53 protein-coding genes and 1 pseudogene (2 of these 54 only partly in view) are annotated in these 56789 nt (G+C 63.7%); 24 read left to right on the top strand and 30 right to left on the bottom strand.

Going from position 1 to position 56789, the window contains the following annotated elements; genetic code table 11:
• The 6 genes from hutI to OKW39_RS05140 all read right to left on the bottom strand — a co-directional run.
• Window positions 1–240 carry the 5' portion of an imidazolonepropionase gene (gene hutI, locus OKW39_RS05115; protein WP_429562213.1) on the bottom strand. The gene continues 990 nt to the left of window position 1, outside the view, so the window shows 240 of its 1230 coding nt (coding positions 1–240); it begins with the start codon at window positions 238–240; its stop codon lies off the left edge, out of view.
• A gap of 84 nt (window positions 241–324) precedes the next feature.
• Window positions 325–975 carry a HutD/Ves family protein gene (locus OKW39_RS05120; RefSeq protein ID WP_429562214.1) on the bottom strand — a complete coding sequence of 217 codons (651 nt, stop codon included), beginning with the start codon at window positions 973–975 and terminating at the stop codon, window positions 325–327.
• 8 nt (window positions 976–983) lie between these two features.
• Window positions 984–2672: a urocanate hydratase gene (gene hutU, locus OKW39_RS05125; protein WP_429562215.1), complete on the bottom strand. Its 1689-nt coding sequence runs from the start codon at window positions 2670–2672 to the stop codon at window positions 984–986.
• 61 nt (window positions 2673–2733) lie between these two features.
• Window positions 2734–3429 (bottom strand): histidine utilization repressor, encoded by a 696-nt coding sequence (hutC, locus tag OKW39_RS05130; RefSeq protein WP_090803957.1) that lies wholly within the window; start codon window positions 3427–3429, stop codon window positions 2734–2736.
• Window positions 3430–3454: 25 nt separating this feature from the next.
• Complete coding sequence (hutH, locus tag OKW39_RS05135) at window positions 3455–4975, bottom strand: histidine ammonia-lyase (protein WP_184062092.1); 1521 nt, start codon at window positions 4973–4975, stop codon at window positions 3455–3457.
• Between the two features lie 328 nt (window positions 4976–5303).
• Window positions 5304–6227 (bottom strand): LysR family transcriptional regulator, encoded by a 924-nt coding sequence (locus OKW39_RS05140; RefSeq protein ID WP_090803954.1) that lies wholly within the window; start codon window positions 6225–6227, stop codon window positions 5304–5306.
• 158 nt (window positions 6228–6385) lie between these two features.
• Here OKW39_RS05140 and OKW39_RS05145 point away from each other — a divergent pair, with 158 nt between their 5' ends.
• Both OKW39_RS05145 and OKW39_RS05150 read left to right on the top strand, forming a co-directional pair.
• Window positions 6386–7300 (top strand): NAD-dependent epimerase/dehydratase family protein, encoded by a 915-nt coding sequence (locus OKW39_RS05145; protein ID WP_429562216.1) that lies wholly within the window; start codon window positions 6386–6388, stop codon window positions 7298–7300.
• 130 nt (window positions 7301–7430) lie between these two features.
• A complete protein-coding gene (locus tag OKW39_RS05150) occupies window positions 7431–7613 on the top strand; it encodes a hypothetical protein (protein WP_018418561.1) in 183 nt (60 codons plus the stop codon).
• 89 nt (window positions 7614–7702) lie between these two features.
• Here the strand turns inward: OKW39_RS05150 and OKW39_RS05155 are convergent, their stop codons facing one another.
• Window positions 7703–8449: a DUF899 domain-containing protein gene (locus OKW39_RS05155; RefSeq protein ID WP_429562217.1), complete on the bottom strand. Its 747-nt coding sequence runs from the start codon at window positions 8447–8449 to the stop codon at window positions 7703–7705.
• A gap of 89 nt (window positions 8450–8538) precedes the next feature.
• A complete protein-coding gene (locus tag OKW39_RS05160; protein WP_429562218.1) occupies window positions 8539–9936 on the bottom strand; it encodes an NCS2 family permease in 1398 nt (465 codons plus the stop codon).
• Window positions 9937–10377: 441 nt separating this feature from the next.
• Between OKW39_RS05160 and OKW39_RS05165 the strand changes: the two genes are divergently transcribed.
• Together OKW39_RS05165 and OKW39_RS05170 are read left to right on the top strand one after the other, a co-directional pair.
• Window positions 10378–11445: a PRC-barrel domain-containing protein gene (locus OKW39_RS05165; protein WP_429562219.1), complete on the top strand. Its 1068-nt coding sequence runs from the start codon at window positions 10378–10380 to the stop codon at window positions 11443–11445.
• Window positions 11442–12689: an MFS transporter gene (locus OKW39_RS05170; RefSeq protein WP_090803946.1), complete on the top strand. Its 1248-nt coding sequence runs from the start codon at window positions 11442–11444 to the stop codon at window positions 12687–12689. Before OKW39_RS05165 ends, OKW39_RS05170 begins: the two co-directional genes overlap by 4 nt.
• Window positions 12690–13207: 518 nt before the next feature.
• Here OKW39_RS05170 and OKW39_RS05175 read toward each other — a convergent pair.
• Window positions 13208–13936, bottom strand: a pseudogene (locus tag OKW39_RS05175) (Gfo/Idh/MocA family protein); the annotation flags it as partial.
• A 3-nt stretch (window positions 13937–13939) separates the two neighbouring features.
• A complete protein-coding gene (locus OKW39_RS05180) occupies window positions 13940–14707 on the bottom strand; it encodes a sugar phosphate isomerase/epimerase family protein (protein WP_429562220.1) in 768 nt (255 codons plus the stop codon).
• Between the two features lie 354 nt (window positions 14708–15061).
• Here OKW39_RS05180 and OKW39_RS05185 point away from each other — a divergent pair, with 354 nt between their 5' ends.
• From OKW39_RS05185 to OKW39_RS05215, 7 genes are all read left to right on the top strand, one after another.
• Window positions 15062–15442, top strand: coding sequence for a DUF2946 domain-containing protein (locus OKW39_RS05185; RefSeq protein ID WP_090803944.1), 381 nt, complete (start codon window positions 15062–15064; stop codon window positions 15440–15442).
• A 106-nt stretch (window positions 15443–15548) separates the two neighbouring features.
• Window positions 15549–16442 (top strand): hypothetical protein, encoded by an 894-nt coding sequence (locus OKW39_RS05190; RefSeq protein WP_090803942.1) that lies wholly within the window; start codon window positions 15549–15551, stop codon window positions 16440–16442.
• Window positions 16443–16460: 18 nt separating this feature from the next.
• A complete protein-coding gene (locus tag OKW39_RS05195) occupies window positions 16461–16826 on the top strand; it encodes a copper resistance CopC family protein (RefSeq protein ID WP_090803941.1) in 366 nt (121 codons plus the stop codon).
• 2 nt (window positions 16827–16828) lie between these two features.
• Window positions 16829–17734: a CopD family protein gene (locus OKW39_RS05200; RefSeq protein ID WP_429336101.1), complete on the top strand. Its 906-nt coding sequence runs from the start codon at window positions 16829–16831 to the stop codon at window positions 17732–17734.
• Between the two features lie 115 nt (window positions 17735–17849).
• A complete protein-coding gene (locus tag OKW39_RS05205; protein ID WP_244145121.1) occupies window positions 17850–18296 on the top strand; it encodes a copper chaperone PCu(A)C in 447 nt (148 codons plus the stop codon).
• A gap of 271 nt (window positions 18297–18567) precedes the next feature.
• Window positions 18568–18837 carry a MoaD/ThiS family protein gene (locus OKW39_RS05210; protein ID WP_090803938.1) on the top strand — a complete coding sequence of 90 codons (270 nt, stop codon included), beginning with the start codon at window positions 18568–18570 and terminating at the stop codon, window positions 18835–18837.
• 83 nt (window positions 18838–18920) lie between these two features.
• Window positions 18921–20069 carry a WD40/YVTN/BNR-like repeat-containing protein gene (locus OKW39_RS05215; RefSeq protein ID WP_429361748.1) on the top strand — a complete coding sequence of 383 codons (1149 nt, stop codon included), beginning with the start codon at window positions 18921–18923 and terminating at the stop codon, window positions 20067–20069.
• 273 nt (window positions 20070–20342) lie between these two features.
• Here OKW39_RS05215 and OKW39_RS05220 read toward each other — a convergent pair whose 3' ends face one another.
• Together OKW39_RS05220 and OKW39_RS05225 are read right to left on the bottom strand one after the other, a co-directional pair.
• On the bottom strand, window positions 20343–20666 hold the full coding sequence (locus tag OKW39_RS05220; RefSeq protein ID WP_429562221.1) for a hypothetical protein: 324 nt from the start codon (window positions 20664–20666) through the stop codon (window positions 20343–20345).
• Window positions 20667–21058: 392 nt separating this feature from the next.
• Window positions 21059–21505 (bottom strand): lipocalin-like domain-containing protein, encoded by a 447-nt coding sequence (locus tag OKW39_RS05225; RefSeq protein ID WP_187611995.1) that lies wholly within the window; start codon window positions 21503–21505, stop codon window positions 21059–21061.
• 317 nt (window positions 21506–21822) lie between these two features.
• Here OKW39_RS05225 and OKW39_RS05230 point away from each other — a divergent pair, with 317 nt between their 5' ends.
• A complete protein-coding gene (locus OKW39_RS05230) occupies window positions 21823–22218 on the top strand; it encodes a VOC family protein (protein ID WP_429562222.1) in 396 nt (131 codons plus the stop codon).
• 80 nt (window positions 22219–22298) lie between these two features.
• Here the strand turns inward: OKW39_RS05230 and OKW39_RS05235 are convergent, their stop codons facing one another.
• The 8 genes from OKW39_RS05235 to OKW39_RS05270 form a co-directional block, all read right to left on the bottom strand.
• The gene (locus OKW39_RS05235; protein WP_429361751.1) at window positions 22299–22673 is read right to left on the bottom strand and encodes a BON domain-containing protein; all 375 of its coding nucleotides are present in this window, start codon (window positions 22671–22673) and stop codon (window positions 22299–22301) included.
• Window positions 22674–22797: 124 nt separating this feature from the next.
• The gene (locus tag OKW39_RS05240; protein WP_429562223.1) at window positions 22798–23922 is read right to left on the bottom strand and encodes a porin; all 1125 of its coding nucleotides are present in this window, start codon (window positions 23920–23922) and stop codon (window positions 22798–22800) included.
• Window positions 23923–24013: 91 nt separating this feature from the next.
• Window positions 24014–25654 (bottom strand): 3-(methylthio)propionyl-CoA ligase, encoded by a 1641-nt coding sequence (locus OKW39_RS05245; protein ID WP_429562224.1) that lies wholly within the window; start codon window positions 25652–25654, stop codon window positions 24014–24016.
• Between the two features lie 230 nt (window positions 25655–25884).
• Complete coding sequence (locus OKW39_RS05250) at window positions 25885–26721, bottom strand: SDR family NAD(P)-dependent oxidoreductase (protein WP_429562225.1); 837 nt, start codon at window positions 26719–26721, stop codon at window positions 25885–25887.
• Window positions 26722–26726: 5 nt separating this feature from the next.
• Window positions 26727–27758: an MFS transporter gene (locus OKW39_RS05255; RefSeq protein WP_429562226.1), complete on the bottom strand. Its 1032-nt coding sequence runs from the start codon at window positions 27756–27758 to the stop codon at window positions 26727–26729.
• On the bottom strand, window positions 27752–28006 hold the full coding sequence (locus OKW39_RS05260; protein ID WP_429562227.1) for an MFS transporter: 255 nt from the start codon (window positions 28004–28006) through the stop codon (window positions 27752–27754). The genes OKW39_RS05255 and OKW39_RS05260 overlap by 7 nt, the downstream gene beginning before the upstream one ends.
• 75 nt (window positions 28007–28081) lie before the next feature.
• A complete protein-coding gene (locus OKW39_RS05265; protein WP_429555054.1) occupies window positions 28082–29137 on the bottom strand; it encodes a 3-keto-5-aminohexanoate cleavage protein in 1056 nt (351 codons plus the stop codon).
• 45 nt (window positions 29138–29182) lie between these two features.
• The gene (locus tag OKW39_RS05270) at window positions 29183–29590 is read right to left on the bottom strand and encodes a carboxymuconolactone decarboxylase family protein (protein ID WP_184044320.1); all 408 of its coding nucleotides are present in this window, start codon (window positions 29588–29590) and stop codon (window positions 29183–29185) included.
• Window positions 29591–29734: 144 nt separating this feature from the next.
• Here OKW39_RS05270 and OKW39_RS05275 point away from each other — a divergent pair, with 144 nt between their 5' ends.
• The 4 genes from OKW39_RS05275 (at window position 29735) to OKW39_RS05290 (ending at window position 34444) form a co-directional block, all read left to right on the top strand.
• On the top strand, window positions 29735–30769 hold the full coding sequence (locus tag OKW39_RS05275) for an AraC family transcriptional regulator (RefSeq protein WP_429562228.1): 1035 nt from the start codon (window positions 29735–29737) through the stop codon (window positions 30767–30769).
• A gap of 786 nt (window positions 30770–31555) precedes the next feature.
• Window positions 31556–32377 carry an ATP-binding cassette domain-containing protein gene (locus tag OKW39_RS05280; RefSeq protein WP_429361759.1) on the top strand — a complete coding sequence of 274 codons (822 nt, stop codon included), beginning with the start codon at window positions 31556–31558 and terminating at the stop codon, window positions 32375–32377.
• A complete protein-coding gene (locus OKW39_RS05285; RefSeq protein WP_429336091.1) occupies window positions 32370–33410 on the top strand; it encodes an ABC transporter permease in 1041 nt (346 codons plus the stop codon). Before OKW39_RS05280 ends, OKW39_RS05285 begins: the two co-directional genes overlap by 8 nt.
• A gap of 29 nt (window positions 33411–33439) precedes the next feature.
• A complete protein-coding gene (locus OKW39_RS05290; protein WP_429336090.1) occupies window positions 33440–34444 on the top strand; it encodes a substrate-binding domain-containing protein in 1005 nt (334 codons plus the stop codon).
• Between the two features lie 50 nt (window positions 34445–34494).
• Here OKW39_RS05290 and OKW39_RS05295 read toward each other — a convergent pair whose 3' ends face one another.
• Window positions 34495–35940: a DEAD/DEAH box helicase gene (locus OKW39_RS05295; RefSeq protein ID WP_429562229.1), complete on the bottom strand. Its 1446-nt coding sequence runs from the start codon at window positions 35938–35940 to the stop codon at window positions 34495–34497.
• A 92-nt stretch (window positions 35941–36032) separates the two neighbouring features.
• Between OKW39_RS05295 and OKW39_RS05300 the strand changes: the two genes are divergently transcribed.
• The 3 genes from OKW39_RS05300 to OKW39_RS05310 all read left to right on the top strand — a co-directional run bounded on the left by OKW39_RS05300 (window position 36033) and on the right by OKW39_RS05310 (window position 38657).
• Window positions 36033–36641 (top strand): TetR/AcrR family transcriptional regulator, encoded by a 609-nt coding sequence (locus OKW39_RS05300; protein ID WP_429562230.1) that lies wholly within the window; start codon window positions 36033–36035, stop codon window positions 36639–36641.
• A 109-nt stretch (window positions 36642–36750) separates the two neighbouring features.
• Window positions 36751–37560: an oxidoreductase gene (locus OKW39_RS05305; protein ID WP_429361763.1), complete on the top strand. Its 810-nt coding sequence runs from the start codon at window positions 36751–36753 to the stop codon at window positions 37558–37560.
• 95 nt (window positions 37561–37655) lie between these two features.
• Window positions 37656–38657: an NADP-dependent oxidoreductase gene (locus OKW39_RS05310; protein WP_429563458.1), complete on the top strand. Its 1002-nt coding sequence runs from the start codon at window positions 37656–37658 to the stop codon at window positions 38655–38657.
• Window positions 38658–38742: 85 nt separating this feature from the next.
• On the opposite strand, the gene OKW39_RS05315 is transcribed toward OKW39_RS05310, so the two are convergent.
• Together OKW39_RS05315 and OKW39_RS05320 are read right to left on the bottom strand one after the other, a co-directional pair.
• Entirely contained in the window at window positions 38743–40149 is a 1407-nt protein-coding gene (locus OKW39_RS05315; RefSeq protein ID WP_429562231.1) for an MFS transporter, read from the bottom strand.
• 60 nt (window positions 40150–40209) lie between these two features.
• The gene (locus OKW39_RS05320) at window positions 40210–41382 is read right to left on the bottom strand and encodes a M20 aminoacylase family protein (RefSeq protein ID WP_429562232.1); all 1173 of its coding nucleotides are present in this window, start codon (window positions 41380–41382) and stop codon (window positions 40210–40212) included.
• A 169-nt stretch (window positions 41383–41551) separates the two neighbouring features.
• On the opposite strand from OKW39_RS05320, the gene OKW39_RS05325 reads away from it, so the two are divergent.
• Window positions 41552–42502 (top strand): LysR substrate-binding domain-containing protein, encoded by a 951-nt coding sequence (locus tag OKW39_RS05325; RefSeq protein ID WP_429562233.1) that lies wholly within the window; start codon window positions 41552–41554, stop codon window positions 42500–42502.
• Window positions 42503–42538: 36 nt separating this feature from the next.
• Here the strand turns inward: OKW39_RS05325 and OKW39_RS05330 are convergent, their stop codons facing one another.
• Window positions 42539–43429, bottom strand: a complete 891-nt coding sequence (locus OKW39_RS05330; RefSeq protein WP_429562234.1) for a LysR family transcriptional regulator ArgP — start codon at window positions 43427–43429, stop codon at window positions 42539–42541.
• A 117-nt stretch (window positions 43430–43546) separates the two neighbouring features.
• Between OKW39_RS05330 and OKW39_RS05335 the strand changes: the two genes are divergently transcribed.
• The 3 genes from OKW39_RS05335 (at window position 43547) to OKW39_RS05345 (ending at window position 44762) form a co-directional block, all read left to right on the top strand.
• The gene (locus tag OKW39_RS05335) at window positions 43547–44176 is read left to right on the top strand and encodes a LysE/ArgO family amino acid transporter (RefSeq protein ID WP_429562235.1); all 630 of its coding nucleotides are present in this window, start codon (window positions 43547–43549) and stop codon (window positions 44174–44176) included.
• 203 nt (window positions 44177–44379) lie between these two features.
• Complete coding sequence (locus OKW39_RS05340) at window positions 44380–44619, top strand: hypothetical protein (protein WP_429562236.1); 240 nt, start codon at window positions 44380–44382, stop codon at window positions 44617–44619.
• Window positions 44601–44762 carry a DUF1328 domain-containing protein gene (locus tag OKW39_RS05345; RefSeq protein ID WP_013089029.1) on the top strand — a complete coding sequence of 54 codons (162 nt, stop codon included), beginning with the start codon at window positions 44601–44603 and terminating at the stop codon, window positions 44760–44762. The genes OKW39_RS05340 and OKW39_RS05345 overlap by 19 nt, the downstream gene beginning before the upstream one ends.
• 154 nt (window positions 44763–44916) lie before the next feature.
• On the opposite strand, the gene OKW39_RS05350 is transcribed toward OKW39_RS05345, so the two are convergent.
• The 4 genes from OKW39_RS05350 to uvrA all read right to left on the bottom strand — a co-directional run bounded on the left by OKW39_RS05350 (window position 44917) and on the right by uvrA (window position 53681).
• Entirely contained in the window at window positions 44917–45351 is a 435-nt protein-coding gene (locus OKW39_RS05350) for a GNAT family N-acetyltransferase (RefSeq protein ID WP_429562237.1), read from the bottom strand.
• Window positions 45348–45899 (bottom strand): dTDP-4-dehydrorhamnose 3,5-epimerase, encoded by a 552-nt coding sequence (gene rfbC / locus OKW39_RS05355; protein WP_090803902.1) that lies wholly within the window; start codon window positions 45897–45899, stop codon window positions 45348–45350. Before rfbC ends, OKW39_RS05350 begins: the two co-directional genes overlap by 4 nt.
• A gap of 116 nt (window positions 45900–46015) precedes the next feature.
• Window positions 46016–47008 carry a GlxA family transcriptional regulator gene (locus OKW39_RS05360; RefSeq protein WP_090803900.1) on the bottom strand — a complete coding sequence of 331 codons (993 nt, stop codon included), beginning with the start codon at window positions 47006–47008 and terminating at the stop codon, window positions 46016–46018.
• A 724-nt stretch (window positions 47009–47732) separates the two neighbouring features.
• On the bottom strand, window positions 47733–53681 hold the full coding sequence (uvrA, locus tag OKW39_RS05365; RefSeq protein ID WP_429562238.1) for an excinuclease ABC subunit UvrA: 5949 nt from the start codon (window positions 53679–53681) through the stop codon (window positions 47733–47735).
• Between the two features lie 692 nt (window positions 53682–54373).
• On the opposite strand from uvrA, the gene OKW39_RS05370 reads away from it, so the two are divergent.
• Window positions 54374–54625 carry an SLATT domain-containing protein gene (locus tag OKW39_RS05370; RefSeq protein WP_410452423.1) on the top strand — a complete coding sequence of 84 codons (252 nt, stop codon included), beginning with the start codon at window positions 54374–54376 and terminating at the stop codon, window positions 54623–54625.
• 430 nt (window positions 54626–55055) lie between these two features.
• Here the strand turns inward: OKW39_RS05370 and OKW39_RS05375 are convergent, their stop codons facing one another.
• The gene (locus OKW39_RS05375) at window positions 55056–55712 is read right to left on the bottom strand and encodes an RloB family protein (protein ID WP_090803896.1); all 657 of its coding nucleotides are present in this window, start codon (window positions 55710–55712) and stop codon (window positions 55056–55058) included.
• On the bottom strand, window positions 55702–56789 hold the 3' portion of the coding sequence (locus tag OKW39_RS05380; protein ID WP_429562239.1) for an AAA family ATPase. 184 nt of this gene lie beyond the right edge of the window; 1088 of the gene's 1272 nt are visible here — the last part of the coding sequence; its start codon lies beyond the right edge, outside the window; it ends in the stop codon at window positions 55702–55704. Before OKW39_RS05380 ends, OKW39_RS05375 begins: the two co-directional genes overlap by 11 nt.

Below are 56789 nucleotides of genomic sequence, written 5' to 3' on the forward strand. Positions count from 1 at the left end.
GAATTCGTCGGCGCGCTGGCCGCCGTACACGAGGTGCGTATGGCAATCGATCAGGCCCGGCGTCACCCATGCGCCGCGCAGATCTTCGCGCGGCCATGCGGCATAGCGCGTGGGTAAAGCGGCGAAAGCGCCGAGCCACGCGATACGGCCGCCGTCGACCGCAATCGCGGCATCGGCGAGCGTGTGGCGAGGATCGCCCTGCGGGCACAAATTCAGGTGATGCCAGACGGTTTGCTTCATCGCGTGCTCTTTGCCGCTCGTTGCGTGTCTGTGGATGGGGTGTCCGCGATGGAGCGCATGTGAGGCCCTATCACGGTTGATTCGTCATCGCGTGTAGCGGATCGTGATCGCGAGCACCGCGCCGTCGCCCGTCAGCGTGCAAGCGAGCGCGTTCGGCCCGTCGACGCGCAGCGTGTCGCCGGTGTCGAGCCGCACGGCTTGCGCGTGGTCCGCCGCCAGTCCGACCGTGACCGCGCCGCCCGCGCAAAACAGCAGCGCCACGTCGCCATCGAGCACGCGCGGCGCATCCTGCCGCGTGCCAGTGCGCCACACGTCCAATTCGCCCTGCGCCACGTCGCGCCGCACCATCAGGTTGAAGTCGCGCGTCGCGCCGTCGACGAGCCGCGCGTCGATGCGCGTCGCGCCATCGAAGCGCGCGATGTCGAGCGGCTGCCGCAACACATGCGTCGAGGCGACGCCCGCGTCGCCCGGCTCATCGAGCAGCATGCCCGCGCCAGCCAGCAACACCAGCGTCCGGTCGACGCCGTCGAAGCGCGAGAACGGTCCCGCCTGCGCGACATCGGCGACGCTCACGCGCCACACGAAGTCGGCGCTCGCCGCACCCTGCCCGCCGCCTGGCGACGGAAACGCCGCGACCTCACGCGTGATGCCGCCGCCGTTTTTCCACGGCGTCGCCACGAGGTCGGCGCCGCGAATCAGCGTGACGCCTGCCATGCCGCCCGCGTGGTTGGCCATGGTCACGATCAGCGGCCCAGCATCGGCAGATTGAGACCGGCCTCGCGCGCCGTCTGCTGCGCGAGTTCATAGCCCGCATCCGCGTGACGCATCACGCCGGTGGCCGGATCGTTCAACAGCACGCGGCCGAGGCGCTGGTGCGCGGCTTGCGTGCCGTCCGCGACGATCACGACGCCCGCGTGCTGCGAGAAGCCCATGCCGACGCCGCCGCCGTGATGCAACGACACCCACGACGCACCGCCCGCCGTGTTCAGCAGCGCGTTCAGCAACGGCCAGTCGCTGACCGCGTCCGAGCCGTCCTTCATCGATTCGGTTTCGCGGTTCGGGCTCGCGACCGAACCGGTATCGAGGTGATCGCGGCCGATCACGATCGGCGCCTTCAGCTCGCCGTTCCTGACCATTTCGTTGAACGCCTGGCCGAGACGATAGCGATCCTTCACGCCGACCCAGCAGATCCGCGCCGGCAGACCCTGGAACGCGATACGCTCGCGCGCCATGTCGAGCCAGTTGTGCAGATGCGGATCGTCGGGGATCAGTTCCTTCACCTTCGCATCGGTCTTGTAGATGTCCTCGGGATCGCCCGACAGCGCGACCCAGCGGAACGGGCCCTTGCCTTCGCAGAACAGCGGCCGGATATACGCCGGCACGAAGCCAGGGAAATCGAACGCGTTTTCCACGCCCATTTCGAGCGCCATCTGGCGAATGTTGTTGCCGTAGTCGAGCGTTGCCGCGCCGCGTTCCTGCAGCGTCAGCATCGCCTGCACCTGGCTGGCCATCGACTGCTTGGCCGGCGTGACGATGCTTTCCGGCGCGGTCTTCATGCGCTCGCGCCAGTCTCCGACCGTCCAGCCCTGCGGCAGGTAGCCGTGAATCGGATCGTGCGCGCTCGTCTGGTCGGTCACGCAGTCCGGCGTGATGCCGCGCGCGACGCACTCGGCGAACACGTCGGCGGCATTGCCGAGCAGGCCAACCGAGATCGGCTTGCCGGCGCGCTTCGCTTCGTCGAGCATCGCGAGCGCCTCGTCGAGCGTCTTCGCCTTCTTGTCGACGTAGCGCGTCTTCAGACGGAAGTCGATGCGCGTCTCGTCGCATTCGACCGCGATCATCGAGAAGCCCGCCATCGTCGCCGCGAGCGGCTGCGCGCCGCCCATGCCGCCGAGACCGCCGGTCAGAATCCAGCGGCCCTTCGGGTCACCGTTGAAGTGCTGGTTCGCGACCGCGAAGAAGGTCTCGTAGGTGCCCTGCACGATGCCCTGGCTGCCGATGTAGATCCAGCTGCCCGCGGTCATCTGGCCGTACATCATCAGGCCCTTGCGGTCGAGTTCGTGAAAGTGTTCCCACGTCGCCCAGTGCGGCACGAGGTTCGAGTTCGCGAGCAGCACGCGCGGTGCGTCCGCATGGGTGCGGAACACGCCGACCGGCTTGCCCGACTGAATCAGCAGCGTTTCGTCTTCGTTCAGGTCCTTCAGCGACGCGAGGATCTGATCGAAGCAATCCCAGTTGCGCGCGGCGCGGCCAATGCCGCCGTACACGACGAGCGCGTGCGGGTGCTCGGCGACTTCGGGGTCCAGATTATTCTGGATCATCCGGTACGCGGCTTCCGCGATCCAGGTCTTGCAGGTCTTTTCCGCGCCGTGCGGTGCGCGGATCGTGCGAGTCGGATCGAGACGCGGATCGACGTGTTTCGGATTGTTCATGGTGTCCCTAATCATGCGTGAAGAGGTTCAATAAAGATTCGGCGAAGACGAAAAAGCGAATTCAGAAATGCCCGGTGAAGCGGTAACGGGTGCCCGGATGCCACAGATTCGCGATCGAGGCGACCTCGCCTTGCGACCACGTGCGCCGGTGCAGCACCAGACACGGTTCGCGTTCACTCATGTTCAACAGCTCGCGCGTGATCTCGTCGGCGGCGAGCGCCTCGATGCGGTACTCGACGCGCTGCAGCGGCGCGACGCGCACGAGGTACTGGTTGGGCGTGGTGTTCGTGAAGTCCTGCAGCGCGTATTCGGGTGCGACGGCCGGATTGACCCAGCGTTCCTCGAGCTGCACCGGCTCCTCGTTTTCGAAATGCAGCAGGCGCGAATGAAACACGGGGCTGCCCGCGCTCACCTGCATCTCTTCGGCGAGCGCCGCATCGGCGATGCTGGCGCCGATGTTCAGCACCCTCGCCTGATAGCGATGACCGCGCGCAACGATTTCGTCGGAGATGCTGCGGATCGCCACCAGGGTCGACTCGTACTTGGGACGGGCGACGAAAGTGCCCGAGCCTTGTACACGTGTCAGCACCTGCTCCGAGGTCAACTCGCGCAACGCGCGGTTGACCGTCATGCGTGCGACGCTGAATTCGCGCGCAAGCTCGTTTTCGGAGGGCACCTGGTCGCCTTCGGCCCACTCGCCCGCATGAATGCGCGCGAGGATGAAGTCCTTGATGCCCTGATAAGCGGGTGCGTTCATGGGTGTGATCCGCGCTCTCGACGACTCATTGTTCCGACGCGAACGAGAACGGGCTCAGCTTCGCGACCGCGCCGGCCTGCACGAGCTTCGTGACCGCCGCGATATCCGGCGCGAAGTAATGATCGAGCTCGTAGTGCGCGACGTCCTTGCGCACGAGGTCCATGACCTTCTGCAGGCTCGGGCTGGTCTTGTGCGGCGCGCGCAGATCGACGCCCTGGGCGGCAGCGAGCAGTTCGATCGACAGGATGTTCGCGGTGTTGTCGGCGATATCGCCGAGCTTGCGCGCGGCGAACGTCGCCATCGACACGTGGTCTTCCTGGTTCGCGGACGTAGGCAGCGAATCGACCGAAGCCGGATGCGCGAGCGTCTTGTTTTCCGACGCGAGCGCGGCGGCCGTCACATGCGCGATCATGAAGCCGGAGTTCACGCCGCCATCCTTGACGAGGAACGGCGGCAGGCCCGACAGCGTCGCGTCGATCAGCAGCGCGATGCGGCGTTCGGCGAGCGCGCCGATTTCCGCCACGGCGAGCGCCAGGTTGTCGGCCGCGAACGCGACCGGCTCGGCGTGGAAGTTGCCGCCCGACAGCACTTCGCCGGTGTCCGGGAAAATCAGCGGATTGTCGGAGACCGCGTTCGCTTCCATCAGCAGCGTTTCGGCGGCCTGACGCATCTGGTCGAGACACGCGCCCATCACCTGCGGCTGGCAGCGCAGGCTGTACGGGTCCTGCACCTTGTCGCAATCGGCGTGCGACACGTTGATCGCCGAACCTTGCAGCAGCGAGCGATAAGCCGCGGCCGCGTCGATCTGGCCTCGATGGCCGCGCAGTTCGTGGATGCGCGCGTCGAACGGCTTGACCGAGCCCATCGCCGCATCCACCGACAGCGCGCCGGCGACGAGCGCCGTGCGGTACAGGTCTTCGATCGCGAACATGTTGTACAGCGCGAGCGCGGTCGAAGCCTGGGTGCCGTTCAGCAGCGCGAGACCCTCCTTCGCCTGCAGCGTCAGCGGCTTCAGACCGACGAGCGCGAGGCCTTCGGTGGCCGGCATGCGCTCGCCCTTCGCGAACACTTCGCCGACGCCGAGCAGGGTCGCCGACATATGCGCGAGCGGCGCGAGGTCGCCCGATGCGCCGACCGAGCCCTTGACCGGGATCACCGGCAGCACGTCCGCGTTGAACAGCGCGATCAGCGCCTCCATCACTTCGCGGCGGATGCCCGAGTGGCCGCGGCCGAGGCTCGACAGCTTCAGCGCGATCAACAGACGCACGACCGGGCGCGACATCGGCTCGCCGACGCCGACCGCGTGCGACAGCACCAGATTGCGTTGCAGCAGTTCGAGCTGATCGCGCGGAATGTGCGTGCTGGCGAGGCGGCCGAAGCCGGTATTGATGCCATAAGCCGGCTCGCCCCTGGCGGTGATGTCGGCGACGGCCTGCGCGCACGCGTCGATGGCGGCGTGGCTTGCGGGATCGAGTTGCAGGGTGACCTGCTCACGCGCGATCTGGCGCAGTTGCGGGAGGCTCAGGTAGCCGGGCTTCAGAATCATGGTTGTCGTCCTGTCTATACAAGTTCAAATAAGTCTAGCCGGCGGGCCTTGTATATACAACTTGTTTTTCGAGATTTCGTGCCTGGGGATTTCCATTATTTGGCACGTGACTCGGCGGGAGCGCGGCGGGTTTGGCGGCAGGTCGTAGGCGGCGTGTGCTGGACGCATGGGTCGGCGTGGCCGCCGTGATTTAGCCCACAGTTGTATATACACCTTCGCGGCGCGGGTCGCCATCTGGCCAAAATTGGCGCGCTCTCGCTGGCGGCAAGCCGGACACGCCGGCTCCGCCGATATCTGGGTTATAGGACAGAAGGCTCTGCGACGCGGATCAGAGCTTGACCCGCGCCGCGATGAAATCCAGAAAGCACTGCACGCGCCCCGCGAGCGATGCGCTCTGGTAGTACACCGCATGCACCGGCTGCCGTTCATCGACGAGCAGGTTGCCGAGAATCGGCACGAGGCGGTTTTCGCGCACGTCGCCGGCGGTCATGAAGTCGGCCAGACAGGCGACGCCCCAGCCGGACAGCGCCAGTTGCCGCAAGGTTTCGCCGCTCGACGCGGTGATCGACGGTTCGATCTTCAGCAGCGCGGCTTCGTCGCGCTGCCCCTTGGCGCGCTTCGTTCCCCTGCCCCCTTCGCGCAACGGCCAGCGATTCAAATGCTCCGGCGCCGTAAAGCCGATCAGCCGATGCGCGTGCAGCGCGTCGAGCGTGGTCGGCTCGCCGTGCTCGGCCAGATACGCCGGGCTCGCGAGCACGCGCAGCCTGCTCTCGCCGAGCGCGCGCGCATGCAGCGTCGAATCCTGCAGCGCGCCGATGCGAATCGCGATGTCGACCTTCTGTTCGAGCAGATCGACGATCCGCTCGTTGCTGGTCAATTCGAGCCGGATCTCCGGATACAGCGCCGAAAACGCGGTCATATGCGGCGCCACGCAATGCAGCATGAACGGCGACGCCGCATCGACGCGCAAGCGCCCCGACGGCCGTTGCCGCCCGCGCGCGACCGACTCCTCGGCCTCTTCGAGCGCGTCGAGGATCGCGCGGGCGCGCCGCAGGAACGCGTCGCCTTCCTCGGTCAGATGCAGACGCCGCGTCGTGCGCCGCACGAGCGCGGTGTCGAGCTTCTGCTCGAGACGCGTGAGCGCGCGGCTCACGCCGGAGACGGTCTGCCCCAGCTTCTCGGCCGCCGCGGTAATCGAGCCGCTGTCGATCACGGTGACGAACACCAGCAATTCGTCGGTGGAGGTTTTCATTGTTGATTTCAGATCAAGATTGATTTGAGACTAACACGCTTTTTGCGAGAATCCGCGCGAGCGATACTGCGTGCCTGTCGATCGGAGTTGGCGCTTTAGCGCTTACTCCGATCCCATGCAAGAGATTGCGGTCTTGGCATTTCCCTCAGGAGAACGTCTTGAAGATTTTCGTTACTGGTGCAAGCGGTTTTATCGGCGGCTCGATCGCGGCGCATCTGGCGCGCGCCGGCCATCAGGTGCGCGGGCTGATTCGCAAACCCGAACACAGCGGCGAGTTGCAGCGGCTCGGCATCGAGCCCGTGCTCGGCACGCTCGACGACCGCGCGTTGCTGATCGCCGAAGCGCAAGCGGCCGACGCGGTGATCAACGCCGCGAGCAGCGATCACGAAGGCGCGGTACGCGCGCTGATCGACGGACTCGCCGGTTCGGGCAAGGTGTTCCTGCACACCAGCGGGTCGAGCATCGTCGGCGATGCGTCGGGCGGCGAAGCGGGTGAAGCACGCATCTATCACGAAGACGCGCTGTCCACCCCGACCGCCGACAAGGCCGCGCGCGTCGCGATCGATCAACTGGTGCTCGACGCCGCGCAACGCAACGTGCGCTCGGCCGTGCTGTGCAACACGCTGATTTACGGTCACGGCGCGGTGGCCGGCAGCGCGAGCGTGCAGTTGCCGCGACTCGTGCGCCAGGCGCAGAAAAGCGGCGTCGTGCGTCATGTGGGCAGCGGCGGCAACGTCTGGTCGAACGTGCATATCGACGACGTCGCCGAGCTGTATCGCCTCGCACTCGATAAAACCCCTGCCGGCACGTTCTATTTCGTCGAAAGCGGCGAAGCGTCGTTCCGCGACATGAGCGCCGCGATCGCACGCGCGATGAAGCTCGGCGCGCCGCAGGACTGGCCGCTCGAAGACGCGAAACAGGAATGGGGCTACGAAATGGCCTCGTACGGTCTTGGCTCGAACAGCCGCGTGCGCGGCGAACGCGCGCGCAAACTGCTCGGCTGGCAACCGCGGCGCAGGTCGGTGATCGAATGGATCGAACGCGACATGATGGGGCCGCAAAGCACCGTTTGACGCGGCTTTGCGCGCCTCGCAATGTAAGCTGTGTAAGCGCAGTCGTTGCGAATCCGTAAGCTCCCTTCGATAAAATCGCGGGCACCTGACGGTGCGATTCCACCGTCGCGCACACGCCCCGATTCGACCGATGAGCTTCGCGCTGAACTTCGACTGGCTGACTAACCTGATGGCGATTCTGTTCGTCGTCGCGTGTCTGTACGACACGCGCTACGACGAATACGGCGTGCTGACGCTCGCGGCCGCGGCGATGAGCCTCATCGTGATGGCGATGGAAATGTTCCTCAGACCCGCCTTCGAGATGGCGCTGTAGCGAGCTGATGCAGCACAGAGGCGGCGCGCCAGCTAGCGCGGCGCGCGCCCCTCGCCCCCTTCGTCGGCCCGCTTCATCACTTCACCGCTTCACACCGTGTACGATCCGCACGCCGGGCAAGCCGCGCGCGCGTGGTCGTCGTAGCGGTCGTGATGCCTGACCCAGTCGGTCAGACCACTGTTCTCGTTGCGGCCTTTCGGTGCGATGTCCAGAAGCGCGTAGGTGTTCACGAAGCGCTCGTCGCCGCGTGCGTAGCATGAGTACGTGTGATACACGTCGCCGTTTGCGTCCTTGTAGAACACGCTGTGGCCGTGCTGTTCGTCGATGCCGACGTCCTGCTCGGTGAAGTTGTAGAACGCCTTTTTACTCGCCAGCTGCTCCGGCGTGAACGACACGTGGTAGTCGAAATTGAAATCGCTGCCGTTCGACGACACCCACGGAAAGGTCCACCCCATGCGCCGTTTGAACGCGTCGATCTTCTCGAGCGGCGCGTGCGATACCGTCACATAGCTGACGTCGTGATGGACCAGATGCGTGAGAATGCCGCTCATATGGTCCGACAGAAACGAGCAGCCGACGCACCCCTCTTCCCAGTCCGGGCCCAGCATGAAGTGATAAACGATCAGCTGGCTGCGGCCGTCGAACAGCTCCGCGAGCGTCTTGCGGCCTTCCGGCGTATCGAACGTATAAACCTTGTCGACCTTGACCCACGGCAATTCGCGGCGCTTGCGCGCGAGTTCGTCGCCGGCGCGCATATGCGCTTTTTCGTCGGCGAGCAGCGCGCGGCTCGCGGCGAGCCACTCTTCCTGGCTGCCGATGCGATGTTGCGGTTCCATCTGCGTCTCCTTTCCTGCGGATGCAGGGCTTGACCTCAAGCTTAAGGTTTAGAGACGCTGACGCGAAAGTCAAGGAGCCGCAACGAAACTCAGATCGCCCAGCCGCCGACATAAAACCCGACCAGCACGACTGCGATCGCCACGGTCCCGACATTGAGCTTGCGATACTCGCCGCTGACGACGCGTCCGATCACGAGCGTCGCGAAGCCGAGCATGATGCCGGTCACGATGTTCGCGGTCAGCACGATGAACACCGCGCACACGAGCCCCGCCATCGCGTCGACCATGTCGTTTATATGCAGCTTGCTGACGTTCGACAGCATCAGCAGCCCCACGTACATCAGCGCGGGCGCGGTCGCATACGAAGGCACCAGCGCGGCGAGCGGCGAGAAGAACATCACGACGAGAAACAGCAGACCGACGACCGCCGCCGCCATCCCCGTCTTCGCGCCCGCCGCGACGCCGACCGTCGACTCGATATACGCGGCCGCCGGCGCGCCGCCGAGCAGGCCCGAGAAGATCGAGCTCAGCGAATCGGCGGTCAGCGCGCGGCCGCCGTTGATGATGCGGCCGTTTTCGTCGAGCTGCCCCGCCTGGCCCGCGACCGCGCGGATCGTGCCGGTCGCGTCGAACACGGCGGTCATCACGAGCGCGAGCACGCTCGGCAGCACCGCCATCGACAGCGCGCCCTTCACGTCCATCGCGCCGATCAGCGACGCATGCCCCGGCGCGCTCAACGACGGCACCGCGAAGATGCCGTGAAACGCTACGGCCGGATCGATCGCGAGCCCGATCGCCGAGATCGCGACGATCACGATCAGGATCGAGCCCGGCACGCGCCGCCGCACGAGCCCGACGATCGCGGCGAGTCCGGCGACCGACATCAGCGCCGGCAACGCCGCAATATTGCCGAGCGACACCGGCAGCCCCGCGCCCGGATTCTTGACCACGAGCCCGACGTCGTTCGCGGCGATCAGCAGCAGGAACAGGCCGATGCCGATCCCGGTGCCGTGCGCGATGCCGACAGGCAGGTTGCGCAAAATCCACGAGCGCACGCCGGTCACCGAAATCGTCGTGAACACGACGCCCATCAGGAACACCGCGCCGAGCGCAACGGTTGGATGCAGGCCCTTGCCGAGCACGAGGCCGAACGCGGTGAACGCGGTGAGCGAGATCGCGCAGCCGATCGCGATCGGCAGACGCGCCCACACGCCCATCAGCAGCGAGCCGAACGCCGTGGTCAGACACACGGCGACGAACACCGCGCTGGTATCGAAGCCCGCCTTGCCGAACATGCCGGGCACGACGAACACGGAGTAGACCATCGCGAGGAAGGTCGTGATGCCCGCGACGATCTCCTGGCGCTGCGTGCTGCCGCGCGCGGAAATGTCGAAGTAGCGGTCGAGAAAGTTCTTACCGCGGAATGATTCGGTGTCGAAGGATTCGCTCGCGACGTCGGCATTCGCGAGGGCCTGGGGTTCCATCATGATGAGTGCCTCCTTTATCAGCGCGCTGAAACGGCCGCTAAAGCGGCCGTCATCAGGTTCGTCTCGTGGATTGGTTGGTGTGGGTAACGCTTTTCTGAGTCGAAATGTAGGTGAAGCGAACTATGTGTCCAATCGCATGAATGGCATGCCGGACATGTCGCGCGACTTATATCTTTTGCGCGACGGTCGCTCGCGCGAGCGCTGCGCGCGTATACACCTACGGCATACGGGCAGCCGCCAAACGCGCCGAACCCACCCCGGCGATCGCGTTCCAGGCACGCGGCGTGCAGCGCTATACCGCCAGCGCATCGGCGAAACCGCCTGCAACGCAACCGGCGAAAGGCTGCCCGCGCGGCAGCGCAGGTTAAACTCTGGGCCGTACCCCATCCAACCGCGGCGGCTCATCGCGCCGGTCCGCACCTGCCCGTGGAGTTTTTCCTGATGACTGGCGGTTTTCCGCGCCCCGCCGGGCGCCTGCCGATTGTCCCGTTTGGACCGCTTGGATCGCTTCGCCCGCTCGATTCGCCTGATTCGCTCGATGTGCTTCGACTGTTCCGCTGGCTGTGCACCGTGGCCGCGCTGTTCGCGTTCGCCGCGCTGTCCGGCTGCAGCAGCCTGTTGTGGGGTACGCAGCAGGCGCCGATCGTCGATGCGACGGTGATGCCGGTCGAGCCGGCAAGCGCGCCGGTCGCCGCGTCCGCGCCCGAGCCGGTCGAGAGCGAGGCGAACGAGGGGCCCGAGGAGCCGAAGAAACCGAAGAAGCCGGTCGTGAAGCCGCACAAGGTCGAACCGCCGCCGCCCGTTGTCGTGCCGGCTCCGCCGCCTCCCCCGCCGCCGCCGCCGCTGATCGTGCTGCGCACGATCGAGCGCAGCGACGCGCGCGCGCTGCTCGACAGCCAGGTGCAGAAGCCCGACGGCAAGGTGGTCGGCCGCGCGGTCGACATGATCGCCGACGCAGCCGGCAAGCCGCGCGAGATGGTCGTCAATCTGCAGGGCTTCCTCGGCGTCGGCGACCGCAAGGTGAACTTCCCGTGGGGCGCGTTCCACTTCACGCCGACCGCGAAGGGGCCGCCGATCACGCTGAACCCGACGGCCGTGCCGAGCACCGCGAACAAATCGAACCCGCTGGAACTGCCGCTGCTCGATGCGACCGTCGAGCGCGCGAACGGCGCCAAGGTGGGCCGTGTGGTCGACGTGCTGATCGACGGCAACGCGCAGCCGCAGGCGATCGTCCTCGACGTCGGCGGCCTGGTCAGCCCCGACCGGCGCACGATCGCCGCGAACTGGTCGGCGCTGCGCTTCGTCACGCGCGACAAGGAACTGCATCCGCAGATCGATCTGAGCGACGCGCAGATCAACGCGACGCCGCCCTACGCGAGCGACAAGCCGATTCGCGCGGTGTCGCCGGCGCCGCCCGCGCAGCCTGCCGCCAGCGCCGCGCCGGCGGTCCCGGCGCCGCCGGCCGCGTCGTCGGCCGTCGCGGTTTCCAACGCACGGGCGGTCCGATGACGGTCCGTACTATGGTCACGGCGCGAAGTCTGCGCGCGCTCGATTGGCTCAACTTCTTCGTCGCCAACGTGCAGACGGGCTTCGGGCCGTTCATCGCGTCCTACCTCGCATCGCACAAGTGGACCCAGGGCGAGATCGGCATGGTGCTGTCGGTCGGCACGATCAGCGCGATGGTCAGCCAGGTGCCCGGCGGCGCCGCGGTCGACGCGTTGCGCAACAAGAAAGCGGCGGCCGCGTGGGCGATCGGCGCGATCATCCTCAGCGCGATGCTGCTCGCGATCAGCCCGACCGTGCTGCCGGTGATCGCCGCCGAGGTGTTCCACGGCTTCGCGAGCTGCATGCTGACGCCGGCGCTCGCGGCGATCTCGTTCGCGCTGGTGGGTCGCGCGAATCTCGGCGACCGACTCGGCCGCAATGCGCGCTGGGCGTCGATCGGCAGCGCGGTCGCGGCCGGTCTGATGGGACTGTTCGGCGAGTACTACTCGCCGCGCGCGGTGTTCGTCCTGACCGCGGGCCTCGCGGTTCCCGCGCTGATCGCGCTCGCGATGATCCAGCGCACCGACACGATCGAGCTGCCGCAAGCGGCGCCCACCCCCGAGCAGCTCGAGCGGCGCGAAAGCCTGCGCGAGCTGCTGCGCGACAAGCGCATGCTGCTGTTCGCCGCCTGCATCGTGCTGTTCCATCTGTCGAACGCGGCGATGCTGAACCTGGCCGCCGGCGAAGTGACGGCCGGCATGGGAGACAACGTGCAGCTCGTGATCGCGGCATGCATCATCGTGCCGCAGGCGATCGTCGCGATGATGTCGCCGTGGGTCGGGCGCTCGGCCGAACGCTGGGGCCGCCGGCCGATTCTGCTGCTCGGCTTCTCCGCGTTGCCGATCCGCGCGCTGCTGTTCGCGGGCATCAGCAGCCCCTATCTGCTCGTGCCGGTGCAGATGCTCGACGGCTTGAGCGCCGCGGTGTTCGGGGTGATGCTGCCGCTGATCGCCGCCGACGTCGCCGGCGACAAGGGCCGCTACAACCTGTGTATCGGCCTGTTCGGGCTCGCGGCCGGCATCGGCGCGACGTTGAGCACGACGGCGGCGGGCTTCGTCGCCGATCGTTTCAGCAACACGGTGAGCTTCTTCTGCCTCGCGGCGGCCGGTGCGCTCGCGGTGCTGCTGGTGTGGGCGGCGATGCCCGAGACGCGCGACGCGGCGACGGCCAGCAACGGCGACGGCGCGGCTGTGCCCGGTCGTGGATAGTCGGCGGCGAGGTGAGTCGCGCGAGCTGTATCAGCCGGGGCGTGATCTGATGGTCGCAGTCGGATCACGTCGCAACCGGCTTGATCACTGCGGAAGTCAGGTGAGTCAGTCGGCGAGAAACACCTCTTCGCCTCGACCCAATGGCACGACGACGAATCGCTGCACGACGGTCTCGATATCGACGTGCCGCCCCTCGCGCGACGAGCGTTCGAAGGCATCCAGCACCTCCAGCACGTGTAACGCCAGTTCGCCGCTCGCGCGATGCGGCCGACCTCGACGCAACGCCACGGCCCCATGTCCAGCACGCCCACAGCGCGGTAATTGGCCACCCGCGCACCGCTCTTCAACGTGAAGTTGTCGACGCCAAAAGCATGGACCTGTGTGTCGAGCGGCTTAAAGCCGCTATCACGTTCAGCCACGCGCGGACTCCCGCCAAAGAAATTGGGATCGACGCCCAACAGGCTACCTTCCGTGCCATAGATCTCGATAGGCGCACGCTGATGGGCCCACACGTCCCAGGAGGCGCTCACCACCACGTTGGCCCCACCCGCAAAATGCAGGATACCGTTGACCGTGGTGGGCACCTCGACCTCGATGACCTGCCCCCTCAGCGGCTCACTGGAGATGATGCGCTGGGGAAAACCGATGGTGGCGCAAGCAGACATGCGTGCCACCGGCCCAAGCAGGTTGACCAACTGCGTCACGTAATACGGGCCCATGTCGTGAATCGGGCCGCCGCCAGGCTTGAAAAAAAACTCAGGATTGGGATGCCAGGACTCCATGCCGCGGGACAACACGGCCACGGCCCCGCCAATGGCACGCCCAATGCGGCCCGCATCGAGCGCCGCGCGGCACGCCTGATGGGCCGCGCCGAAGAAGGTGTCCGGTGCGCAGCCCACGCGTAGTCCCGAAGCCTCGGCTCGCGCCAGCATCGCGCGTGCGGACGCGAACTCGGTGCCCAGGGGCTTTTCGAGGTAGACGTGCTTGCCCGCCTCCAGAATCTGCAGGCTTACCGGCACATGCGCGTGCGGCACCGTAAGGTTGATGACGATTTCGATGTCGAGGTCGGCCAGCAGCGCATCCACCGTCATCGCGGCAACACCGTGCTGCGCGGCCTTGGCCCGGGCGGCCTCCGGACGCAAGTCGGCGCAGGCCTTGATGCGGACGAATTCCGAATTCGCCGCGCCGGTGAAATAGGCATCGCTGATGTTGCCGCAACCGATGATGCCGACGAAGACAGGTTTCATGGATCAGGCTCCGAGCTGGTGCAGATAGGCAAAGGCATTGCGGGCGAAGCGTTCGCCGTCGCTGGGATTGTCGTGCTCGGCGGCGAGGAAACGCGCCCCCGCTTCGCGGCAGGCGGCGGCCAGCGTGGGCCAATCCATGACGCCGTGACCGACGTCGGCCCAGCCGTCCTCGTCCAGTTTTTCACCCGCGGGCGCGAGGTCTTTCGCATGGGCCGAGACCACGCGGCCCGTATAACGACGAAGCCATGGCAGAGGATCGGCGCCGCCGCGCACGAGCCAGGCTACATCCCCTTGCCAGCCGAGCGGGCTTGCCCCGGCGGACTCGAACAGCAGTTCCAGCGCCGTTGCGCCGTTCTCCTTGGCGCTGAGTTCCCAATCATGGTTGTGGTAAGCGAGGGCGATGCCCTGAGCGGCTAGCCGATGGGCGAGGCTGCCCAACTCGTTGCCGAGCGCCCGCCAGTATGCGGCGTCACTGTCGCGCTCGGCGGGCGGCACCGCGGGCATGACCAACTGGGTGATACCGAGGGTCTCGCACGCCGCGCTCACTTCGTGCAAACGCTCACGCAGCATGGCCATGCCGAGGTGGCTGGAGGAGGCGCTAAGGTCGCGCGCCTGAAGCTTGCTCCGGGTGTCGGCCGCATTTTCGAGCAAGGACCCGATCAGCTCCACCTGGCGAAATCCGGCTTGAGCGGCAATGTCGAACTGCCGGTCGAGTTCGCCCGCATTACGCAGGCTGTAAATCTGGATGGAAACGGGCAAGGCTTGATTCATGGTCGTCAATCCGAAGAGTCAAGGTGGATGCGGCACGGATGGCCTACGGAGCTGGGCGCGAGTGGTTGGCGCCGTCGCTGTGGCGGTTTTTGCTCAGTCGAGCCAGCCGAAGACCCATCAGCAAATAGCAGGTGCGGGCGAATGGCTGGAGATGGGCCGGCTACCACCCGATGCGCTCGGCTGTTGTCGACCCTCAGGAGTCAGTCAGGCGCGGCCTGCGAGCGTCTCATTCCAGGGCTACTTGAGATTTCCGGCAACGCGGCAAGCTGTCATAGGTCGATGCCTGCAAGTAACAACACATGGCATAATGCGCCGCATTCACCTTCACCAGACCAATATCGAATCGTCGGCCTTATGCTGAGCTGCTTCTGCCGGAAATTGGGCTCCTATCTGGGATTGCTGGCAATCCTGATGGCAACGCTCGCGCCGACGGTTTCGCACGCACTGGCTGACCGCAACGAGGCTGGGCTTCCTTCAGCCTCGCTCTGCTCCGCACATTCGACTCCAGGCAATCCGCCGGGCAACGAGGACACCTCCCACTCGCTGGCTGCTCACTGGCATGCTTGCGGCTACTGCAACCTGATTGCACACACGCCCGTACTGCCGAGCGTCCAGCCTGAATTTGCGGTCACGGTCTGGGCCATCCAGCATCGCGTTGCGACGCGGTTCGAGAGCATCCGTCGCGTCGAACCGCTGGCATCCGCCCAGCCGCGCGCGCCCCCCGTTTCATCCTGAATTGAGCCTTGGTGGCGATGCCGTGCACGAACGCATCGCCAGGCGTCGTCGTGTCTCTTCACAGACTCGCGGCGGCGCGATGACGACCTCAATCAATGGATGAAACATGAATAACAATACCTTGCGCCATGGGAAACCCTTCTTCGCCACGGCAACGATCTCGTTCGCTGCAACTGCGCTCCTGCTCGCCTCATCGCCAGCCGCTGCCCATGCCATCGCGGGCGACCGCGTCTTTCCGTCAACGTTGGCTGTCGATGATCCAGGTGTCGGCGATGAAGCTAACTTCGAATACGGGCATCAGCGTGTTCCTGGAGACAACGGCGATCAAAGCATCAATACGTTCAGCTTCGAGTACGACAAGCTGATCACGTCAAGGCTTGCCCTGTCCGTCGACGGCGCTTACGTGATGCAGAACAATCCGACTGCGCGCGGGTTCGATAACTTTGGAGTCGGCCTGAAGTATCTGCTGTATGTGAACGCCCCGCACGAATTCATGACTTCAGTCGGGGTGCATGCGGAATTGGGTGGAACCGGCAGCCACGCGATTGCGGACAGCTTTTCGACCATCTCGCCGACGATCTACGTGGGCAAGGGTATGGGCGATCTGCCCGACTCACTGGCCTATCTCCGACCCGTTGCCATTACCGCCGAAGCTGGGCCTTCGTTGACCACCGGGGCCGGTCAGCCCAATTCTTTCGACTACGGTTTCACGGTCCAGTACAGCCTGCCCTATCTGCAGCAGCAGGTGCATGATTTCGGCTTGCCGCAGCCGCTCTCGAACATTGTTCCCATCGTCGAGTTTCCGCTATCGAGAAGTCAGGGCCAAACCACTGGCACAATCAATCCAGGGTTCATCTGGATCAACCGCTATGGCCAGTTCGGTGTCGAAGCCCAGATACCAATCAACAGCGCGAGCGGTTCGCATGTGGGCATCCTGGTACAGGCCCATCTTTTCTTCGACGATATTGCGCCGAAAACGCTCGGCAAGCCGCTGTTCTAACGTGTAAGGAGTCCTCTCATGAAACTGCACACGACTGCACGCGCGGCCATCGCCGCGCTGATGATCGCCGGCTGCAATCTCGCGCAGGCGCACGCCTACCCGACCCAGGAGGCGCCGGGGGCCGGTGCGACCGTCACGACCTCGCAGAAGGACGTGGCGATCGACTTCGACGATGGTCTGGAGCCCGCCTTCAGCTCGATCGCCGTCACCGACTCGCGAGGCAAGTCCGTGACGAGCGGCAAAGCTGCGGTTGACCCATCGAACAGGAAGCACATGTCGGTAGGGCTAAATCCCCTCGTGCCGGGCGCCTATACCGTCTCGTGGGTCGCCGTTGCCGACGACGGCCATCGCACCCAGGGGCATTACACGTTCACGGTGAAGTAACGGTGGATCCGCTCGTCGTCGCCCAGATTGCACTGGCCGCGATGCAGGACATTCTGTTTGCCGTTGCTACCGGCGCTCTTGCATGCGGCGTGCTGGGCGCGCGTAGCGGATTGCCTGGGCAAGACACGACGCGAGTCTGGCGGACCGTCGCGTCAGTCGCACTCGCTCTCACCGCCCTGGCGTACCTCTGGCTTCAGGCCGCAATCATGAGCGGTTCGCCGCTCGGTGAAGCTGGTTCGGCTATCGCCCCAGTACTGACGCAGTCCCACTTCGGTAAGGCATGGTCGATCGGCGTTGCCGGCGCGCTGCTCGCGGCGTTGAGTGGCCTCAAGAAAGAGCGCGGCTCAGCGCTCTTTGCTGCGGGGTTCGTCCTGTGGGTCGCGGGCAAGGCAGCCGCGAGCCATGCGGCCGACTCCGGCGACTTCTCGTGGCGTGAGGCGATCCACGTCGTCCACCTTTCCGCGACTGCGCTTTGGGCCGGCAGTGTCATCGTCGCCGCGATCCTGCTGCGCCGGCTCGAACGCGAACCAGGCCGTCCGCCCGGCCAGAGGGCTGCGTTCTGCTCGGCGCTGTCTCATCTGGCGACGACTGCGCTCGTGTTTGTTCTCGTCACCGGTTTCTACAACGCCGTTCAGGACACGGCGCAGGCCAGCGCGCCGCTGTTGCGCACACACTGGGGCCGGTTGCTCGCCGCAAAGCTTGCATGTGTGGTCCTGGCGACATTGCTCGGCGGCTGGAACCGGATGGCGATTCTGCCCGATCTGCTCGTGCTTGCCGAGCGGAACGATCCGGACTACCCTGCCGCGCAACGCCGCTTCGACGGCGTTGTCTCTGTCGAAGCGCTCGTCATGCTAGCCGTACTTGCGCTGGCTGCGGTGCTGGGCCATACGTCGCCGACGGGCGGATAGCGGAGCGACCATATAGACATGCGACCGATATGACGATCGAGCGGCGCCCCGGTGCCGCGACGTACGTCCCGCCAACCCATCACATTTTCCTTAACGTAGAACAGGAGGTTATGCCATGCACCACCCCTTCTTCCGCCTGGCTATCGCGCTGCCGCTCGCGGCTGCTTCGCTAACCGCTTTCGCCGCTTCGTCGGGCGCCATGATGGTGTCCGACTGCTGGATCCGCTCGATGCCGGGCGACGTGCCGTCCGGCGGCTACTTCAAGCTGATGAACATGGGAGACAAGCCCGTCGATCTCGAAGGTGTTAGCACCGATGCGTTCGGGATGTCCATGCTGCATCAGACGCAGACTACCGGGAGCACGTCGAAGATGGTCATGGTCGACAAGGTGACCGTCCCGGCCAACGGGACACTCGCGTTCGCGCCGGGGGGGTATCACGTGATGTTCGAGAAGGAAAAGAAGCCGCTGACGGTCGGTTCGACGGTTCCCGTCACGTTCAAATTCAGTGACGGGGAGAGTATCGTCGGGCAATGCGCGGTGAAGAGCGCAACCGGCCAGTAATGACGCTTGCAGCCCGCGCGAAATCGATCGCGAGACTTGAGAACGCGGGCTGCAACGATTCGGGCAACCGGCGGACGTTTGTATCTGGTCAATGATGCTCGATGCGCTCGGCGGCACGCGAGCCCGAGCCGGCTTTCGGACTCGCGACACCGCAACGGCCGCTTCGGAGGCGCAACCTGTCGTCTGTTGTATGGCGATGCCCCGAAGCACCCTGCGGATCGTCTAAACTGCAGAATCGACGAACAGGCCATTCCCGCTCGGCTACCCCGCCATGGCGCACATCTTCTTCGCTGCTTCGATTCAACGGCATATCGCAACGCCCGAGCGCGAGATCGACGCGCGCACGCTCGGCGAAGCACTGAAGGCCGTCTTCGCCGCGCAACCTCGACTGCGCGGCTACATCCTTGACGATCAGGGCTCACTGCGAAGACATCTCGCCGTGTTTGTCGACGGCCGGCCGGTGCGCGACCGACAACATCTGTCCGATGCGCTCGGCGAGGAAAGCCGGGTTTACGTCATACAGGCGTTGTCGGGCGGATAAGAAGGTTCCACTCTTACTCGAGCTTTGCATGGGACCAGAGTAAGCGCTAATGCGCCAACTCTGGTCGACAGGAGACACTCCACATGAGCGATCGATTGCTTGTTGCAACCCGCAAGGGATTGTTCGTTCTGCAAGCCGACGGCGAGGGCGGCTGGACGCTCGGTGAGCCGTATTTCGTCGGCGAGCCGGTGAGCATGGTGCTGCCTGATCCGCGCGACGGTTCGCTGTATGCCGCGCTCAATCTAGGCCACTTCGGCGTGAAGCTGCATCGCCGGCGCGCGGGCGTAGAGGATTGGGAAGAGTGCGCGGTCCCCGTCTACCCGCCGCAGCCTGCCGACGAGACGCATGCCGGTGACGGCGCGGACACGAGCGCGGACAATCCGAGCGCGGCCGTGCCCAGCCCGCCGGCTCCTCCCTGGACGCTCCAGCAAATCTGGTCGCTCGAAACCGGCGGCCCGGACGAGCCGGGCGTCCTGTGGGCCGGCACGATTCCCGGCGGGCTCTTCCGTTCCGACGACGGCGGCGACACATGGCTGCTCAACCGGGCGCTGTGGGATCGCCCGGAGCGCCGCGAATGGTTCGGAGGCGGCTACGACGCGCCGGGCATCCATTCCGTGATGGTCGATCCGCGCGACAGCCGGCACGTGACGATCGGCGTGTCGTGTGGCGGCGTCTGGCAAACCGCCGACGGCGGCGCGACCTGGCGCGTTAGTGCCGAAGGCATGGAGGCCGACTACATGCCGCCGGAGCGGCGCGGCGATGCCAACGTGCAAGACCCGCACCGCGTCGTGCAATGCGCCGCAAATCCAGATGCGCTGTGGGCGCAGCATCACTGCGCGATCTTCCGCTCGACCGACGGCGCGGCGCACTGGCAGCGGATCGAAGCGCAGCCATCCAGCTTCGGCTTCGCGGTTGCCGTGCATCCGCGCGAGCCGGACACCGCGTGGTTTGTGCCCGCCGTGAAAGACCAGTGCCGGATCCCGGTGGACGGCCAGTTCGTCGTCACGCGCACACGCGACGGCGGCCGCACGTTCGAGCGTTTCTCGAACGGGTTGCCGCCTGCACCGGCGTATGACCTCGTGTATCGGCACGGGCTCGCTGTAGATGACTCCGGCACGCGCCTCGCAATGGCGTCGACCACCGGCGCGCTATGGACGTCCGACGACGGCGGCGAAAGCTGGCATTTGATTTCAGCGCATTTGCCGCCTGCTTATTGTGTTCGGTTTGGATGAGGGCGCGGGGCGGACTGGTGAGACATGAAACGCCTACATTGCCATTCATGCGCCGGACATAGCCTGAATGCGTGCATCGGCGTGATGGATCGATACTTCGAGCCGTACGCGCCGGCGAACCGCTTTGTGTAGCTCGGCTTGTCGCAAGAGACCTTTTGACACTTCGCCGAACGTCTGATCAGCACCAGCAGTCACGCGGACGCTCCTGCGCGAGAGACAGCTTTTGGCGGAGGACGCAGCTACTACGGCGTCAAGGCGTGCGAGTCTTCAGTGCTACTTTTCCGCCTTTTTCTCCTCGTCTGCTGTACGTAGTGCTGCGTTAGCTGTGACCAGCAGTTTCGCATCGTGGTCTTGGACTGCAGCGTCAACCGTGTCGAACGCTTTCTTAAGATCCTTTTGTGCCACCTTTGTCGCGCTTCCATTTTCCAAAATGGTTTCCGCTTCCTTTCTCAGGCGCTTAACTAGTTTCGCGGCGCATCTGGTGTCGAGCGTCCCATTGATGACGAATTCACTGATGTAATTCGCCAGCGCGGCCAGCGTCGCAGCGGTCGACTCATTCGCGCCGCTCTTACCGCTCGTTTCGGACTTCTTGCTCATCAGGACTCTCCCGTTAGGACACACTTCCGCAATGCAGGACCAGCGCTACGCTCACGGTCGGTGTCGCATGAAATGGTGACAGATTTCGAGCGAAAATAAGACGGTTTTTTTGGATGAAGAGGCGCTGTCATATCGCAACGTTCGGATATCGGTCGGCGGATTCAACCGGTCGATGCAATAGTTCGATGGAACCGCTTGCCGGCCCGCAGCGGAGGATCGTCGCAAGTCGACCCGTGCGGTCCTTCGCCACCGCCGCAAGCAGTCGTTGCCAATCTGCGAAAACAGACGCCCATTCAAAACGCTCGCTCCAACACGCGCAAAGCGCGCGGAAGGGAGTGGTCGCCTCTCGTGTGTGTCAAGTATGGGTTGAGAACGCCCGGCGTGCTTCCACTCTACTCGACCTTAACCCAGACCAACACGGAAGTGCTTTCCTTGCCAGTTAATGGGTTCCTGTCGGGCAGCGTCTTAATGTACAAGTACTTGCCGTCGATTCTGAACTGACGCACTTGGGTCGTTCCTGTCCACGACTGGTTCCACGATGCATCAATACGATGACTAACCCTGTCGCCCTCTATGCTGTAGGTCCCCGCGTATGAGCTAAACCCGCTGTAGAGATCGACGCGTTCCGCGTCGGTAGGAACCAGATCGGATGGCGCCTTTCGTCCCTCATTGACCAGAATTGCGTACATCCGGCCGTCGGGACCATAGCTGAGATAACCGCTTGGGCGAGCGCCGAACAAATCGGTCTTCTGGCCGGTGGCCAGGTCTTCAGTCGTGAAGGACTGTAGCTTCCACGTTCCTAGCTGCGCACCGGTGCAGGTCTGTCGCTCATGTGCCATAGCTTCCACCCTTCCAAGACAAATACACCGTGTGGCCGGAAACTGAGTCGAGCTCTTAGATGACGCTCATTCTGGTATCTCGGATCTGACTTTCCGTCCTCCGATTCTGGCGACACTACTCGCAGTCGTTCACCAGATCAATCAATCTCGCGTGACCGGAATCGTCCGCTTACGAGAAATTTCCGAGGCCGCTGCATAGTTCCGCTTCTGGCCGACGAACCGAGCCGGATGCCGATTGGGCCGAGTTCGCCCCCCTTTGCGGACATCCGGCGCCCGGAGGACAATGCCCTTGCGAATCTCTTCCGAGGCTGCCCAAGATGGCTAAATTTCAGCCCGATGGATGGCGTACCGTCACGCCCCGAATCGTCGTACGGGATCCGGAAAACCTGATCACATTCATCAAGATGGCGTTTCAGGCACTGGGCGAATTCCGTCACGGGCGGCCTGCCGAAATCATGATCGGCGATTCCGTCGTGATGGTTAGCGGCGCAGACGGCCTTCGCGATCCGATGCCGGCATTTCTGTATGTCTACGTCGAGGACGCCGATTCGACCTACCAGCGAGCGATTGCGGCGAATGCGATCTCACTCGAAGTTCCGACCGACATGCCATACGGCGACAGGCGAGCAATGGTAAGAGATCCGTGGGGAAACACATGGCAGATTGCCACACATCAGCGCGACCTCTGTGCTGCCGAGATCCGTTCAAGGTAGGGCGTTACTGACGTCGTAGGCAGAGCGGTGTCGCTTCGGTGCAAGCCTGGCAGCGGTCCGGACTTACTTATGAGGACCACTTACTGGCCGAATACGCGTTTGAGTGTCAGACTGTTTTTCACGGTTGTCACGCCCGGCACGGCTTCGGCAACCCCGGCCGCCCTGTCGATCTGCGCTGCATCGGGCACCGTGCCAAACAGCGTCACCGCGCCACCTCTCGCACGGACACTGATGTTTGAAGCACTGATCTCCTTGTCCTTCATGAGCGCAGCGCGTACCTTCCTGCCGAGCGCGCGATCAGCCTGTCTGGAACTCGCCGAAGCGCCGCTGCCCGGCGACGCCATGACGGTTGACGCTGGCCCACTGCCCGATTCGCCAGGCTGGGACCATGCATTGATCCATGTCGTCACGATCAGTGCGCCGACCGCCAGTTTGAGTGCCCTGATTACCTTCATTGCTTTCTCCAGTCTTCCTAAGTCTTGCGGGATCCCCGTTGGAATCGCTGTTCTGCTACCGCGTGGCGAGCCGGCACGCTTCACCGGCCAGAGGTCTTCATTTCGAGCCCAATACGGAGGATCCCTAGAAGTAGTGGCGTATCCCGAGCATGACCGCCGTCGTCCCGAGGCCCGGCGCGACGGGCTGGCCGTACGTAATCGTCTGCGTCATATCTCCGTGGTTGTTCACCCAACCCACCTGGCCATAGAGCAAAGTGGCCTTGGACAGACTGTATTCGGCGCCTCCGGCGACCTCGAGCGATTTGTTGGCCGAATTGTTCGCGTCCTTCAGGTAATACACGCCACTGGTGAGCTTGAATGCCGGTGAGAACTGATAGCCGAGGCCGGCCGAATACAGGTCGAGGTTGACCAGATTCGCGTGCGCCGGATTCCTGCCGTTGGAATATGACGCGGAAATGGAGAAGGCGTGATAGGTGTACAGCGCCCCGAGGTAGTAGAGGCGGTTGTTGGCGAGTCCGGTGGGCACCGTCGTCGGTCCGGGATTGGTGTCGTGACCGTTGTAGTAGAGGGCTCTCAGATTGAGGCCATAGTTCGAGTATTTGAGCACGGCGGACTCGCGCGTGCCGCCCTGGAAGCTGCCTGCCACACCGCCGGGCGCATATTCGAGCGCTGCGGACACGCCGGCGAATGTCGGCGACTCGTAGACGATCGCATTGCTGTCGTACAGCGCGCCGATCGGTCCGTTGGTGCTGGTGCCGGACCAGCCTGCGGCCTGGTTCATGCCCAGCCATGCCGTCAGGATGCTGCCGAAATACTGGCCCGCCCGCACGTCGGTATCGGCCATCGCGTAGGCCATCGGCACGATCTGGCGACCGAAGTTCACCGTACCGAACGGTCCCGACACGCCGAGCGTCGCGAACTGGTTGAACTGCGCCACCGCGCCCGGCGTATCCGCCAGGCCGAACTTGCCGGTGCCGCTGTCGAACGACCCCTGCAGCTTGAAGTTGACGTGATAGCCGCCGCCAATGTCCTCGGAACCCTTGAGCCCCCAGATACTCGCGTAGATCCCGCCATCCTTGTAGCGATATACCTTGCCCAGATTCTTCGCCGTCGGGCTGAACGAGGCCGCCGAGGTACTTTGATATAGCAGACCGGAATCCACGACGCCGTACAGCGTCACCGACGACTGCGCATAGGCCGGACTTCCAAGGACGGCCACCGCGGCCGCAGCTACCCATTTCAGTTTCATTGCGTCTCCAGTTTTGTAGCTTTAATCCACCCGTAACGACGTACGTTCAAGACGTACGTTCAATACTCAACACGCCAGGCCACCTGCTTCCTTAAGTCGGCAACAGATAGTCCTGAAACGCTTCGCGCAGCTGGTTCTTCAGCACCTTGCCGGTAGCGCCAAGCGGCACCGCATCGACAAATACGACTGCATCCGGCGTCCACCATTTCGCGATCTTTCCTTCGAAGAACGCCAGCAATTCTTCGGCTGTGACCTGTGCACCGGGCTGTTTCACGGCGACAAGCAGTGGCCGCTCGTCCCACTTCATATGCTTCGCCGCAATGCAGGCCGCGCTCGCTATCGCGGGATGCGCGGCTGCGAGGTTCTCGATCTCGATCGAGCTGATCCACTCGCCGCCGGACTTGATCACGTCCTTGCTGCGATCGGTGATCTGCATGAAGCCGTCGGCGTCGATGGTCGCGATATCGCCGGTCGGGAACCAGCCATGCGCGTCGGCATCGATCCGCAGCGGGTTGCCACCTTCATTGCGGAAGTAGTTGCGCACCACCCATGGGCCACGCACCAGCAGATCGCCCGAGCTCGCGCCGTCCCATGGCAGTTCCTGACCGTTCTCACCGAGGATCTTCATATCGACGCCAAATACCGCGCGCCCCTGTTTGGATTGCAGGGCGCAACGGTCTTCCGGACCCAGTGCGAGGTGCCTTGCTTTCAACGCGCCGATGGTCCCGAGCGGACTCAGTTCGGTCATGCCCCATGCGTGCAGGACCTCCACGCCGTACCCATCCTGGAACGTGTGAAGCATTGCGGGCGGGCAGGCTGCGCCGCCAATGACGGTGCGCTTCAGGGTCGAGAAGTTCAGGCCACCTTGCTCGAGCCAGGTCAGCAGGCCTTGCCATACTGTCGGCACGCCAGCCGCGAAGGTGACCTGCTCGGCTTCGACGAGCTCGTAGAGCGCTTGGCCGTCCAACCCGGGGCCGGGGAAAACCAGCTTGGCCCCGACCATGCACGCGACATACGGAATGCCCCACGCATTGACATGGAACATCGGCACGACCGGCAGGATCACGTCGCGCGCCGAGCAGTTCAGCGCATCCGGCAGTGCGGCAGCGAACGTGTGAAGCAGCGACGAGCGATGCGAGTAGAGGACGCCCTTCGGGTTGCCGGTGGTACCGGACGTGTAGCACAGCGCGCAGGCGGTATCCTCGTCAAAATTCGGCCACACGTAGGTCGACGAGCTGCGCTCGAGCAGATCTTCGTAGCACAGCAGGTTGGCAATGCCGGTATCCAGCGGCATATGCGCGCGATCGGTCATCGCGACCAACGCCTTGACAGTCTTGCAGCGGCCGGCAATGGCCTTGACCAGCGGCAGGAACGTCAGATCGAAGAACAGGACCTGATCTTCCGCATGGTCGACGATGTAGGCGATCTGGTCTGCGTGCAGGCGCGGATTGATCGTATGCATCACTGCGCCCATGCCGGATATGCCGTAGTACAGCTCCATGTGGCGATAACCGTTCCAGGCGAGGGTGCCGACACGGTCGGACGGCCTGATGCCCAGACTCGTGAGCGCATTGGCCATCTGTCGCGCGCGCCGGTGACAGTCGCGGAAGGTGTAGCGATGGATGTCACCCTCTACCCGCCGCGACACGATCTCCGTATCCCCATGATGGCGATCGGCATGCACGATCAGCGAGGAAATCAGCAACTGCTTTTGCAGCATCAAACCGTTCATTTCGTCCGTCCATTCTTTAATGCAGAGTCACGAGCCGACATCGCCCGCGGCAGCATTCGAGCCATTGGGCGCCTGCGGTCTTTTACCGCCGGTCAGTCGTCTTTTGTCAAAGACCGATCTCCAGAAGCGCTCACAATCCTGTTCGCAGAACTGATTGTTATGGCAGATGCTGAAGAGGTCGATGCAAGGATTTTCAGGCGTGATCGCTTCAGGTCACGCGGCGCATCCGGTCATATCACCACGCCGCCATTCGGGCTGATCACCTGGCCGACCAGGTAGTGGTCGCCGGCCAGATAGGTCACCGTCGAGGCGTATTCCTCCATCGTGCCCAGGCGTCCGGCTGGCACCACTTGCCAGAACTGGTTGCGCCTTTCCTCACCGGCGGCTTCGAAGTATTCCGTGAATTCGGGAGTGGCCACACCCCCTGGCGCCATCGCGTTGACGAAGATATTGGCACCCGCGACTTCGGCTGCGACCGACTTCGTGAAGGCAACCACCGCGCCCTTGGTGGCGCTGTAGTGCGGGCTATGGGCGCTCATGGCCGAGATGCCCGCAATCGACGCGATGTTGATGATCCTGCCGTCGCGCTGCGGCTGCATCAGCCTGAGCGCTTCGCGGGTGCAGTAAAAGAGGCCGTGCACGTTGACGTCCCAGTAACGATGCCACTCCTCGTCGCTGGTGCTGCTGGTGAAAGCCAGCGATTGCCGCTGCACGGGCGTGGTGAGATAGGCGTAATGCCTGTTGCGGCGCGCCGTATCGATCGGCGTGTTCGGCACGAGCGCGGCGTTGTTGACGAGAATGTGCAACGTCCCGAAGCGCTCGACGATCGCGGCGAACAGGTTGGCGACTTCGCTGCTGGACGAGACGTCGCAGCGCAGCGCCAGACACGGCGCGCCGGCCGCTTCCACGGCAGCGCGCGTTTCTTCGAGGGCCGGCATGTCAATGTCGCAGATCGCGACCCGTGCACCGGCGCGGGCCAGATCCACGGCGATGGCACCGCCCATCCCGCGACCGGCACCGGTGACGAGGGCGACACGCCCTTCCAGATTCCGACGTTGGTCTTGCATGTCCATTACCTCACAGGTTGTATGTTGTGCAGCGCGAGCGCACGCTGCCTGCGCGAGGCGCGCGCCGCGAGGGCGAAAAACAGCGCTGAACTGATCGTCAGCACGTCAGTGGCGATCAGGACACCCGTCAGCGGAGCGGTGGCGCCAGCCTTGATGAAATGGTCGGCGGCCATCCCGATGACCACGGTGCCGATGGCAAGGGCGAATACGTTGATCGAGAGCATCGTGAAACCGAAGATCGTCGAGCGCATCTTCTGGGGTGCCATGCTCATGATCGCCGCCGCGCCCGGGCCGTACACCGCCAGCGGCAGGAAGAATCCCGCGCACATGCCGATGTAGAACAGCGGCGAACTGACCGGGACGAAACGGCAGGCCAGCATCAACGGCGCGCAGATCACGACAAGGAGCGCCATGAAGCTGGCGTGTCCGCCGCGCAGTTTGCTCGCCACACGATCGCCCATGACGCCACCCATCACCGCGCCCAGCGTGCCGAACACCAGTTGTAGCGCGCCGATCCTGGTGGCAATGCCAGCCGCGTTCATGCCGCGCTCGTTGACGAGCCACAACTGCGAGAAGGAAAAGCTGGCAAAAACGAGGTGCACCAGTACGAAACCAACGATCACGAAGCCCAGCGCACGGTTGCTGCCCACGGTACGCAACACCGCGAGCGCCTGGGCTACGAACGGTGCGCCGCGTTCCTGCGGTGCGAGCTGGCTACGGTCTTCCTTGAGCAGCGCCAGCGGCAAGGCAACGGCGACGCCGACGATGCCAAGGACATAGAAAGTGGTCCGCCAGCCATGCGTGGCGCCAAAGCTGCCGGCGAGCAGGAAACTGCAGCCGACGCCCATGGGTATCCCCATGAAGAACAGCCCCATCGCCGTGCCTCGTCGCTTCTCCGAGAAGAGTTCAGCCAGCAGGGCCACCGCGGCAGGTACCAGCGCCGCCTCGCCGCTGGCGACGAAAAAGCGCGCCACCACCATCTGCTCAAAGCTCTGGGCATGGCCCGAGGCCAGCGTGCAGGCGCTCCAGATCAGCACGCGCCGGCGGCGATGACCCGGGTGCGGCTGAAGCGGTCCGCAAGGGTGCCCATGAACATCGCCATCACGCCGAAGCTCAGCACCCATACCGCGCCGACCAGAAAGCCGTATTGCGTGTTGCTGAGCGCCAGGTCTTTAATGATCTGCGGCGAGAAACCGAGCAGCATATTGCGGTCGATGTGGGCCAGCAGGTGGATCACCAGTAGCGACGCCAGAACCGCAGAGGGGCTTTTCTTCCAGAACATCATCTGTCTCCATGCCTGAGAGGGTTCAGAGCGAGGCGCAACGCGATACGCTGCCGCGTTGCGCCCCGTTATCCCCGCTCAGGCGACCTTGCGTGCCGGCACGTCGCGCCGGCCGGGCGTGCGATTAGGGACCATGCGCAGGTTGTCCAGCGTCTCGTCGACCGAACCCCACTGGGTGCCGATCTGATAGATGCGGTGGGCATCCTCGCCGCTCGCGATGTCGCGATTGAGCTCGCGCGCAATGCGCACCATCTGCTCGATCTGCTGCACTGAAGTCGCCCGCTCGCCGTTCGGGCCGAACAGCGTGTCTTCGATACCGACCCGTACATGCAGGCCCAGTGCAATCGCCAGCGTATTCATCGGCACCACGTTCCGGTTCAGCGTTTCGAACGTAAGCACCGCGCCCTCCGGGGTGCGGCGGGCAAACTCGATCATGTCGGCGGGATGCAACCCGGCCGCGCCGCCGCCAATTGCCACGTAATTGATATTCAGCGGACCGCTATACGCACCGTTGCGAATAAGACGCTCGACCGTTTCGAGTTGCGTCAGATTCCCCAGCATGAACTGCGGCTGGATGCCGTTGGCGACGAGACGCCTGATGTGTTCGACGTGCCATGAGGGATTGGACGGCACGATCATGTCGCGATAGGCAGCCTGCAGCGCCGGGTTCATGAGCGAGGTACCCGCGATGTCGGCCTCGGTCATCAACTCCATCACGTTCATCTGGCTGGTGTTGATTGCGACGGTGACCTGATCCGGACGGGGGTTCAACTCCGCGAGCATGTGACGTGTGTCATCGTTTTGCCATTGGGCCGCTTCGCCTTCATTCTCCGGCGCGAATGAGATCGAGCCGCCGACCTGCAGCACCATCTTCGGCACAGCATCGCGCAGACGGGCAAGCATGTCGTTGAACTTCGACAGACGCTTGCTGCCCTTGCCGTCTTCCTCGCGCACGTGCACGTGCAGCACGGTCGCGCCTGCGTTGTAGCAGTCGACGGCCTTCTGCACCTGCTCGTCCATCGTGACCGGGATATCGTCCGAATCGCCGGGGATCCATTGCGGCCCATAGGGCGCCACCTGAATCACGAGTTTTTCCTGGTTTTCAGGCAGCAGGGAGTCGTCCATGAAATGCATGGTCTGTGTTCCTCTTTGAAAATTAATGAAGTGACGGCGCTGACGTCAGGCAACGGCCTGCGCAGCGTCGACGTTTGCCTTCTCGAAGGCGGCCAGTTCTTCCAGCAGGATCGGCGCGCCGAGACTGGAGGAATGAATGCCAAGGACGCTAACCGCCTGTAAGACCGCAGCGATTTCTTCCCTGGTGGCGCCCAGTTCGAGCGCGCGGCGGATGTGACGGCGTGTGCCCGGCGCATACATATGCGTGCAGGACGCGTCGACCGCGATGGCGAGGAACTCGAACACCTTCGGTTCCAGCACACCCGACATCACGGTGTGCATGCCCATCGCCATGAATTTCTCGGCCCAGACAGGATCGAGTTCTGCAATGGCATCCCAGGCGGGATTCCAGTTGCCGGTTGCGCGCAGCTGATCGCAGACCGGGGTCGCGCTGCGGCTCGTCTCATTGCTCATTGTTTCGCCTCCTCTCGAACTTCTCGAATTTCCGTACGCGTTGGTCATTACGCGTCTCTGGAGGCAAGTATCGGACTACTGGCAAAGAGCGGTTTGACAAATTGAGGCAAAAAATTTACATTTTGATGCACGAGGGAAAACCATATGTCCTATCTGCTTCGCAGTGCCGCCCTGACCAGTTACGTCGAAGTGGCCCGTTCGGTGGGCCTTGATCCCTACCAGCAGTTAAGTGATGCCGGCATTGACCGTTCTGCGTTGCTGAACCCCGACATCATGATTCCGGCCGAGGCAGTGGCGCGGTTGCTGGAAACCTCCGCCCGGGCCGCTGCCGTCGAGGATTTCGCGCTGCGCATGGCCGAGAGCCGCCACCTCTCCAACCTTGGCCCTCTCGGTTTTGCGATGCGGGAACAGCCGACGTTGCGCCGCGCGCTCGAATCGATGGCGCACTATCTGCGCCTGCAGAACGAAGCGGTGGTGATGCGCGTCGAGGAAACGGCAGGACTCGCCATCATCCGCGAAGACCTCATGGGCGGCATGCCTGGCTCGATGCGCCAGGCAACGGAGTTGATACTGGGCGTCCTGTACCGGACGCTGGGGCTGGTGCTGGGCGCCGCCTGGAAGCCCCGCACCATCTGTCTCACGTACAGCGCTCCAGCCAGCCTCGCCATGCATGCGCGTGTATTTGGCGCGCCCGTTGAGTTCAACCAGGATTTCGACGGCATCGTGTGCCTCGCAGCGGATCTCGACGCCGCGATTCCAGCTTACGATCCGGTCATGGCGCAGCAGGTGCGCCAGTATCTGGATTCGATGCTGCTTCAGTCCAACGCAACCATGTCCGACAAGGTCAGGAAACTGGTCATTGCGCTTTTGCCGTCTGGCACCTGCTCGGCCGACCGGATCGCGCAGCATCTGGGCGTGGATCGCACGACCGTGAATCGCCACCTCGCCCGTCAGGGTGACAGCTTTCTGTCGATCGTCGATGCGGTGCGGGTTGAACAGGTGATGCGGTATGTCAGTAGCGGCGACCGGCCGCTGTCTGAAGTGGCTACGCTGGTAGGCTTCTCATCGCTGAGCGCGTTTTCCCGCTGGTTCAACGGCCGCTTCGGCTGCAGCGTTTCGACGTGGCGCCGCAAAAATGCACAACGAAGTGCTGGGGCCCGCGATGCATCGCCTGGCTAACCATCGCGTTGGGCCGCTGATTCTCTACCCTTGCGCCCCAGTGCCAGCGATCGTGACTATCGTTTGCGATTGCGCCCATGCCGCACAGGGCACGGCCAGAAGGATGATCCAGGCAGACTGGATAAGCCTCGCGCGAATGGAGCAATTCATCGCCGACCTACCGGAGTTGTCCCGCCCAAATGATTTTCACGACAGCATCTGCGTCGTGTCGAGTTCCCTCTTGCCGACAAGCCTTCGCCAACTACTGACCCAGTTGCCACCGCAGCACGGGGTGCGTTGCTCCGGCGGACATGGCCCATACCCCGCCAGGTCCGAAGTCGTATGTGGGACCGAAGCTGACGGGGTTGCTCATCTGAAGTTCTGGACGTGACATACCCCCTTTCCGCGTGGGGCGCGGAATGGCTGACGACGACCCGCAGAGCCGGCCTGAAACGCGTTAGTCGTAGCGACTGAAGAATAGCCGCTGGAGTGGCGGATGCATGCCGATACCTCTGCTTTTTGCGCTTTTTTGACCGGGCGTTTGTGGCCGCTCGTCCTGTGGGACCCTTCTGACGCGCTTCTTCTATCCCTCAGGTTGTGCGTTGTTCAAGTGCCCAAGGCTAATATTTTTCCGATGAAATATAAGCGGTCTCGTAAGCGATTCTTGAACTGGACTCTAAGGCTTGCTAAATTTCAGGGACACTTCCAATGTAAGTTGATGCGGCGATCGATAAGCAAAGGGGAAAGATCTATGGCTGTCGTCGTTCACAACATCGCTGTGGGTCATTCGAGCCGGAGCGTGGCGTGATGCCGAACCAGGCAGCGCCCAGTACGTGCGCCTATCAGCATATCGTGCGCGCCCAAGGTATCAGCCTGTCCTACGGCAAGATACGGGCGCTGTCCGGCATCGATCTGGCCATTGGGCGGAACGAGATCGTCGGCCTGATCGGTGATAACGGCGCGGGTAAGTCGACGCTCATCAAGGTACTGACTGGTGTCGTGCGGCCGAGCACGGGCAAGCTGTTCATCCGGGACGAGGAGGTCGACTGGAACCGCTTTTCGGTGCGCGAGGCGCACCGACTGCGCTTCGAGACGGTCTATCAGGAAAAATCGCTGGGCGAGAAGCAGCCGCTGTGGCGTAATTTTTTTGTCGGCCGGCAGATCACCAACCGGTTCGGCTTCATCAAAGTTGCCGAACAGCGGCGCATTGCCAATGATATTTTGAAGCGCCAGCTCGGTTTCCGCGGCGTGGGGATCGACGCGGATTCGCTGATTGCGAAACTCTCCGGTGGCGAGCGCCAGGGCATCGCGATCGGACGGGCGATGTATTTCGACAGCGATCTGATCATTCTCGATGAACCCACGGTTGCGCTTGCCATTAGCGAGGTACGCAAGGTTCTCGACTTCGTCCGGTCGATCAAGGAGTCCGGCCGCGCCTGCATCTACATCGAACATAACCTCGCCCATGTGCACGAGCTCGCCGATCGGCTCGTCGTGCTCGATCGTGGCCGGATCGTCGCGGATATGAAGTCGGGTGAGATGAGCCTCGAGGAACTCACCCGGTTCTTGATTTCGCTACAGCAGAGCGGGCACGGGCCGGCGCTGGCTGCGGGGCAAGGACGTGAGTGATCCGATAAAAGACGAACAGCCGGCGCGGCTGGTGCGTTTTCGCCTGCCGGATTTTGCACGCATCGAGGGAGTGCCGAGCCTGGTCGTGTTCGCGTTGGTGGTCGGCCTGTTCATGGCAACCGCACCGCGCGTCTTTTTAGGCTGGCCAATCTACTTCTCGTTCCTGACCACCGTGCCACCGCTGGCGGTGTTGGCGATCGGGCTCACTCTGGTGGTTGCGGCGGGGGAAATTGATCTGTCCTTCCCCTCCGTGATGGCATTCTCGGGCTTTCTGTTCGCCTGGTGCGTGAACACCACCGGATCAGCCTGGCTAGCCGTGATCGCGGCATTGGCGGGCGGCGCGCTGGTCGGCGTGGTGAACGGGGTGCTGGTCGCGGTGGTCGGTGTGCCTTCGATCATCGTGACAATCGGCACGCAGTTCCTCTGGGCTGGGGTTGCTTCGATCCTGTCCGGCGGGCTCTCCAATGCGCTACAGGAGCTCGCCAACGGTTCAGCCTATGCAGTATTCGCGGGCACGTTGTTCGGTGTGGTCCCGATGCAAGCGCTCTGGGCGCTCGGGCTTGCAGCGTTCATGTGGTTCATCCTCAATCGTCACCGTTTTGGCGAGCACCTGCTGTTCATCGGAGACAACCGAAACGTGGCGAAGGTCGTGGGCATCAATGTCGTGCGTGAGACAGTGAAATTGTTCACGCTGATGGGTGTGCTGGCCGGTTTCGCCACGGTGCTGCTCACGCTCGAGAATCTGAACTATTTTTCAACCCAGGGGCAGGGCTATCTGCTGCCGGCGCTGGCCGGCGTGTTCATCGGCGGAACCTCGGTGTTTGGTGGCACGGCGACGATCGTGGGTACCTTCTTCGGCACTTTCGTGATTGGCATGCTGGAGGCCGGAATCGTTGCGACAGGTATCGCCGGCTTCTGGGTACAGGCGATCGAAGGGGTGGTGTTCATCGTCGCTGTGACGCTGCATCTGTTGGTAGAGAATCCCGCCAAGCTGCGCGTGTTGCGCGAAAGATTCAGGCTTGGGGGGCGATAAAGCCGTTAAATCAGGAGAAAGGAGCAGAAATGATCAAGATCATGACGGGATCCCTCCTGGGGGCGAGTATTCTCGCGTTTGGCCTCGCGCAGACGGCCGGTGCCACCGAGCCGACCACGACGGGGCCGCTCGGGGCCGGTATGACAATGTATATGCAGATGGGCGGAAACCCTGGCGACGGCGCGACGCTGCCACGTCAGACCGGGGCTGCGGACGCGGCGCATGCCTTAGGCATCAAGGTGATCGAGCAGTTCTCGGCCTGGAGCCCAGAGACAATGCTTGCGCAGTTTCGCCAGGCGATGGCGGCGCATCCGACGTGCATCGGCATCATGGGCCATCCGGGCGATCCAGCCTTCGCGCCACTGATCAAGCAGGCGGTAGACCAGGGCATCATCGTTACCGTCGGCAACACGCCGCTACCCGAGAACCAGAAACTTTACGACGCGAAGGGCTTCGGCTACGCCGGCGTCGAACTCTACGTCGGCGGGCAGATCACCGCGCAGGCGATGCTCAACGCTGGGATCAAGAAGGGCGACGAGGCGCTGGAATACGGTGTGTTCAACGAGAGTGTGCGCAGTCAGTCTGACCGTGGTCTTGCCGAAACGCTGGAGAAGGCCGGCGTAAAGGTGACCAGGCTCAATATCTCACCTCAGGTGGATTCCGATTCATCGCTCGCCGTGCCGATCCTGGTCGCCTTTATCCAGGCGCACCCTAATCTGAGGGCGATTGGGACTCAGCACGGCGGTGTAACCGGGTTCATTCCGCAGGCGCTCCAGCAGGCTGGCAAGAAGCCGGGGCAAATCATCATTGGTGGCATCGATCTGGCACCGGCCACGATTTCGGGGCTGCAGAGCAAATACATTACCGCGACGCTCGACCAGCAACTCTATCTGCAAGGCTTCCTGCCGGTCACGCAATGCGTGCTCTCGGCTGCTTATCATTTCGCGGGACTGACCATCAACACCGGCGCAGGTGTCCAAACACCTGCGACGATCGACTCGCTCATTCCGTTGATCAAACGCGGAATCCGCTAAGGTCGGATGATGTGAGATGGAATGGCGCGTGCGTTGCCGTCACACACGGATCAGGGTTGGCGTTTGCCGCGACCACCAGCGGGTTTGCCAGCCGGCTTACGTGAACCCGCAACTGGCTTGCTGGCCGGTTTGCTGCGTGGCTTTTGCACGCTGAATGGGCTACCGCTGGACAAGCTTGCGCCTTTACCCGCGGCCACAGCGCGTTGCGCCGCGGGCTTGCGTTTGTTTTCGCCACTTTGCGGGCGCGGTTTTTTGCTGAGGACCTGCATGGCGCCCGGCGCAGCTTGCGGCACTTTGGGCTTCTTAGGCTTTTTGGGTTTCTTGATGATCTGGCCCGTGGCGCTAGTTTGCGGCACGCGGTGTTCGGCTTCAAAACCCGGCTCTTCTTCACGGCGCAGCGTTTGCCGGATCAGCGCTTCAATCGCGGCCAGTTGCGGGGCTTCATCGGCGCACACAAGGGACACCGCCACGCCGCTGGCGCCCGCGCGGCCGGTACGGCCAATACGGTGCACATAGTCTTGCGCCACGATCGGCAGATCAACGTTGATCACCAGCGGCAGATCGTCGATATCCAGCCCGCGCGCAGCCACATCGGTGGCGACCAGCATATGTACTTCGCCCGTCTTGAAGCGCTCCAGCGCACGCAGGCGCGCGGGTTGCGGTTTGTCGCCGTGGATGGTGTCGACCACATAGCCCGCTTCATCCAGCATGGCCGCCAGGTAATCCACGCCATTGCGGGTTTTGACGAACACCAGCGCGTGCTTCCAGCTGTTCTCAGCCACAAGGTGCATGAAAAGGTCGGGCTTGTTCTTTTTATCCACCGGCACCACCCACTGCTTGATCTTGCTGGCCGTGGCATTGGGCGGGCTGACGCTGATATTGACCGGGCCGCGCAGAATGCCCGCCGCCATGGCGCGGATCTCATCGGTAAACGTGGCAGAGAACAGCAGGGTCTGGCGCTGAGCGGGCAAGGCAGCAAAGACGGCGTTGAGTTCGCGCGCAAAGCCCAGATCCAGCATGCGGTCGGCTTCATCCAGCACCAGCGTTTGTACCTGATCAAACTGCACCGCGTTCTGGCGATGGAGATCTAGCAAACGGCCCGGCGTGGCGACGAGCACATCCACGCCTTTGCGCAACTTCATCATCTGCGGGTTGATGCTCACACCGCCGTAGGCGGCCAGAAATCGTAAGTCGAGGCCTTTGCCGTACGCGATAAAGCTTTGCAGCACTTGTTCGGCCAGTTCACGCGTGGGCACCAGCACCAGAACACGCACGCGGTTGCTGGACACCGCCGGGCCGTGTTGCACCAGCCGTTGCAACAGCGGCAGCGCAAAACCCGCCGTTTTGCCAGTGCCGGTCTGTGCCGCAGCCATGACGTCCTTGCCACTGAGCACAGCAGGAATCGCCTTGGCCTGCACCGGCGTAGGTGTCTGGTAATTGAGGTCCTGCACATTGCGCAGCAAGGGATCGATCAGGCCAAGCGAGGCAAAAGACATTGGCGTATTCCGGGCTAAAGCCGCAATTCTAGCGGTTACCGCCTGAACCGTCGGTCTCTGGATGGCCCCTGCAAATCCCGCCGGAATGATATATGATGGTCATCATGAAAAATCCATCAATCACCCGAACGCCAGCCAGCCGCAAGGAAATCACGCATGAGCGCATCGTCGAGGTCGCCGCACGCGCGATTCGGCGCAGCGGCTACGACGGCACGGGCGTGGCTGACATCATGAAGGAGGCAGGTCTGACGCATGGCGGCTTCTATGCCCATTTCCCGTCGCGCGAGGTGCTGCTTGCCGAAGCCGCTGACCGCGCCGGAGCTGAATCCGTGGCGCTGTCGGAGCGTATCGCCGCGTCCGTGCAGCCGGAACAGGCGTTGCCGGCGATGATGCGCGCCTATCTGTCGAAGGAGCATTGCGAGAGCATCGAGACAGGTTGCCCGATCTCTGCCCTCGGCTCGGAGATGCCGCGCCAGGCGCCGGCCGTACGGCGCGCGGCCACCCGCCGCATCAAGGAGATGATCGATGTCGTTGCGCGCCAATCGCCCGATTGGGGTCAGCCAGGCGCGCACGAACAGGCGCTTTTGATGGTCGCCACAATGGTTGGCACGATGGTGATGGCGCGTGCCGTCGACGACCCCAAACTATCGGAGAGTTTTCTTGAAGCGGCATTGAAAAAACTCGCACCGACTGAAGCGTAAATACGCCGGCCCTGTGCCGGTTTTCGTTGGACCACAAATATGACCATCATCATATTTGAGTGAAACGAATGCTCAACCAACCACGCAAAGACATCTTGGGAAGAACATCATGCAAACCAAAATAGCGCTCGTGACGGGCGCCTCGTCAGGAATCGGCGAAGCCACGGCAAAGCGGCTTGCGAAGGCCGGATACAAGGTCTACGGCACCAGTCGGCGCGGCCAACGAGCCGGCCAACAGTCGTTCGATATGCTGCCGCTCGATGTGACCAGCGATGCATCCGTTGCAGCCGCCGTCAGCGAAGTGCTGCGCCTGCAGGGCCGCATCGACCTGCTGGTGAACAATGCCGGTTTCGGCGTCGCCCCTGCCGCCGCGGAAGAGAGTTCGATCGACCAGGCACGCACGATCTTCGATACGAACTTCTTCGGGATCATCCGCATGACGCGTGCTGTCGTGCCTCATATGCGGCGACAACGCAGCGGCCGCATCATCAACATCGGTTCCGTGCTCGGTTTTCTGCCAATGCCCTATATGGCGCTGTATTCCGCCACCAAGCACGCGGTGGAAGGTTATTCGGAATCGCTCGACCATGAGCTGCGTACGCTGGGCATCCGCGTATCGGTCATTGAACCTGCCTACATCAAGACGCCTTTCGACGCGAACTTCATCGCGCCCGACGCCCCTCTCGACGAATACCGCGAGGTGCGCTCGGCCGTGGACAAGCGAGTGAAGGAAGTGGTCGAGGGCGCCGACGGTCCCGAGGTCGTGGCCGAAACCGTACTGCAGGCCGCCGTCGCGGCTCGTCCGAAACTCCGCTATACCGCTGGCGGACTCGCCGCCCGTCTGCGATTGCTGCGCAGATTCGCGCCCGCTGGACTGGTGGACGCCGGTATCCGCAAAGATCTGCGGCTGGCAACGTAGACGACGTGACTGTCTCCTCCCTGTTCAAAGGCTCTGCATCCGTGCTATTGCCAGCGAAACAACCAGACTTAGCGAGCCACTGACAAGGAACCATGATGCAAGCATTCGTCGTCGATCGATATGGACGCAAGAATGGCTTACGATCCGGCGATATGCCGGCTCCAGAGCCGCGCGAGGACGACGTATTGATCCAGATCCACGCCGCGGGCGTGAACCCGCTCGATGCCAAAATCAGGGACGGAGAGTTCAAGCTCATTTTGCCCTATCGTTTGCCGCTGATTTTGGGCAACGATCTGGCAGGGGTTGTCGTGCGCGTCGGCTCGCGCGTGCGGCGATTCAAGCCCGGCGACGAAGTCTACGCGCGCCCGCACAAGGATCGCATCGGCACTTTCGCGGAATTCATCGCGGTCAAAGAGGATGGCGTGGCCCTCAAGCCGACAGCACTCACGATGGAGGAAGCGGCTTCAATCCCGCTGGTTGGATTGACCGCCTGGCAGGCGCTGATCGAAAAAGGGCAATTGAAGAAAGGGCAGAAAGTGCTGATACATGCCGGCTCGGGCGGTGTCGGCAGCTTCGCCATTCAACTGGCGAAGCATGTGGGCGCGACCGTCGCGACAACAGCGAGCGCGCGGAATATCGAACTGGTGAAGCAACTCGGCGCGGATATCGTCATCGATTACAGGAATGACGACTTTGCGGCCATCCTGAAGGACTACGACCTGGTACTGGATACGCAAGGCGGCAATGCGCTCGAGAAGTCGCTGCGTGTGCTCAAGCCGGGTGGCAAACTCATCGGGATCGCCGGTCCGCCTGATGCCGAATTTGCGAAAGAGATCGGTGCGTCGTGGTTCCTGAAAACGGTGATGCGCTTTCTGAGTTATCGCATCAGGAAGGCCGCGAAACGTCATGACGTCAGCTATACATTTCTCTTTATGCGGGCCAGCGGAGAACAGCTCAGCCGGATTGCCGCACTGATCGACGCGCGAGCGATACGACCCGTCATCGATCGGGTCTTTCCGTTTGAGTCGACCCAGGAGGCTTTGGCTTATGTCGAAACCGGACGTACCAAGGGTAAGGTTGTCATCAAGATCCGATAGTCAGCGTGAAGCAGGGCAAATGGCAAAAGAGGCGCGATCGAAAAGATCGCGCCTCTTTTTTCAGCGGACCCCGATCGCCATCACGTCAATCGATCGCCCTACCCGCGGTCTCTCGCATGAACGGCAACGGCAGCAACGACACGACGCTGCAACCGATCAGATACCACGCCGGCGCGAGATTGCTGCCCGAAATCTGGATCAGCCAGGTCGCGAAAAACTGCGCGAAGCCGCCGAAGACCGACACGCCGAGGCAGTACACGATCGACATGCCGGTCGCGCGGATCGCGCGCGGAAACAGCTCGGGCAGCATCACGATATTGGGCACCGCGGTGAACGTGACGAGCAGCGCGAGGCCCGCGACCACCGCAAGCAGCACCGGCACCGTCGGCGACGCGTTGATCGTCATGAAGGCCGGGTAGACGGCGAGAATCAGCAGCACGCGCGATACCCACAGCACGCGCTTGCGGCCGACCCGATCCGACAGCGCGCCCGCGAACGGCGAGCAGATCACCGTGACCACCGCGCCGGTCCACGCGGCCCACAGCGCGGTCGTCATCGGCAGATGCAGGATGCGGATCGCGTACGTCGACAGGTAGAACAGCACGATGTAGTTCGCCGCGGTGCCGCCGATCGTCGTCAGCACGCCGGTCGTGATCGAGCGCGCGTGGTCGCGGAACAGGTCGCGCACAGGTAGCGACGGAACTTGCGCAGCGGGCTTCGCAACGGTATCCGAAGCAGCCTGCGCAACAGTGCCGCCAGACGCTGCCGTGCCATCTTCAACACCCGGCAGCGTCTCGTCGAGATGCCGCCGGATATAGATGCCGACCGGCCCCATCGCCATGCCGATCACGAACGGCACGCGCCAGCCCCAGCTTTCGAGCGCGGCCGGCGACAGCGTCGCGGCCAGGGCAACGCCGAGCAGCGACCCCACCACCGTGTTCATCCCCTGGCTCACGAACTGCCAGCTGCCGTAGAAGCCGCGCGTGCGATCGCTGCCGTATTCGAGCAGCATTGCCGTCGAAGCGCCCACCTCGCCGCCCAGCGCGAAACCCTGGATCAGCCGCGCGAGAATCACGAGCAGCGGCGCCGCGACGCCGATCGCCGCATAGGTCGGCGCGAACGCGATGATCGCGGAACCGAGCGTCATCAGCCACAGCGTCAGGCTCATCGCGGCCTTGCGTCCGGCGCGGTCCGCGTAGCCCCCCAGCACGATGCCGCCCACCGGCCGCATGATGAAGCCGACGCCGAACGTGCCGACCGCGAGCATCAGCTGCGCGAGCTGACCTTCGACCGGGAAATACAGCTTGCCGATGATCGTCGCGAAGAAGCTGTAGATCGTGAAGTCGAAAAACTCGAGGCCGTTGCCGAGCGTGATCGCGGCGATCGCCTTCGCGTGGCCGACGCGCTTTTGAGGTTCATCGGCGAGGCGCTGCGCATCGAGCGCATCGAGCCCATTGGCGCTCGCGGACCGCGGTGTGGCTGAATAGTCCATCTGTGTCTCCGTCATTATCTTGTGGCTGCTACGGCAAGGCGCTCGCGCGCCGCCGCCGCGTCAAACGAGGAACGTCTGCGCGAGCTTGACCCAGTAGGCCGCGCCGGTCGCGAGGCAAGCGTCGTTGAAGTCGTAGCCGGGGTTGTGGACCATGCATCCGCCCTCGCCGTCGCCATTGCCGATGATCAGATAGCTGCCCGCGCAGCGTTCGAGCAGGAACGCGAAGTCCTCGCTGCCGGTCAGCGGTTGCATGTCGTGAATCAGCCCGTCGACGCCCAGCCAGTCGAGCGCGACCTGGCGCGCGAGCGCGGTCATGGCCGCATCGTTGACGAGCACCGGGTAGCGACGCTGATAGTCGACCTCGGCACGCGCGCCGAACACGGTCGCCTGCCCGGTCGCGACCTCGGTGATGCGCTGCTGCAGATGGTCACGCACTTCGGGCCGCAGCGCGCGCACCGACAGGCGCATCTCGGCGGTTTCGGGGATCACGTTCGGCGCTTCGCCCGCGTGAATCGCGCCGACCGTGATGATCGCCATATCGAGCGGCGCGATGTTGCGCGACACGATCGACTGCAGCGCGAGCACGATCTGCGCGCACACGACGACCGGATCGACCGCCTTGTGCGGCACCGCGCCATGGCCGCCGCGGCCGATCACCTTGATGATCACCGTATCCGACGACGCCATGAACGACCCCGGCATGAAGCCCAGCTTGGCCGTAGGAAAGCCCGGCATGTTGTGCATCGCGAACACGGCGTCGCAGGGAAACTGTTCAAACAGGCCGTCGTCGAGCATTTTCTTGGCGCCGGCGAGCCCTTCCTCGGCCGGCTGGAAGATCAGGTTCAGCGTGCCGTCGAAGCTTTTTTCGCGCGCCAGATGCCTGGCGGCGGCGAGCAGCATCGCCGTATGGCCGTCGTGACCGCATGCGTGCATCTTGCCGGGCAGCTTGCTCGCGTATGGCAGGCCAGTGGTTTCGTGGATCGGCAGCGCGTCCATGTCAGCGCGCAGGCCGAGCCGGCGGGTGCCGTGGCCGAGCTTCAGTTGCCCGACCACGCCGGTCTGCCCCAAGCCGCGATGGACGCTGTAGCCCCACTCCCGCAGGCGGTCGGCGACCAGATCGCCGGTTGCGAACTCCTCGTAGGCCAGCTCCGGATGCGCGTGGATGCTGCGTCGCAGCGCGATCATTTCCTGTTCGACTTCGGCGATGCCCGCCGGAATGACCATCGTGTTCATGCCGTCTCCTGTCGTTCGGACCTGGCGCTTCAGCGCTTGGTCCGATCCCATGCAACTGGTTGCGCCCCTGTCAGCGTGAACCCAGCATAGCCGCGCCGATATTCGGGCGGCAGGCGTAGAATCGTTGCGGTGCCAACCCTTGGTTGCCCCCGTCACGCCTCTCATTCGAATGAAACTGCATCAGCTCAATACCTTGGCGGCGATCGCCGATACCGGAAGTATCCGGGCGGCCGCCCGCTCGCTGGGGCTTTCCCCGGCCGCCGTGACCAAGGCGATGCGCGAGCTCGAAGCCGATCTGCACGCGCCGCTCGTCGTGCGCAGCGCGAGCGGTGTCGCGTTCACCGAGTTCGGCCGCGCGCTCGTCGTGCATGCGCGGCTCGTGCTCGGCCAGTTGCAGCGCGCGCAAGCCGAGATCGAGGCGTTGCGCGGAGCCGCCCCCGGCAAGCTGTCGATCGGCGTCACGCCGTGGGTCGCGCTGACTTTTCTGCCGCCCGCCGTGCGGCGCTTTCGCGAGCGGATGCCGGAGGTGCAACTGGAATTTTTCGAAGGCCTGCTCGCGGTCGTGCAGCCGCGTCTGCGCGACGGCAGCCTCGATTTTTCGATCGGCCGGCCGCCGCCCGCGTCGCCGCAGTCGGAGTTTCAGAACGCGCCGCTCTTTTCGACGCACGCGGCGGTGGTCGCGCGGCGCGACCATCCGAAGGCCGGTTGCCGCACGTTGCTCGACCTTCAAGACGCGGAATGGATACTGAACTGGGACCCGGCGAGCCGCGAGTCGATGTCGAACAATCTGTTCGTCAAGCGCGGCATGCCGGTGCCGCACACGATCGTGCTCGCGCATTCGCTCGCGATCGTGCTGGGCTTGCTCGCGCACACGGATATGGTCAGCGTCTTTCCGTGGCCGCTCGTCGAGGTGATACGCGCGAAGGAAAACCTGTGGGCGCTGCCGCTGCGTGAAACGCTGGACGAAACCATCGTCAGCATCACGTCGCGGCGTGGCGCGCCCACGAGCCCGGCGGCCGCCTGCTTTCTCGACTGCCTGCGCGAGACGATCGACGAAGGCGCGCGCTCGCAGGACGCGCCACAGCGCCGCCTGTTTCATTCGATCGAGCTGTTGCTGTAACGGCTGGCGCGGTTTTTCATGCGGCCCGCCGCGTGGTCAATCGAGAAACTCTACCGCCCGCTTTCTGAGCATCGCGCTGAAATCGTCGAGCCAGCCGATCGACAGACGCCAGCTCTGCCAGTACAGATCGACGTCGATATGCTTGCCCGGCGCGATCTCGACCAGTTCGCCGCGTTGCAGATGCCCGGCGATCATCCGCTCGGGACACATGCCCCAGCCGAGGCTCATCACGCACGCGCGCAAAAAACCGGCGACGTGCGGAATCCAGTGCAGCGGCGGATCGAGCTCCGCGCGCGTAATGCGCCGCATGAAGCGCTTTTGCAACTGATCCTTTGGATTGAAGTCGACGCACGGCGTGCGCCGCAGGCTGTCGCGCGTGACGCCGTCGGCGAAATAGCGCGCGAAAAACGCCGGCGAGCACACCGCCAGGTATCGCATGCGGCCGAGGCGCGTCGAGCGACAGCCCTGCACCGGTTCGGCCTGTGTCGTGATCGCGCCCTGCACGCTGCCGTCGCGAATGCGCTGCGCGGTGTAGTCCTGGTCGTCGATCACGAGGTCGAGCAGCATTTCGCGTTCGACGCAGAACGGCGCGACCGCGTCGATGAACCAGGTGCCGACGCTGTCGTCGTTGACCGCGACGCGCAGTGCCGGCCACTCGACGAGCGCGCCGGGCAGTGCCGGCAGGCGGCCTTTCAGCTCGGCTTCGAGCAGTTGCACGCGTTCGGTATGGCGGCATAGCAGCGCGCCCGAGGTGGTCGCGACGCACGGCTGCCCACGCTTCACGAGCACGCTGCCGACGCGCTCCTCGAGCAGCTTGACCCGCTGCGACACCGCGGACGGCGTGATATTGAGCTCGCTCGCGGCACGGTCGAACGAGCCGTGACGGACCACGGCGGCCAGCGCGTCGAGCAAGGCGTAGTCGAGCATTAGCGTTCCTTAATCGGCATTAAGCAAATTAGCTTCTCTTATGAGATGCCAACCCGCAGACTAGCGCTGTTGGATTTTCCCGTCTATCCCCGCTGCTTTCCTTTTTCCGGACCATTTATGAACTGGTTGTCTTTTTCCCATGGCGCGGCGCTGTGCGCGTCGCTGATCGTTACGATCGGCGCGCAGAACGCGTTCGTGCTGCGGCAGGGCATCATGCGCTCGCATGTCGGCAAGATCGTGCTGTTGTGTATGTTGTCCGATTTCATTCTGATCGGCGCGGGCGTCGGCGGCGCCGCGGTGCTGATGGAGCGTTTCCCGCGCTTCGTGCACGCGATGCTCTATGTTGGGCTCGCGTATCTCGCCTGGTTCGGCATCGGCGCGCTGCGCCGCGCGGTGCGGCCCGGACACGCGGTGCTCGATGGCTCGGCCGGCGCGTCCCGCGATCAGGCGCCGCCTGCGCAACGCGCGCTGCCGATCATCCTGATGACGCTTGCGTTCACGTGGCTCAATCCGCACGTCTATCTGGACACGTTTCTGTTGATCGGCACGGCCGGCGCGCGTGAACCGGAAGGCGCGCGGGTCGCCTTCGCGCTCGGCGCGATGACGGTCAGCGCTGTGTGGTTCGTCGCGCTCGGCTATGGCGCTCGCATGCTCGCGCCGCTGTTTCGCCGCGCAACCGCGTGGCGCGTGCTGGATGGCGCGATCGGCAGCATGGTGTTGCTGCTCGCGTTCACGCAATTGCGTTGAGCGTTCGACGCGGGCCTGGTTTCAGCGCCGATTCTTGCGGCTCGCCTCGCGCGGCGGGCGCATCGGCTTCGTCGCGCGGCACGAGGTTCATCAGCCGCGCGAGCACCGGACACTTCAGCAGCGACTGCTGGCAAGCCTCCTTCGCCTGGGCATCGAAATAGCGCCCCGTCTCGACCTCCGGCAGACGCGGCGCGAGGCCGCCGATGTCGTCGACGGGCCAGCCGCCGCGCGCGGTGGACCGCTGCGCTTGGCGGGCGGCGCTCGTCGGCTATCTGATCGTGAATCGCTGGAACGGCGGCGGCAAGCAAGCGATGGCACATCTATTGCTGAATCCGCTCGCCGGCATCTCACCCGTGAAGCCGCGTGACGTACGCAACGGGGCGCCGTTCAAACGTCATTTCAACAATCCACCGGTGGAGGCACCATGCTTCGATACGCTGTGATTTTCTTCATCATCGCCATCATCGCCGCAGTGTTCGGCTTTGGAGGCATTGCCGCGGGCGCAACCGAAATCGCCAAGGTGTTGTTCTTCATCTTCCTGGTGATCTTCCTCGTCACCCTGCTGATGGGCGTGATCCGACGCTGACGGCTGCATACAGCGTTCGGTGAATTCACGCCTCGCCCGATGCGAACTGGCCACGCTGCTTGGGTACCGCGTTGAGGATTGCGCGGCCGCTTCCGCCGTTGCAATACTTGCCGCAGCATATTGCAATAGTTGCCGAAGCATCGGGCGCTTCAACTCAGCTCAGGCCGCATACGTCTGCGGCGTCATGGAACGCGATCTGCTGCGTGGCCGGTCGCGGCGTATCGAGTGCGAGTTGCGCATAGCCACGCATCGCGGCCCAACGTTCGGCGAACGCGATCGGTAACGTGCCGATGCCGCGCCTCTGCCATGCGGGATCGACCGCGAACTGACGCAGGCTCGCGACATCGCCGTGCCGGTATAGCTCGCACGATGCTTCGCCATCCGAAGCATAAAGCGTCATCGTGCCGGCGATGTGTCCTTCATACACCGCGACATGGCACGTGCAATCGAGCCCCTGCGCGCCGAGCGGCGCAAACGCGCGACACCCATAGCGGACCGGAACGGATTGCGGATGGCTTGCGCGACGCTTCGCGTTGAGCACCTCGTACTGACTGGATGCCCGACGTGTAGGGTTGGCCCTGTCGTTCACGAGATGTTTTCAGCCTCGTACAGACGACGGCCCGCCGCATCCTTGCTGCCGAGGATGGGCTGAAAGTCGATCGGCCACTGGATGCCGATGTCGGGATCGGACCACAGCAGGCAGCGCTCGAGTTCGGGGAACCAGTACTCGGTGGTCTTCCACATGCATTCGGCGACATCGGACAGCACGACGAAGCCGTGCGCGAAACCGGGCGGCACCCAGATCTGCCGATGGTTGGCTTCGCTCAGATACTCGCCGCTCCATTTGCCGAAGTTCGGTGAGTTCAGGCGCACGTCGACCGAGACGTCGAAGATCTCGCCGCGCACGACGCGCAGCAGCCGCCCCTGGGGACGCTGCACCTGGTAGTGCAAGCCGCGCAGCACGCCATGCACGGCGCGCAGATGGCGGTCCTGCACGAAGTTGAAACCTTGCGCGACGTCGTCCGAAAACTCGTCCGCGCTGAAACTCTCGAAGCAGAAGCCGAACTCGTCGATGAACACTTCCGGCTCGATGAGTTTCACCTCCGGCAATGCCGTCGCCATCACCCTGTTACCCATCGCCACTGTGCTCGTAAAAAGGCTGGCCAGCGAACATACGGCCGCTCTCGCGACCGCGTCCGACAGACGAGGCGCGCCCGCAACGCGGGCGCCCTATCGCATGCTAAAGATACATGCTACGCCTCACTGGCCGCCCGGCTGCGGGCGCGATACTCGGTTGGTGACAAAGCCATACGCTTGCGGAAAATTTTCGCGAGACGATCGCCGTTGCCGGTGCCGCTGCGACGCGCGATCTTGTCGACCGGCAATTCGGTCTCGGTCAGGAAGTTGCACGCGATACGCAGCCGCACCTGCAGCAGGTAGTCCGACGGCGTGATCTGCATCTCGTGCTTGAAACGGCGCAGGAAATTGCGCTCGCTCATTGCGGCGACCTGCGCGGCATCGGCGACCGAGACCGGACGGTCGCAGTTGGCCTCCATCCAGCGCGCGGCCGCGCGAATCTTTTCGGCGACGCTCAGCGTGCCGCCCTCGGCCGGCAGCGGCACCCACGTCGCAGCCATGCCGGGCATCACGCGATCGGCGACGCTGCGCGCAAGCTCGGCGCCCAGGTCGCGCTTGATGAACATCAGCGCGCTGCGGGCGCAGTCGTGACGGTCGTTGGCCGCGCTGAACGCGCCTTCGCTGGCGCTCGCGCCCGGATAGCGGCTCATCAGGCCGTCATGCTCGGTCGGGCCGGCCGCTTCGAGCACGAGGCGCCCCTCGCCGATCGTTTCGATCGCGCGTGTGCGCGATTGCACGGCGCGCAGCCAGTTCAGCAGGCGTTCGTCGCGCGCGGCCACGTGGGCGCCGTAGCCGCCAGCGATGAACAGCACGTCGAAACCGCCGCCAAAGCGCGTGTCGATGTGGTCAGTCCAGATGCGCGCCGACGACGAACTGGCGACATTACCGCCGTCCATCGACAGGAACTGCACTTCGTAGGGCGGATCTTCGCCCGCTCGCGTGCCCGCGAACTCGTTGGCGGTCTGGAACATTTCCACGACGGTACCGGGGCCGAGCAGCCAGAAGCCGTCGAACAGCAGAATGCCGATTCGCCGCGCTGCAGTACGGACGTTCAAAGCGGGCGTGTGTAGCCACGTAATTCTCGTTGTATCAAGGTGCATGTGCGGCATGATCTTCCCCAAACGGTCATACGTTGCGGACCCCGATTTGCCCCGCCATCAGACGGAACGAGAGAATGCGTTATTACGGCGAAAAAGCAGACTCACGCCGCATAAAGGATTAAGCGTGATGTTAGCGGAATGGATCGCTATAGTAAATTTGAAAAACGAGTTTCATCAGGACAGCCCATGTCTGAGGAAAAGCGGTTATTGAGCGATTGATATAAGCGCGCGACACGCCGGGCAACTATGCAAGCCGCGCGAAGAGCTTGAGGAGATCTTACCGCAAAGCCTTGATGGACGGCACTCTCGCGCATTCGGACAAAGTTGCCGATAATGCGAAGCCCGGCCATTGCGCGTTAGCGAGTACGTTTCTTGCGCGGTTCAAAAATGTTTCAATTGTGAACTGCTTATCGCCCTATTATGTCCGGCCAATTCGGTAGTTTATTCGCAAAGCGTAAATTTATTGCCCGCGGCATTAGGCATCTCCGTGGCATTCGCTCCGCACGACAAATTAATATCAAAATGCTGATTTATGGGGAGTTCTAAAAATGTTTCTATTTTGAAACATCGCTGGCCTCTTTCGTATGATTTAAAAGCGCGCATGCGCCGCATTGATCGAACTTCGTATGATTGGATGCAGCGCAGCAATCATATCTGGCGGACACGCGACGAGGCGCCGGCCGTTGCAACCTGCGAAGGTTGCAACGGCCGCGCCACCGCTCGTCACCGTGCCTCAGCCATTCGTCCCTTCGCCGGCCAGCGTCGCCGCAGCGGCCGTGCGCGCGAGCACCGGCCGCAGAGCCTTGCCCGTGTGACTCGCGGCCACGCGCGACAGGCTTTCCGGATCCGTTGCCGCAACGATCGTACCGCCGCCCACACCGCCCTCCGGACCGAGGTCGATGATCCAGTCCGCTTCGGCGATCACGTCGAGATCGTGCTCGATGACGACGACGCTATGCCCGCCATCCACGAGCCGGTGCAGCACGCGAATCAGCTTCGCGACGTCCGCCATGTGCAGGCCGACCGTTGGCTCGTCCAGCACGTACAGCGTGTGCGGCGGCTTCTGGCCACGCCGCGTGATGTCGTCGCGCACCTTGCTCAGCTCGGTGACGAGCTTGATGCGCTGCGCCTCGCCGCCCGACAGCGTCGGCGACGGCTGGCCGAGCGTCAGATAGCCGAGCCCGACGTCTTTCATCAGTTGCAGCGGATGCCCGATGTTCGTAATCGACGCGAAGAACTCGACCGCTTCGTCGATTTCCATGGTCAGCACGTCGCCGATGTTCTTGCCGCGCCACGTGACCGCGAGTGTCTCCGGATTGAAGCGCTGGCCGTGGCAGACGTCGCACGGCACCTTCACGTCGGGCAGGAAGCTCATGCCGATCGTGCGCACGCCCTGGCCCTCGCATGCGGGGCAACGGCCCTCGCCCGTGTTGAACGAGAAACGCGACGCGGTATAGCCGCGCGCGCGCGCCTCCAGCGTGCCCGCGAACAGCTTGCGGATCGCATCCCACACGCCGATGTAGGTGGCGGGACACGAACGCGGCGTCTTGCCGATCGGCGTCTGATCGACTTCCAGCACGCGGTCGATGCTCTCCCAGCCGGTGACCGAATCGCAGCCCTGCCATATGTGCGTGACGTTCAGCGGCGCGCGCGGCGCCGAGCGCGCGAGCACGCTCGAACGCCGGTTCGCGGCCGGCTTCTCCTCGGCGGCCGCACGCGCGCGGCGCGTGGCCGGCGACGACAGCACCGAGCGCCCGACCGCATCGAGCAGATTGGTCATCAGCACGTCGCGCGCGAGCGTCGATTTGCCGGAGCCGCTGACGCCCGTCACCGCGACAAGCCGCGCGAGCGGAATGCCGACCGTCACGTCGCGCAGGTTATGCAGCTTGCCGCCATGCACGGTCAGCCAGTTCTCCGGCACCGCGGCCGCACGCTTGCCCGGCGCGACGACCTCGCGGCGCGGCTGCAGCGGATGCACGATCGGCTGCGCGAGGAAACGCCCGGTCAGCGAATCGGGCTGCGCGGACAGGTCCGCGACGCTGCCCTGCGCGATCAGCGTGCCGCCGCGCTTGCCCGCGCCCGGCCCGATATCGATGATGTGATCCGCGCGCCGGATCGTATCTTCGTCATGCTCGACGACGACGAGCGTATTGCCCTTGTCGCCGAGCTTGCGCAGCGCGTTCAGCAAAATCTGGTTGTCGCGCGGATGCAGACCGATGGTCGGCTCGTCGAGCACGTAACACACGCCCTGCAGATTGCTGCCGAGCTGCGCGGCGAGCCGGATGCGCTGCGCTTCGCCGCCCGACAAACTCGGCGCCGCGCGATCGAGGCTCAGATAGCCGAGCCCGACTTCTTCGAGGAACTGCAGCCGGCTGCCGATTTCGCTGACCACGTCGCGCGCGATTTCGGCGTCGCGGCCCGTCATCTGCAGCGTATCGATCCACGCGCGCGTGTCGGACACGGTCCATTGCGCGACGTCGACGATCGCCTGCGAGTCGAACGTGACCGCACGCGCGACCGGATTCAGACGCGTGCCCGCGCAATCCGGACACGGCTCGTCGACGAGTCCTTCCGGTTCCTGCTCCTCCGAGGGCAGGCTCTGCTCGCGACCGCGATTGTCGTCGTCGACGATCGTGTCGTCGTACGCGGCCCGCTGCTCGCGCGTCAGCGACAGCCCCGTGCCGACGCAGCTCGTGCACCAGCCATGCTTGCTGTTGTACGAGAACATGCGCGGATCGAGCTCGGGGTAGCTCGTGCCGCACACCGGACACGCGCGCTTGGTCGACAGCACCTTCACGTCGCCGAGCTTCGCGGTGGACTCGCCGCCGTTGAGCGCGTCGTGCAGACCGTCGAGCGGCGCGAGCAGATGCATGATGCCTTTACCGATGTCGAGCGTCTGATCGAGCGCTTCGCGCAGCTCCGCTTCATGATCGGCCGAGATGACGAGGTCAGCGACCGGCAGCTCGATCGTGTGCTCGCGGAAACGGTCGAGCTTCGGCCACGGATCGACCGGCACGAACTCGCCGTCCACACGCAGATGCGTATTGCCGCGCGCTTTTGCCCATTTCGCGAGGTCGGTATAGACGCCCTTGCGATTCACGACGAGCGGCGCGAGGAAGCCGACATGCTGGCCCTTGTGATCGCGCAGCAACTGCGCCGCGATCGATTCGGCGCTTTGCGACGTGACCGGCGTGCCGTCGTGAATGCAGTGCTGCAAGCCGAGCTTCACGTACAGCAGACGCAGGAAGTGCCACACCTCCGAGGTCGTGGCGACGGTACTCTTGCGACCGCCGCGCGAGAGCCGCTGCTCGATCGCGACGGTCGGTGGAATGCCATACACCGCGTCGACTTCGGGCCGTCCGGCTGGCTGCACGATCGAGCGCGCGTACGCGTTCAGCGATTCGAGGTAGCGCCGCTGACCTTCGTGGAACAGGATGTCGAACGCGAGCGTCGATTTGCCTGAGCCCGACACGCCCGTGATCACGTTGAACTTGCCGTGCGGAATGTCGACGTCGAGCGCCTTCAGGTTGTGCTCGCGCGCGTTGACGATGCGCACCACGTCCTCGCCTTCGATCGCGCGACGTGCGCGGGCCGCGCTCAGGGCCTTCTGCAGCGGGATGCCTTGGGGCTCCGCCGCGGTTGCGGTGTCCATCGCGCGGTCGTATTGCAGCAACGCCTCGCCGGTATGCGATTCGGCGCACGCTTTCACTTCGTCCGGCGTGCCCGCGCACAATACGCGGCCACCGCCGTCGCCGCCTTCGGGACCGAGGTCGATGATCCAGTCGGCCGCGCGGATCACGTCGAGATTGTGCTCGATCACGATCAGTGAATGACCGCTCGCGAGCAGCTTGCCGAACGCCTGCATCAGCTTCGCGATGTCGTCGAAATGCAGACCCGTGGTCGGTTCGTCGAACATAAACAGACGCTTCGCGATCACCTGCTTCGCGCCGCGTGCGCCGCGCGCCTGTGCCGACTCCGCGAGAAAGCCCGCGAGCTTGAGCCGCTGCGCCTCGCCGCCCGACAGCGTCGGCACGGGCTGGCCGAGCTTCACATATTCGAGCCCGACGTCGACGATCGGCTGCAGCACGCGCAATACTTCGGCGTCCTGCGCGAAGTACGCGGCAGCCTCGCTGACGGTCAGTTCGAGCACGTCGGCAATGCTCAACCCGCGCGCCGGCTGGCCGCGCTCGATCTTCACCTCCAGAATTTCCGCGCCATAACGGCGCCCATCGCAATCGGGGCAGCGCAGGTACACGTCGGAGAGGAACTGCATTTCGATGTGCTCGAAGCCCGAGCCGCCACAGGTCGGGCAGCGGCCGTCGCCCGAATTGAAGCTGAACATGCCGGGGCCGTAGCCGCGCTGTTGCGCGAGCGGTGCCTTCGCGAACAGCTTGCGGATTTCGTCGAACGCGCCGACGTAGCTGGCCGGATTCGAGCGTGCGGTCTTGCCGATCGGCGACTGGTCGACGAACACGACGTCGGTGACCTGGTCCGCGCCGTTCAGCGCCTTGAACGCGCCCGGCGCTTCGGTGGCGAGCCCGAAGTGGCGCGCCATCGCCGGATACAGCACGTCCTGCAGCAGCGTCGATTTGCCGGAACCCGACACGCCGGTCACGCAGACGAGCCGCTGCAATGGAATCTCGACCGTGACGTCGCGCAGATTGTGCTCGCTCGCGCCTTCGAGCACGATGCGCGGCGTGCTCGCGTCGACCGCGCGACGCGACCAGTGCGCGGCATCCGCGACATGGCGCCGGCCGCCGAGGTACTCGCCGGTCAGCGTGCCGGTCGAGCGGATCGCCTCGGGCACGCCGTCGAAAATGATCGAGCCGCCGCGCTCGCCCGGTCCCGGACCCATGTCGATGAGCCGGTCCGCCGCGAGCATCACCGACGGATCATGCTCGACCACGACCAGCGTATTGCCCGCGTCGCGCAGCCGGTGCATCGCTTCGACGATGCGGTTCAGGTCGCGCGGATGCAGGCCGATGCTCGGCTCGTCGAGCACGAACAGCGTCTTGGTCAGCGACGTGCCGAGCGCGGTGGTCAGGTTGATACGCTGCACCTCGCCGCCCGACAGCGTGCGGCTTTGCCTGTCGAGCGTCAGATAGCCGAGACCGACGTCGCATAGATACTTGAGGCGCGTGCGCACTTCGGCGAGCAGCAGCTTCAGCGCGTCGTCGAGCAACGCGCTCGGCAGCGTGATGCCGTCGAAGAAGCGGCGGATGCGCTCGATCGGCATCAGCATGAGATCGTGCACGGTCAGGCCCGGCAACGCCTCGAGCTGCGCGCGCGACCACTTCACGCCGCGCGGCATGAAGCGCTGCGCGGGCGCGAGCACGTCGTTCGCATTGGCCTTGCTGCCGAGGCGCCACAGCAGCGATTCGGTTTTCAGACGCGCGCCGCCGCAGGTTTCGCACGGCGTGTAGCTGCGGTATTTCGACAGCAGCACGCGGATATGCATCTTGTACGCCTTCGATTCGAGATAGTCGAAGAAGCGTTTGACGCCGTACCAATGCGTCTGCCACTTGCCGTTCCAGTCCGGCGAGCCGTTGATGACCCAGTTGCGTTCGCGCTCGCTGAGCTCGCCCCACGGCGTGTCGCGGCGGATGTCGGCTTTCGCCGCGTAGCGCATCAGGTCGTCCTGGCACTCCTTCCACGCGGGCGTCTGCATCGGCTTGACCGCACCTTCGCGCAGCGTCTTGCGCGCGTCGGGGATCACGAGACCGAGGTCGACGCCGATCACGCGGCCAAAACCGCGGCAGGCATCGCAAGCGCCATAGGCCGAGTTGAACGAGAACAGCGCGGGCTGCGGATCGGCATAGCGCAGATCGCTTTCGGGGCTGTGCAAGCCGGTGGAGAAACGCCAGATGCGCGGCTCGGCGGCTTCGGCCTGCGGCTCGTCCGAGGTAGCCGGCAGCACGTAAATATTGACGCGCCCGCCGCCGCGCTTCAGCGATGCCTCGATCGCCTCGATCGCGCGTGCTTTATCCACCGAGCGCAGCCGGAAGCGGTCGGCGACGACGTCGAGCAGCTTGCGCTTGCCGGTCGGCGAATCGACTTCGCGCTGCGCCTGCACGCGCGTATAGCCGCTCGCCGACAACCACTGCTCGACCTCCTGCGCGGACGCCGACTCCGGCAGCTCGACCGGGAACGTGACGACGAGCCGCGGCTCCTCCTGCGCGGTGCGCTCGAGCAGTTCCGCGTAGATCGTCTCCGGCGTGTCGTGCCGCACCAGATACGCGCTCTGGCGGTCGAACAGCTCGGCCGCGCGCGCGTACAGCAGCTTCAGGTGATCGTTGAGCTCGGTCATCGTGCCGACCGTGGAGCGCGAGCTGCGCACCGGGTTGGTCTGGTCGATCGCGATGGCGGGCGGCACGCCGTCGACGCGGTCGACCTGCGGCCGATCCATCCGGTCGAGGAACTGGCGCGCGTACGCGCTGAAGGTTTCGACGTAGCGGCGCTGGCCTTCCGCATACAGCGTGTCGAACACGAGGCTCGACTTGCCCGAGCCGGACGGCCCCGTGACGACCGTCATTTCGCCGGTGCGCACGTCGAGGTCGACGTTTTTCAGGTTGTGCTGGCGGGCGCCGCGAATGCGAATCGTGCCCTGGATCTTGTTGCCGCTCGGGTTGCCGCCTTGGGGAGTGTCAGCGAGGGTGTCAAGGGTTGCGTCGTTGGAGGACAATTTTTCCGACCGTCTGAAGGAGTGGGTCACCTCTCACGGCCGGCTCTCGCGACCGCGCAAGTTCGGTGCAGCCGGGTCGGCGCGAGGAGCGCCCGGAAGCCTGGCTGTAGGGGGATACTATACTGTATGTTTATACAGTTTTCCATGGCGGGCTCGGGCGCGCATTGCGCCCTGATCTCGGGAACCGGAACTCGTTGGACTAATGTGCAATTAGCTAGACCCTAAAGCACGGAATTGATTGGACGATCGGGAATCTGCAGAAGTCAGTGGCCTACCGCGCGGCGGTTGTCCGCGACATTCCGGTCCGTTGTTTGCGGTGGGCGACTATGGTTTGCATCACGGGCGTTGCGCGCCTTCTTTCCTTCGTTTGTGATTCGGGGCTTTGCACCGTCTTTTCACTACTGCGGAGTTCGGAGCGGGTGCAGCCGGCCAACGCGATTGATTCCGGACACAGATCGGTCGTTCGCCCCAGCGCTCGGATTGCCGACAAACCAAACTCAACAACTCGAAAAGCATGGCAAAAGCCAATCTCAGTGTCGAACAGATGCGCGCCGCGATTTCAAGACTGCAAAAGCGCATGGCCGAGCTTCAGGCGGTAGAGGCCAACGATCCTGGAATTAGCTCCCTTGAAAAGAAGCTGGGCGACGTTCTGTCGGAACTGTTCAGCGGCACTCAGACTGGCAACGCTTCCGTTGTCATGCGCTTATCGATGGGAGCTATCGCATCGAGTAGCCGCTGCTGCATCGGTCATGGCATGGATCCAGACGAAGCGTTTTCAGGAACTCGCCGCTTCGTACACTTTGACGGCACACGAGATTGGATTGCTGCGCATTGCCCTGCCGACGCCTCCGGCCGAGGATAAGTTCTCGGTCTATGTGGGCGATGCTGAAAACGCGTTCTCTCGCGAGCACACGCAATGGCAAGCTCGTCGCGACGCCGATTGAAGGCAGAGGCCCGTCCGAATCGTTGAACGGCCGTCTCGGCGTTGAAATCGATGAATCCGCAAAGGCCGAAAACTTCGCGTTGGAGATCGGGCGGTTTTCGGAGTCAAGCAGTCGTTCAGATGAACACTCAGCTTGCAGGGCGAGCGGCGCAAACTGGCCGACTGCTGCCCGCTGGCGTCTCAAGCTAGGACCGCCTTGCCGCCGAGCATTTGCATCAACGACCTTGCGTTACGCTGCCCCTAATCCTCGTAATTGTTGTTCTCTACACCGACAAGCGTTGCCCGCGACAGCGAGGGACCGCGAGCGAGATAGAACAGTCATCCCATCATCCGCAACGGCCGCCACGTGCTCGACACTAGCGATCTCGTCAAAGCGGGCAGCGTTCCGAATCAATCGGCCGCCGAGATGGATGCGACATAGTCGCTCGCCGTTAGTAACTGCGCAGTGCACATAAGATCCTGACTAGCTCGTCGACACACGTTGATGGGTTCGTGAGCCCGCGGCCTTGCCCATGCGCCCGTAGCCGTTCCGCATTAGCGTATGCCCGATCAAGATGCTGCATCGTTGCCTCGAAAATACCGTGACGTCCCTTCTCGTAGCCTTGCAAGTAGCGATCGCGGAGTAGGCGAAACACGTCGGTGCGGTGTATGTGGGCCTCATGTGCTTGGAAATGCAGCAGAAACCACAGTTCGAAGCACGGATTGGAGGGGATCGCGGAAAACACGATCGGTTGTCCAAGATCATTTGGGTATTTGCCGTCGAGGGTTTGCGCCGAGTTCAGCGCTTCGACGTAACGTTGATGGTCGTCGCGGTCGATGACACAAAACACGCGTTCCCACTCGAGCGTTTCGCGGCATCGGTCGCGTGCATATTCCACCACCTGCAACGGCGTCGTTCCATAGGGGCTGTTACAGACCCGTATGTGTGCGGAACTTAGACGGTGAAAACGCCTGATCTCTTCAAAATAGTTAACCTCGGTCTTTTCTCCCTCGGTAACAATCAAAATTCGATCATAGGCGGGCCGTTGTGGCTTCTTCCGTTGAAGCTGGCTCGCTCGACGTTGCCGCGGATGATTGTCACGCCCCAAGACGTTCGTCTCCCGCAACGAATTCCGACGTCAGCGGCAGCGCGCCATATCGACCCTGTAGGTAACCCCGCCCGAGCGCTTCGTTCTTGCGGGGTGAGAAATCAGTGAGCGGCACGAGCGTACTCGCCTGATCGCGGCCCTTCTCCATCAGCCAGATCTGATCCCGCCGGAAGATTCCTGCATCGAGTAAGGCTGTATCGTGCGTGGTAAAAATCAGCTGTGCCGCACGACGCCCTTCGGGTGGCCGATGGTGGAATAGACCAATCAGGAACTGCACGATTTGCGTATGCAGGCTTCCATCCAGTTCGTCGACAACGACGGTTCGACCGGTCTGGAGCGCTTCGACCACCGGGGCGGCAAATGAGAACAGTCGCTGTGTGCCGGTCGATTCTTCCTCGTATTGAAGCAAAGCCTGCCCGTTTGGCCCCTTATGGACGAACACCGGGAATTGAACCTCAGATTCTGAAACAGCGTGCTCCGGCCGGTCGTTCCGGATTTCGACATTGAATCGATGTTGTTTACGTGTCTGGACGCTCAGATCCGAGATCCCAAGGTCAGCGGACGCCAGGAAATTCAGTAGCGTCGGTTTCGCTACATCATTGGTGATCCAGGCGGTCGATTGGTCAGGGGTCGGCTGCATGTTGGCGCCGATGACCAGGAGGTCCTGCACAATCCATTTATACACAGGTAGCAGGCTTTCACTATTGAGCTGGGCTGAGGTGGACAGAAACAACGCGTTGCGTCGCGTTGCGTCCTGCCAGACCTTTTTCTTGCCCGTCAGCGATGCGCCGAACTTGTATGTCGCGACCTTCGACGTAGCGTCGTAAGCTCGCTCAAACCACACCTGCGACTTGTGTGTCTTATAAACAAGCAACCATTCTTCGGTTACGCCGGCCGAATCGGCAGCGAAGCCGTATTGGTAGCGCGTCCCATCGAGGACGAATGTGAACTCGAATTCCGAGGGAGCCGAGGCGGAGTTGGTGTCCAGCTTGAACGGAAAGTGATTGAGAGGTTGGCCTGGCATCAGCGCCGCAGACGTCGCCACAAACGACTGAGCATATTGCATCGCACCCACCA

It is taken from the genome of Paraburkholderia sp. MM6662-R1 (assembly GCF_050436245.1).
Classification (GTDB): domain Bacteria; phylum Pseudomonadota; class Gammaproteobacteria; order Burkholderiales; family Burkholderiaceae; genus Paraburkholderia; species Paraburkholderia tuberum.

What these genes read in the sequence shown, in the direction of transcription:
- OKW39_RS05120 (WP_429562214.1), bottom strand. Translation starts at nt 975, where the DNA reads ATGGCCAACCACGCGGGCGGCATGGCAGGCGTCACGCTGATTCGCGGC.
- hutU (WP_429562215.1), bottom strand. Translation starts at nt 2,672, where the DNA reads ATGAACAATCCGAAACACGTCGATCCGCGTCTCGATCCGACTCGCACG.
- hutC (WP_090803957.1), bottom strand. Translation starts at nt 3,429, where the DNA reads ATGAACGCACCCGCTTATCAGGGCATCAAGGACTTCATCCTCGCGCGC.
- hutH (WP_184062092.1), bottom strand. Translation starts at nt 4,975, where the DNA reads ATGATTCTGAAGCCCGGCTACCTGAGCCTCCCGCAACTGCGCCAGATC.
- OKW39_RS05140 (WP_090803954.1), bottom strand. Translation starts at nt 6,227, where the DNA reads ATGAAAACCTCCACCGACGAATTGCTGGTGTTCGTCACCGTGATCGAC.
- OKW39_RS05150 (WP_018418561.1), top strand. Translation starts at nt 7,431, where the DNA reads ATGAGCTTCGCGCTGAACTTCGACTGGCTGACTAACCTGATGGCGATT.
- OKW39_RS05155 (WP_429562217.1), bottom strand. Translation starts at nt 8,449, where the DNA reads ATGGAACCGCAACATCGCATCGGCAGCCAGGAAGAGTGGCTCGCCGCG.
- OKW39_RS05160 (WP_429562218.1), bottom strand. Translation starts at nt 9,936, where the DNA reads ATGATGGAACCCCAGGCCCTCGCGAATGCCGACGTCGCGAGCGAATCC.
- OKW39_RS05165 (WP_429562219.1), top strand. Translation starts at nt 10,378, where the DNA reads ATGACTGGCGGTTTTCCGCGCCCCGCCGGGCGCCTGCCGATTGTCCCG.
- OKW39_RS05170 (WP_090803946.1), top strand. Translation starts at nt 11,442, where the DNA reads ATGACGGTCCGTACTATGGTCACGGCGCGAAGTCTGCGCGCGCTCGAT.
- OKW39_RS05180 (WP_429562220.1), bottom strand. Translation starts at nt 14,707, where the DNA reads ATGAATCAAGCCTTGCCCGTTTCCATCCAGATTTACAGCCTGCGTAAT.
- OKW39_RS05185 (WP_090803944.1), top strand. Translation starts at nt 15,062, where the DNA reads ATGCTGAGCTGCTTCTGCCGGAAATTGGGCTCCTATCTGGGATTGCTG.
- OKW39_RS05190 (WP_090803942.1), top strand. Translation starts at nt 15,549, where the DNA reads ATGAATAACAATACCTTGCGCCATGGGAAACCCTTCTTCGCCACGGCA.
- OKW39_RS05195 (WP_090803941.1), top strand. Translation starts at nt 16,461, where the DNA reads ATGAAACTGCACACGACTGCACGCGCGGCCATCGCCGCGCTGATGATC.
- OKW39_RS05205 (WP_244145121.1), top strand. Translation starts at nt 17,850, where the DNA reads ATGCACCACCCCTTCTTCCGCCTGGCTATCGCGCTGCCGCTCGCGGCT.
- OKW39_RS05210 (WP_090803938.1), top strand. Translation starts at nt 18,568, where the DNA reads ATGGCGCACATCTTCTTCGCTGCTTCGATTCAACGGCATATCGCAACG.
- OKW39_RS05215 (WP_429361748.1), top strand. Translation starts at nt 18,921, where the DNA reads ATGAGCGATCGATTGCTTGTTGCAACCCGCAAGGGATTGTTCGTTCTG.
- OKW39_RS05220 (WP_429562221.1), bottom strand. Translation starts at nt 20,666, where the DNA reads ATGAGCAAGAAGTCCGAAACGAGCGGTAAGAGCGGCGCGAATGAGTCG.
- OKW39_RS05225 (WP_187611995.1), bottom strand. Translation starts at nt 21,505, where the DNA reads ATGGCACATGAGCGACAGACCTGCACCGGTGCGCAGCTAGGAACGTGG.
- OKW39_RS05230 (WP_429562222.1), top strand. Translation starts at nt 21,823, where the DNA reads ATGGCTAAATTTCAGCCCGATGGATGGCGTACCGTCACGCCCCGAATC.
- OKW39_RS05235 (WP_429361751.1), bottom strand. Translation starts at nt 22,673, where the DNA reads ATGAAGGTAATCAGGGCACTCAAACTGGCGGTCGGCGCACTGATCGTG.
- OKW39_RS05240 (WP_429562223.1), bottom strand. Translation starts at nt 23,922, where the DNA reads ATGAAACTGAAATGGGTAGCTGCGGCCGCGGTGGCCGTCCTTGGAAGT.
- OKW39_RS05245 (WP_429562224.1), bottom strand. Translation starts at nt 25,654, where the DNA reads ATGAACGGTTTGATGCTGCAAAAGCAGTTGCTGATTTCCTCGCTGATC.
- OKW39_RS05250 (WP_429562225.1), bottom strand. Translation starts at nt 26,721, where the DNA reads ATGCAAGACCAACGTCGGAATCTGGAAGGGCGTGTCGCCCTCGTCACC.
- OKW39_RS05260 (WP_429562227.1), bottom strand. Translation starts at nt 28,006, where the DNA reads ATGATGTTCTGGAAGAAAAGCCCCTCTGCGGTTCTGGCGTCGCTACTG.
- OKW39_RS05265 (WP_429555054.1), bottom strand. Translation starts at nt 29,137, where the DNA reads ATGCATTTCATGGACGACTCCCTGCTGCCTGAAAACCAGGAAAAACTC.
- OKW39_RS05270 (WP_184044320.1), bottom strand. Translation starts at nt 29,590, where the DNA reads ATGAGCAATGAGACGAGCCGCAGCGCGACCCCGGTCTGCGATCAGCTG.
- OKW39_RS05275 (WP_429562228.1), top strand. Translation starts at nt 29,735, where the DNA reads ATGTCCTATCTGCTTCGCAGTGCCGCCCTGACCAGTTACGTCGAAGTG.
- OKW39_RS05280 (WP_429361759.1), top strand. Translation starts at nt 31,556, where the DNA reads ATGCCGAACCAGGCAGCGCCCAGTACGTGCGCCTATCAGCATATCGTG.
- OKW39_RS05290 (WP_429336090.1), top strand. Translation starts at nt 33,440, where the DNA reads ATGATCAAGATCATGACGGGATCCCTCCTGGGGGCGAGTATTCTCGCG.
- OKW39_RS05295 (WP_429562229.1), bottom strand. Translation starts at nt 35,940, where the DNA reads ATGTCTTTTGCCTCGCTTGGCCTGATCGATCCCTTGCTGCGCAATGTG.
- OKW39_RS05300 (WP_429562230.1), top strand. Translation starts at nt 36,033, where the DNA reads ATGATGGTCATCATGAAAAATCCATCAATCACCCGAACGCCAGCCAGC.
- OKW39_RS05305 (WP_429361763.1), top strand. Translation starts at nt 36,751, where the DNA reads ATGCAAACCAAAATAGCGCTCGTGACGGGCGCCTCGTCAGGAATCGGC.
- OKW39_RS05310 (WP_429563458.1), top strand. Translation starts at nt 37,656, where the DNA reads ATGCAAGCATTCGTCGTCGATCGATATGGACGCAAGAATGGCTTACGA.
- OKW39_RS05315 (WP_429562231.1), bottom strand. Translation starts at nt 40,149, where the DNA reads ATGGACTATTCAGCCACACCGCGGTCCGCGAGCGCCAATGGGCTCGAT.
- OKW39_RS05320 (WP_429562232.1), bottom strand. Translation starts at nt 41,382, where the DNA reads ATGAACACGATGGTCATTCCGGCGGGCATCGCCGAAGTCGAACAGGAA.
- OKW39_RS05325 (WP_429562233.1), top strand. Translation starts at nt 41,552, where the DNA reads ATGAAACTGCATCAGCTCAATACCTTGGCGGCGATCGCCGATACCGGA.
- OKW39_RS05330 (WP_429562234.1), bottom strand. Translation starts at nt 43,429, where the DNA reads ATGCTCGACTACGCCTTGCTCGACGCGCTGGCCGCCGTGGTCCGTCAC.
- OKW39_RS05335 (WP_429562235.1), top strand. Translation starts at nt 43,547, where the DNA reads ATGAACTGGTTGTCTTTTTCCCATGGCGCGGCGCTGTGCGCGTCGCTG.
- OKW39_RS05340 (WP_429562236.1), top strand. Translation starts at nt 44,380, where the DNA reads ATGTCGTCGACGGGCCAGCCGCCGCGCGCGGTGGACCGCTGCGCTTGG.
- OKW39_RS05345 (WP_013089029.1), top strand. Translation starts at nt 44,601, where the DNA reads ATGCTTCGATACGCTGTGATTTTCTTCATCATCGCCATCATCGCCGCA.
- rfbC (WP_090803902.1), bottom strand. Translation starts at nt 45,899, where the DNA reads ATGGGTAACAGGGTGATGGCGACGGCATTGCCGGAGGTGAAACTCATC.
- OKW39_RS05360 (WP_090803900.1), bottom strand. Translation starts at nt 47,008, where the DNA reads ATGCCGCACATGCACCTTGATACAACGAGAATTACGTGGCTACACACG.